Genomic DNA, 56,032 nt, shown 5'->3' on the forward strand with positions numbered 1-56,032 from the left:
GGGGAATTGAACCCCCGTCCGCAAGCCATCCTCAGGCAGTTCTACATGCGTAGCTCTCTGATTTGAGTCTCACGGCTTCGACGGGCAGGAGCACCCTTCGATCGCCGCCAGTCACGTAGTCTCGTTCTGGGTCGTGTGACCCGGCTCAGAACCAGCCGATGTGCATGACCTTGCAGTTGTTGCCAACCCAGACCATCGGCGATCTGTTGCAAGGCTCACCGGTGTTAAGCGGCGAGGGCGTACGAAGAATCGTTCGCAGTTACTTTGTTTCCAGTGGATTTACGAGCGAACTGGTGCTCGGCATGCCCTGCTCCGATTCCGCACCCACGTCGAAACCAGGTCGGCCCCAGAACAGGGGAGTTTAGGGCATCGAGAGGAAGTTCAAGAGTTCGTGCGGGTGATCGATCACCGCATCGGCGCCCCAGGCCGTGATCGACTCGCCGAGGCCCAGGTAGCCCCAGGCTGCGGCGACCGTGGCCATGCCGGCGGCGCGGCCGGCGATGACGTCGCGGTGATCGTCGCCGACGTAGACGCAGTCGACCGGCGCGACGCCGATCCGTCGCGCGGCCTCGAACAGCGGCTCGGGATGCGGCTTGGCGTGCGCGGTCGTGTCGCCGCAGACCAGCGTGCGGCTGCGTGTGGCGATGCCGCTGGCGCGCACGACCGGTTCGGCGTAGCGGGTGTGCTTGTTGGTCACGATGCCCCACGGCAGGCCGGCCGCGTCGAGCGCGTCGAGCACCGGCGCCATCGCGTCGAAGACCCGCGTCAGGCGGGTCATGCGGGCCTCGTAGAGCGACAGGTACTCGTCGCGCAGGGCCGGGAAGCACGGGTCGTCCAGGCCGACCCCCAGGGCGACGCCGACCATGCCGCGTGCGCCGGTGCCGGTCATCGGGCGGAAGTCGGTCAAGGGCAACGGGGCCAGGCCGTGGCGCAGGCGCAGCTCGTTGGCGGCCTCGCCGAGGTCGGGTGCGCTGTCGACCAGCGTGCCGTCGAGGTCGAACAGCACCGCCGCGCAGGTGCGCCGCGCGGTCATGAGGCGTCCGGATCCTTGCGGCAGGCGACCAGGTAGTTGACGCTGGTGTCGTCGTTCAGCCAGTAGCGCTGCGTCAGCGGGTTGTACTGCATGCCGCGCGTCTGCTGCGGCGTCAGGCCGGCCTCGCGGCAGGCCCGCATCAGCTCGCTCGGGCGGATGAACTTCGCGTATTCGTGGGTGCCGGCCGGCAGCAGCTTGAGCACGTACTCGGCGCCGACGATCGCGAACAGGAAGGACTTGAGGTTGCGGTTGAGCGTCGACAGGAAGACCCAGCCGCCCGGCTTCACCAGCTGCGCGCAGGCGTTGACGATCGCGGCGGGATCCGGCACATGCTCGACCATCTCCATGCAGGTGACGATGTCGAACTGGCCGGGCTGTTCGGCCGCCAGGGCCTCGGCCGCGACCAGCCGGTAGGCGACGTTGGCCTGGCCCGATTCCATCGCGTGCAGCTGCGCGACCTTCAGCGAACGCTCGGCCAGGTCGACGCCCAGCACCTGCGCACCGCGCTGCGCCATGGCCTCGCTGAGGATGCCGCCGCCGCAGCCGACGTCGACGATGCGACGTCCGTCCAGCGGCCCGGCGCACTGCTCGATCCAGCCCAGGCGCAGCGGGTTGATGCGGTGCAGCGGGCGGAACTCGCTGTCCGGGTCCCACCACTTGTGGGCGAGTTCGCTGAACTTGGCGAGTTCCTTCGGGTCGGCGTTGGCTTGCATGGCGTCGTCATGGTGCAGGGTGGGCGCAACTGTAGAGGCCCGGGGCAGGGCCTTGCAGCGGACCGGTCAAGTCGACGCCACCAGAAAAGAAAAACCCCGCCGTGGCGGGGTTGGTGCAGCGTCCGGGACAGCGGGCCCGAAGGCCCGATGCACACGCGGATGGCTTACTTCGCGAGGGTGCGGGTGCCGACCACTTCGATCTCGACGCGGCGGTTCTTCTGCTTGCCCTCGGGCGTGCCGTTGTCGGCGACGGGCTGCTTCTCGCCCTTGCCTTCGGTGTACACGCGGTTCTGCTCGATGCCCTTGCTCACGAGGTACTTCTTGACGGCTTCGGCGCGGTTGACCGAGAGCTTGTCGTTGTACGCGTCGGAGCCATCGGAGTCGGTGTGACCGACGGCGATGATGACTTCGAGGTTGATGCCCTTGACCTTGCTGACCAGGTCATCGAGCTTGCCGGCCGCTTCGGGCTTCAGCACGAACTTGGCGGTGTCGAAGAACGCGTCGGCGGCGAAGGTCACCTTCTCGCTGACCGGGGCTGCCGGAGCGGGTGCGGGAGCCGGGGCCGGGGCGGGCGCGGGGGCCGGCACGACGGCCGGAGCCGGGGCGGGTGCCGGAGCGGGTTCGGGAGCAGGAGCCGGAGCAGGTGCCGGCGCGGGGGCCGGAGCAGGCGCGGGAGCCGGGGCCGGAGCGGGCGGGGGAGGCACGCCGTCGCAGCCCTGGATGCCGGTGGCCGGCGTGAAGAAGCCGTTGCGCCAGCAGTATTCGTTGGTGCCGTTCTTCCACGCGGGGGCGCCAGCGGCGTTCTGCGTGTTGCCGTTTTCCGGCTTGCCGCCAACGGTGCCGCAAGCGGCGAGCGCGACGGTTGCGAACAGCAGGGACACCTTGCTCAGGTTGTTCATGGTTTTCCTCTCGATGGACCGCAGAGAGCGGCGATGGGCGTGCGCTCGGTCGACTTGTCTGACGCAAGTCGTGGGGATCCGAAGCGACCTGAAAAATTATTCTGCCATAGGGCCCCCCAGCGTCAGGAGTTGGCAACACGCCGTTGCGGCGCGGCCCGAGGCTGTCGCCGGCCGGCAACAGGTCGGGCGCGCCTAAAATCCGCCGATTCGCCTGGTCGCGCCTGCCTGCGCCGCGTGCCGGACCTTCCGTCCGGCGCCGGCCCTCCCGAGATCTCATGACCTCCTTCGCCAAAGAAACCCTGCCCATCAGCCTCGAAGAGGAGATGCGGCGCTCGTACCTGGACTACGCGATGAGCGTGATCGTCGGGCGCGCCCTGCCCGACGCCCGCGACGGTCTCAAGCCGGTGCACCGGCGCGTGCTGTTCGCGATGCACGAGCTGAACAACGACTGGAACCGGCCGTACAAGAAGTCCGCCCGCATCGTCGGCGACGTCATCGGCAAATATCACCCGCACGGCGACACGGCGGTCTACGACACGATCGTCCGCATGGCCCAGGACTTCAGCCTGCGCCACATGCTGGTCGACGGCCAGGGCAACTTCGGCTCGGTCGACGGCGACAACGCGGCGGCCATGCGGTACACGGAAATCCGTCTGGCCAAGATCGCCCACGAGATGCTGGCCGACATCGACAAGGAGACGGTCGACTTCGGCCCGAACTACGACGGCTCCGAGAAGGAACCGCTGGTCCTGCCGACGCGGCTGCCGAACCTGCTGGTCAACGGCTCGGCCGGCATCGCGGTGGGCATGGCCACCAACATCCCGCCGCATAACCTCAACGAGGTCGTCGACGCCTGCCTGCACCTGTTGAAGAACAGCGAGGCGACGCTCGAGGAGCTGATGGAGATCATCCCGGCGCCCGACTTCCCGACCGCCGGGATCATCTACGGCGTCAACGGCGTGCGCGAGGGTTACCGCACCGGTCGCGGCAAGGTGGTGATGCGCGCGAAGGTGCACTTCGAGGACATCGACCGCGGCTCGCGTCAGGCCATCATCGTCGACGAGATCCCGTACCAGGTGAACAAGAAGAGCCTGCTCGAACGCATCGCCGAGCTGGTCCACGAGAAGAAGATCGACGGCATCAGCCACATCCAGGACGAGTCCGACAAGTCCGGCATGCGCGTGGTGATCGAGCTCAAGCGCGGCGAGGTGCCCGAGGTCGTCCTCAACAACCTCTACAAGCAGACCCAGCTGCAGGACACCTTCGGCATCAACATGGTGGCGCTGATCGACGGTCAGCCCAAGCTGTGCAACCTCAAGCAGCTGCTCGACATCTTCCTGGAGCACCGCCGCGAGGTCGTCACCCGCCGCACCGTGTTCGAGCTGCGCAAGGCGCGCGAGCGTGGCCACGTGCTCGAAGGCCTGGCGGTGGCGCTGGCCAACATCGACGAGTTCATCCGCATCATCAAGGAATCGCCGACGCCGCCGATGGCCAAGGCCGGCCTGATGGCGCAGGGCTGGGACTCGTCGCTGGTGCGCGAGATGCTGTCGCGCGCCGAGGCCGACACGCCCGGCGGCCGCGCCGCGTACCGCCCGGACGGCCTTGCGCCGCAGTTCGGCATGCAGGCCGACGGCCTGTACCGCCTGTCGGACGACCAGGCCGGCGAGATCCTGCAGATGCGCCTGCAGCGCCTGACCGGGCTGGAGCAGGACAAGATCGTCGGCGAGTACAAGGAGGTCATGGCCCAGATCGCCGACCTGCTGGACATCCTCGCCAAGCCCGAGCGCGTGACCTTCATCATCAGCGAGGAGCTGACCGCGCTGCGCCAGGAGTTCGGCCAGACCAAGGTCGGCGCGCGCCGCTCGGTGGTCGAGCACAACGTGCAGGAACTCGGCACCGAGGACCTGATCACGCCGACCGACATGGTCGTCACGCTCAGCCACACCGGCTACATCAAGAGCCAGCCGCTGGCCGAGTACCGCGCGCAGAAGCGCGGCGGGCGCGGCAAGCAGGCCACGGCGACGAAGGAAGACGACTGGGTCGACCAGCTGTTCATCGCCAACACGCACGACTGGATCCTGTGCTTCAGCAACCGGGGCCGCGTCTACTGGCTGAAGGTCTGGGAAGTGCCGCAGGGCGGACGCGCGTCGCGTGGCAAGCCGATCGTCAACATGTTCCCGCTGCAGCCCGACGAGAAGATCAACGTCGTGCTGCCGCTGACCGGCGAGTTCCGCAGCTTCCCGGCCGATCACTACGTCTTCATGGCGACCGCCCTGGGCACCGTCAAGAAGACCGCGCTGGACGAGTTCAGCAACCCGCGCAAGGCCGGCATCATCGCCGTCGACCTGGACCCGGGCGACTACCTGATCGGTGCGGCGCTGACCGATGGCCAGCATGACGTGATGCTGTTCAGCGACGGCGGCAAGGCCGTGCGCTTCGACGAGGACGACGTCCGCGCGATGGGCCGCCAGGCCCGCGGCGTGCGCGGCATGGCGCTGGACGACGGCCAGAGCGTCATCGCGATGCTGGTGGCCGAGGACGAGAGCCAGTCGGTGCTGACCGCGACCGAGAACGGCTACGGCAAGCGCACCTCGATCGGCGAATACACCCGCCACGGCCGTGGCACCAAGGGAATGATCGCGATCCAGCAGAGCGAACGGAACGGCAAGGTCGTCGCCGCGACGCTGGTGCGCGCGAACGACGAGATCATGCTGATCACCGATCGCGGCGTGCTGGTTCGCACGCGGGTCTCGGAAATCCGCGAGATGGGCCGCGCGACGCAGGGCGTGACGCTGATCGCGCTGGATGAAGGTGCGAAGCTGTCGGGGCTGCAGCGCATCGTCGAGAACGATGCGAACGAATCGAGCAACGAATCGAGCAACGAGTCGGCCACGGAGACGGGGGTCGACGCCCCCAACCCCGATGGTGATGCCGCGCCGAGCGGCGACGAGAACGCCTGATGTCCACACGACGCCCGCACGACCTGCAACCTTCCCGCCTGCGCCTGGCGCTGGCCGCCGTGGCCCTGGCCGGGGCCGTCCCGGCGACCTTCGCCGCCGATGTCCCGGCCGCCCAGGTGGCCGCCGCCGCAGCCGCCTCCACGCCGGCCAAGAAGGCCCTGGTGCAGAAACTGCTGACGCTGCAGCAGCCGGGCATCGAGGCGCTGGCGCGTTCGCTGGTCGAGCAGCCGGTCGGGCAGATGGTCCAGCAGGTGTCGATGCTCATCCAGACCCGCGTGCCGCCCGACAAGCGCGAGGCGCTGCAGAAGGACCTGCAGGGCGACCTGAAGAAGTACATGGACGCGGCGCTGCCGCTGGTGCGCGACAAGGCCGTGGCGGCGGCGCCGTCCACGATCGGCACGCAGCTGGAGCAGAAGTTCAGCGAGGACGAACTGCGCCAGCTGGCCGCGTGGCTCGAATCGCCGGTCGCCCGCAAGTACCAGCTCGTGCTGCCCGACTTCCAGAAGGCGCTGACCGACAAGCTCGTGGCCGACACCCGGCCGCTGATCGAGCCGAAGCTGCATGAGCTCGACACCGTCGTCGGCAAGCGTCTGGCCGCTGTGATTCCCCCGTCCCCGGCGGCCTCGGCCGCTCCGCCCAAGCCCTGAAACCGCGCGCCGGACCTGCCGGCGCGCCACCCGCTCCTGGTCCTGACATGTCCGACAACCAGCCCCTCGTCCCGTCGATCCCCGCCCCGGCGGCACCGGTCGACCCCGCGCTGCTGGCGCTGCGCACCCAGATCGACGCGCTGGACCGCGAGCTGCTGGCGCTGCTGAACCGGCGTGCCGGGCTGGCGCTGGCGGTCGGCGAGATCAAGAAGAAGGAAGGCTCGGTGGTGTTCCGCCCCGAGCGCGAGGCGCAGGTCATCGACGGCCTGAAGTCGGTCAACCCGGGGCCGCTGAAGAGCGACAGCGTCGCGCCGATCTGGCGCGAGATCATGAGCGCCTGCCGCTCGCTGGAGACGCCGACTCGCGTGGCCTACCTCGGCCCGGCCGGCACCTTCAGCGAACAGGCCGCGCTGGGCTACTTCGGCAGCTCGCTGGTGCGGGTGCCGTGCGCCAGCATCGACGAGGTCTTCCGGGCGACCACCGCCGGCGCGGCCGACTTCGGCGTCGTGCCGGTCGAGAACTCGACCGAGGGCGTGGTGGCCCGCTCGCTCGACCTGTTCCTGACCACGCCGCTGTTCATCATCGGCGAGACCAGCCTGTTCGTGCGCCACAACCTGCTGCGCCGCGAGGACACGCTGGCCGGCATCCAGGCCGTCTGCGCCCACCCGCAGGCACTGGCGCAATGCCACGGCTGGCTCAGCTATCACCTGCCCGACATCGAGCGCCGGCCCGTGTCCAGCAACGCCGAAGGCGCGCGGCTGGCGGCTCAGGATCCGACGCTCGCGGCCATCGCCAGCGAACGCGCGGCCAGCGAGTGGGGCCTGCACGTGGTGTCGCCGGCGATCCAGGACGACGCCAACAACCGCACCCGCTTCGCGATCGTGACCCACCCCGAGCGCCACCCGGCGCCGGCCGCGTCGGGCCACGACTGCACCAGCCTGGTCGTCTCGGTCATCAACCGCCCGGGCGCGGTCCACGACATGCTGGTGCCGCTCAAGCAGTACGGCGTCTCGATGACCCGCTTCGAGTCGCGCCCGGCCCGGTCCGACCAGTGGGAGTACTACTTCTACATCGACGTCCAGGGCCATCCGGACACGCCGGAGGTGGCGACCGCGCTGAAGGAACTGCGCAGCGTGTGCGCCTACTTCAAGGTCCTGGGCACCTACCCGATCGACGTCCACTGAGCCGGCGACGGCACAGGCGACGGCAACGTACACGGTCCATCTCGGATCTCTCTCTCGCACACAAGAACAGCACGACGGGCGGCACGGCATGGCGATGTTCCGGCAACTGGGGGTGATCGGCTGCGGCCTGATGGGCGGCAGCTTCGCGCTCGCGCTCAAGCGCGGCGGGCTGGTCAAGCGCGTGGTCGGCTACAGCAAGTCGCCGTCGACGGTCGACCGGGCGCGGCGCCTGGGCGTCATCGACGAATCGGCCGACTCGGCGCTGCTGGCGGTGTCGGGCTCGGACATCGTGCTGATCTCGGTGCCGGTGGCGGCCACCGAGGGCACGCTCAAGACCATCCGCCACGGCATCGAGCCGGGCGCGCTGGTGATGGACGTGGGCAGCACCAAGCGCGACGTGGTCGACGCGGCCCGGCGGGTCCTGAAGGAGCGGCTGGTGTCGTTCGTGCCGGCCCACCCGATCGCCGGCAAGGAAGTGGCCGGCGTCGAACATGCCGACGCGCTGCTCTACCAGAACCGCCAGGTCATCCTGACGCCGCTGCCGCAGACCGATCCGGCGCTGGTCCAGAAGGCGACCGACGTCTGGGCGGCGGTCGGCTCGCAGGTGCTGCGCATGACGCCGGAGAACCACGACACCGCGTTTGCCGCCGTCAGCCACCTGCCGCACCTGCTGGCCTTCGCCTACTTCAACGCCGTGATGGCCCAGCCGGCCGGGCGCGAGTTCCTGTCGCTGGCCGGACCGGGCTTCCGTGACTTCACCCGCATCGCGGCGGGCGAGCCGGCGGTCTGGCGCGACATCCTCGCCAGCAACCGCGAGGAGGTCATCAAGCAGCTGGCCCGTCTGCGCCACGCGCTCGACGCCTTCGAGCACGTCATGCGTTCGGGCAACCAGGAGGCGCTGGAGGACCTGATCCGCAACGCCTCCGAAGGCCGCGCCAACTGGCAGATGAACGCCCGACCGGGCTCGGCACGCTGACCCGCCGACGCCGCGCCTGACCCGATCCCCGACGGGCCGCACCGGATGCGGCCCTCGTCCTTTCTTCACCGCTCTCACTGCCCGACTGTTCCGCGCGCCATGTACGACATCCCTCACCTCGACCTGCCGCCCCTGGGCGCCGCCGCCGGCACCGTGCGCCTGCCGGGCTCCAAGAGCATCTCCAACCGCCTGCTGCTGCTGGCCGGCCTGAGCCAGGGCCGCACCACGCTGGTCGACCTGCTCGATTCGGACGACACCCGGGTGATGCTGGCCGCCCTGCGCACGTTGGGCTGCACGATCGAGCAGGCCGGCCGCCTGACCCACATCGACGGCTTCGCCGGCCAGCCGGCCGTCGCCGAGGCCGAGCTGTTCCTGGGCAACGCCGGCACCGCGATGCGCCCGCTGACCGCCGCGCTGGCGGTGCTGTCGACCCAGGGCGCCGAACGGCGCTACACGCTCAAGGGCGTGCCGCGCATGCACGAGCGCCCGATCGGCGACCTGGTCGACGCGCTGCGCGGCCTGGGCGTGCAGGTCGAATGCCTGGGCAACGAGGGCTACCCGCCGCTGCGCCTGTCCGGCGGCGCGCTGGACCTGGCCGCGCCGGTCAAGGTCCGCGGCGACGTCTCCAGCCAGTTCCTGACCGCGCTGCTGCTGGCCCTGCCGCTGGCGGCCGCGCGCGCCGATGTCGTCATCGAGGTGGTCGGCGAGCTGATCTCCAAGCCCTACATCGAGATCACGCTGAACCTGCTCGAACGTTTCGGCATCGCGGTGCGCCGCGAAGGCTGGCAGCGCTTCACGATTCCCGCCGGCAGCCGCTACGTCACGCCGGGCGAGGTCCACGTCGAGGGCGACGCCTCGTCGGCGTCCTACTTCATCGCGCTGGGCACGCTGGCCGGCATCGACGCGCCGGTGCGCATCGAGGGCGTGGGCAGCGCGTCGATCCAGGGCGACATCCGTTTCGTCGAGGCGGCCGAGGCGATGGGCGCGCAGGTGCGGGCCGAAGCCAACGCGCTGGAGGTCCGCCGCGGCGCCTGGCCGCTGCGCGCGATCGACCTGGACTGCAACGCGATTCCCGATGCCGCCATGACGCTGGCGGTGATGGCGCTCTACGCCGACGGCCCCTGCACGCTGCGCAACATCGCCAGCTGGCGCGTCAAGGAGACCGACCGCATCGCCGCGATGGCCGCCGAGCTGCGCAAGGTCGGCGCGCAGGTGGAGGAGGGCGCGGACTACATCCGCGTCTGGCCGCTGGAGGTGTTCCGGCCGGCCGCCATCCACACCTACGACGACCACCGCATGGCGATGTGCCTGTCGCTGGCGGCGTTCCACCCGCTGAAGGGCGCGGCGCCGGTGCCCACGCGCATCCTTGATCCGAAGTGCGTCGCCAAGACCTTCCCGGACTACTTCGAGACGCTGTTCTCGGTCGTCGCGGCTGAACCGGCGCAGATCCCCGTCATCACCATCGACGGCCCGACCGCCTCCGGCAAGGGCACGCTGGCGGCCGGCGTGGCCGAGCGGCTGGGCTATCACACGCTGGATTCGGGCTCGCTCTACCGCGTCACCGCGCTGGCCGCACGTTCGGCCGGTGTCGCCCCGGAGGACGAGGCTGGCGTGGTCGCCGTCGCCCGGGCGATGAAGCTGCAGTTCTCGGGCGTGCAGGTGCTGCTCGACGGCGTCGACGTCAGCGAACGGCTGCGCGAGGAACAGATCGGCGCGATGGCCTCGCAGGTTGCCGCCCATCCGGCCGTGCGCGCCGCGCTGTTCGACCTGCAATGCGCCTTCCGCCAGCTGCCCGGCCTGGTGGCCGACGGCCGCGACATGGGCACCGTGATCTTCCCGGCCGCGCCGCTCAAGGTCTTCCTCACCGCAACCCCTGCCGCGCGGGCCGAGCGACGTCATAAGCAGTTGATTTCCAAAGGAATTCCTGCTAGCCTCGCCGACCTTCGCGCGGACCTGGAGGCCCGCGATGCGCGCGACCGAGGTCGCAGCACCGCCCCTCTGAAACCCGCCGAAGACGCGCTCCTTCTGGACAACAGCCTGGTCGGCATCGACGCATCGGTGCAGCAGGTGGTGGACTGGTGGGAAGCGCGGCTGCCCTTCGGCGCGCACGCCGGCTGACCTTCACGGTCGCCGGGCGGAATCGCCAGGGCAGCGAAGCGGTTCCGGGGCCTTCCCGCCGTGCGTCAGCACACCGAGGCTCCGGTTCGACAACCTAACCCGCCACGGAAGTGGTCCGAGTCGCCGGTGTGATCCGCCGGTGCAGAAAGTCCCAAATGTCCCAAGCTGCTGCCTTCGAAGGCATGGAATCCTTTGCCGCGCTGTTCGAGGAATCGCTGCAACGCGCCGACATGCGCGCTGGCGAGGTCATCTCCGCCGAAGTCGTCCGCGTCGAGCACAACTTCGTCGTCGTCAACGCCGGCCTGAAGTCCGAAGCGTACGTTCCCATCGAAGAATTCAAGAACGACCAGGGCGAGATCGAAGTCCAGGTCGGCGACTTCGTCTCCGTCGCGATCGACGCGATCGAGAACGGCTACGGCGACACCATCCTGTCGCGCGACAAGGCCAAGCGTCTGGCCTCGTGGCTGTCGCTGGAAACCGCGCTGGAGTCGGGCGACTTCGTCACCGGCACGGTCAGCGGCAAGGTCAAGGGCGGCCTGACGGTGCTGGTCAACGGCATCCGCGCCTTCCTGCCGGGTTCGCTGCTGGACACCCGTCCGGTCAAGGACATGAGCCCGTTCGAGGGCAAGACCATGGAGTTCAAGGTCATCAAGCTCGACCGCAAGCGCAACAACGTTGTGCTGTCGCGTCGCGCGGTGGTCGAGGCCTCGATGGGCGAAGAGCGCGCCAAGCTGCTCGAGACGCTGCGTGAAGGCGCGATCGTCAACGGCGTGGTCAAGAACATCACCGAATACGGTGCGTTCGTCGACCTCGGCGGCATCGACGGCCTGCTGCACATCACCGACATGGCCTGGCGCCGTGTCCGTCACCCGAGCGAAGTGGTGACGGTCGGCCAGGAGCTGACGGCCAAGGTCCTGAAGTTCGACGCCGAGAAGAACCGCGTCTCGCTGGGCCTGAAGCAGATGGGCGACGACCCGTGGATCGGCGTCTCGCGCCGCTACCCGTCGAGCACCCGCCTGTTCGGCAAGGTCACCAACATCGCCGACTACGGCGCGTTCGTCGAGATCGAACCGGGCATCGAAGGCCTGGTGCACGTCTCCGAAATGGACTGGACCAACAAGAACGTCGCCCCGTCCAAGATCGTGGCCCTGGGCGACGAGGTCGAGGTCATGGTGCTGGAGATCGACGAGGACAAGCGTCGCATCTCGCTGGGCATGAAGCAGTGCAAGCAGAACCCGTGGGACGAGTTCGCGCAGAACTTCAAGCGCGGCGACCGCGTCAAGGGCCCCGTCAAGTCGATCACCGACTTCGGCGTGTTCGTCGGCCTGGCCGCTGGCATCGACGGCCTGGTGCACCTGTCCGACCTGTCGTGGAACGAGCCGGGCGAAGCCGCGGTCCGCAACTACAAGAAGGGCCAGGAAGTCGAGGCGATCGTCCTGGGCATCGACGTCGAGCGCGAGCGCATCTCGCTGGGCATCAAGCAGCTCGATACCGATCCGTTCACCAGCTACACCACGCTCAATGACCGTGGCGCCCTGGTGGCCGGCAAGGTCAAGACCGTCGACCCGCGCGGCGCCGAGATCCAGCTGAACGACGACGTCACCGGCTACCTGCGTGCCTCCGAGATCGCCCGCGAGCGTGTCGAGGATGCCCGCAACGTGCTGAAGGAAGGCGACGAGGTCACCGCCCTGATCATCAACATCGACCGCAAGCTGCGTTCGATCCAGCTGTCGATCAAGGCCAAGGACAACGCCGAGCAGCAGGAAGCCCTGCAGCGCCTGTCGGCCGACAACCGCGAGACCGTTGGCAACGCCGGCACCACCAGCCTGGGCGCGCTGCTCAAGGCCAAGCTGGACCAGGGCAACTGATCGTCCCCGGGCGCGTCCCACCTAGCCATGACCCGTTCCGATCTGGTGGCGCTGCTGGCCGAGAAGTTCACCCAGCTGACGCATCGTGATGCCGAGTTCGCCGTCAAGACGATGCTCGACGCCATGAGCGACGCGCTGGCGCGTGGCCATCGGATCGAGATCCGCGGCTTCGGCAGCTTCGCGATCAACCGCCGACCGCCGCGCGTGGGCCGCAATCCGCGCTCCGGCGAGCAGGTGACGATCCCGGAGAAGCTGGTGCCCCACTTCAAGCCGGGCAAGGCCCTGCGTGAAGCGGTCGACGAGAACGCCGGCAGCGATGCCGACCTGCTCGACGGCGCCGACGAGGTGATGGTGGTGCGTCCGGCACGGTTGGCCGACAAGCCGGTCGTGCCGACCACGCCGGTGACCCCGGTGAACGACTAGCCCGCGACGGTCCGCCCGCCCGGACCCGGAACCCGCCCGCAGCCCCGCTGCCGGCGGGTTTTTTCATGGCCGCGCGACACCGCCGCGTGGCGCCCGCCAGGGCCGGTCCGCAGAGGGGGGCGCACTAGAATCGCGGCCCTATGCGCATCGTCATCTGGGTCATCCGAGCGGCACTTTTCTTCGTGCTGTTCGCCTTCGCGCTGAACAACCAGCACACCGTCTCGCTGCATTGGTTCTTCGGCGTCGCGACGCAGGCACCGATGGTGCTGGTCGTGCTGGTCACCTTCGCGGCCGGCTGCGCGGCCGGTGTCTTCGCGATGCTGCCGGGCTGGTGGCGCCAGCACCGTCGCACCCGCGCGCTGGAGGCCGCCGTGCCCCGCACCAGTCCTCCGCAGACCGCGTCGGCCGCCGCCGCCGCGACCCGCCCGGCGCCGCTGACGCCTGAACCCGAACTGCCCCACCCGCCCCGTGATGGACTTTGACCTGCAGTGGCTGCTGCTGGCCCTGCCGGCCGCCTTCGCGTTCGGCTGGCTGGCCTCGCGCATCGACCTTCGCAACTGGAAGCGCGAGGTCGAGGCCTCGCCCCGGGCCTACTTCAAGGGCCTGAACCTGCTGCTCAACGAACAGCAGGACAAGGCCATCGACGCCTTCATCGAGGCTGTCCAGCAGGACCCGGGCAGCTCCGACCTGCATTTCGCGCTCGGCAACCTGTTTCGCCGCCGGGGTGAATACGAACGCGCCGTGCGGGTCCACCAGCACCTGCTCGGCCGGGCCGACCTGCCGGCGTCCGAGCGTGACCGGGCCCAGCACGCGCTGGCGCAGGACTACCTCAAGGCCGGCCTGTTCGACCGCGCCGAGGCGGCCTACAAGGCGCTTGAAGGCACCGCCTTCGCGACCGAAGCCCGCCTGGCGCTGCTGAACCTGCACGAGCGGGCGCGGGACTGGCGGGCGGCGATCGACGTCGCCAAGGGGCTGGAATCCGCCGCCGTCGGCAGCTTCTCGCAACGCATCGCGCACTACGGCTGCGAACTGGTGCTGGAAGCCGATGCCCAGGGCGACGCCGCCGCCGCCCAGGCCGCCCTGCAGCGCGCCCGCGAAGCCGCGCCGCAGTCGGCCCGTCCGCTGATCCTGGCCGGACAGCGGCTGGCGCGCGCCGGACAGCATGCCGAGGCGCTGGCGCTGTGGACGCCGCTGGCGACCATCCACCCCGAGGCCTTCGGCATCGTCGCCCAGGACTACGCCCGCAGCGCCCAGGCCTGCGGCCAGCAGGCCGAGGCGCTGGTGCAGCTCAAGGCGCTGCACGCCAAGGCGCCGACCTCCGACCTGCTGGGCGCCGTGCTGGCGCTCGAACCCGATGCGCACGAACGCCGCCAGCTGTTGCTGCAGCAGGTGCAGGGCCACCAGAGCCTGAGCGCCGCACTCAGCCTGGTCCAGGAGCCGGCACCCGCCGCGCTGCTGACCGAAGCCGAGCGCACCGCCCTGCAGCAGACCCTGGCGGCCGCCGCCAAGCCGCTGCGGCGCTACCGCTGCGCGGCCTGCGGCTTCGAGGCCCAGCAGTACTTCTGGCAATGCCCCGGCTGCCACGGCTGGGACACCTTCCCGCCGCGCCGGCTCGAAGACAGCTGACGCCGCGCGCGCCCGTCCCGGCCGCTCAGCCGGCGTGGGTCAGCGCCTCGTCGAACGCCGCCTCGACCTCGGCCAGCGTCGGCACCTGGCCCTTGCCGCCGAAGCTGCGCACGTAGCCCGAGCCGGTCACGCCGGCCAGTCCGGGTTCGTGGTCGCAGTAGATGCCCACCGTCGGCCGCGCGTAGGCGGCGGCGAAGTGGGTGAAGCCGGTGTCCAGCCCGACCACCACCTTCGCGCCGGCCAGCACCGCGCCGGCATCGGCCACGCTCAGGAACGGCGGCACGACTGCCTCGGCGCCACTGCCGTCGGCCAGGCGTTGCGCCAGCGCCTGTTCGGCCGGGCTGCCCCACAGGATGACCGGCGTCCAGCCCTGACCGCAGATGCGCCGCGCCAGGTGCTGCCAGCGGTCCTCCGGCCAGAGCTTCTCCGGCCGGCTCGCGCAGGGGATCAGCACGGCGTACGGCGCGGGCGCCTGCCAGCTGCTGACGGGCGGCTTCAGGCCGAAGTCCGGCGCGTCGACCGGGCGCGGATAGCCCAGGTGATCGGCCGCCAGCGACCGGTTGCGCACGACCGCATGGGCCTCGCGCGAGACCGAGGCCTTGCGGGCATAGAACAGCGACGCCAGCGGCTCGCGGATGCTGTGCCAGTCGTAGCCGACCCGCGGCCCGTGCGCCTGCACGGCCCATAGCACGCTCTTGAGCAGGCCCTGGAAGTCGATCACCAGGTCGTAGCGCTCGGCCTGCAGCTCGGCGCGCAGCGCACGAATGGCCGCACGTGTCTCGGGCTTGCCGAGCGACTTGCGCCACTTGCGCCACGCCAGCGGCATCACCTTGCGGACGGCGGGATGGGCCTTCGGGATGGCCGCGAACGGCGCCTCGACCAGCCAGTCGATCACCGCACCGGGAAACGCGCGGGCGATGTCGCTGATGGCCGGCAACGCGTGCACCACGTCGCCCATCGAGGTCGTCTTGACGACGAGGATGCGCGGCGGCCGCCCGTTGGGCAGCAGGGCTCGATCAAGCACCCGCAGCCTTCTGTGCTGCGGCCTGCGCCTTCTGCTCGGCCACCAGGGCCGGGTTGAAGCGCGCGTCGTTGTACATCTTGAACTGGCGGTAGACCTTGAAGTAGGCCCGCCCGGCCGCGCTGTCGGCCAGCAGGCCGTCCAGGCAGTCGCCCAGGTCCTGACGCTGCTGCAGCAGGCGTTCGAGCTTGACCTGCGAGCTGGCGCGGTGCGCGTCGTCGACATCGGCGCGCTGCGTCTGCTTGCGCATCGCGTCGATCTTCAGCGCCATGATCGACATGCGGTCGATCATGCTGCCGGCGGTCTCGCTGTTGAGCCGCGCCCCGGCCGGCACCGTGCTGCGCGGCGCGTCGCTGCGGGCCGATTCCGCATCGACCAGCCCCAGCCCGATCAGCAGCAGCTCGTCGACCCGCTCGGTCGCATCGTTGCGGGCCTGGTTGTAGCCGTCGATGGCGCGCTTGTTCTTCGCGATCTCCGCATCGCTCACCGTGGTCCGCCGCGCCAGGTCTTCCTCGGCCCACAGCAGGCAGTTGTTGCGGTGGTTCGTGGCCACCCAGTGCCACAGCGGCTCGGCCGGCAGCAGCGCGGCATCGGCGGGCCAGGCGGGGTTGGCGAGGAGGGTGTCGTGGAGTTCGGCGACGGACTGGGCGCGGAGCGTTTGGGACATGTCGGGCTCGGGAACGATCAAGGGGGCGGATGTTAAGTCGCCGCCATCGCATCCCCGAGCCGGACCGCCGGCTGCCGGAACAGGTTCAGCCCCCACTGCTGCTGGCAGGTCTCGATGAAATGGCGCACCGTTCCGTTGCTGGCTTCTTCCAGCTGCTGGAGCCTGGGCAGCAGCAGCGGGCGGGTGCGGCGCGACCATTCGAGCTGCTCCCAGCCGTAGGCCATGCCGTAGCGCTCCTCTTCCGTGGGATACCAGGTCGCCAGGTCGATGGCCGGATCGGGCACGACGATCGAGTCGCAGCCGCACATCGCCGCGTACATCGAGTACATCGTGTAGAGGTCGTAGGAGATGCAGGTCTCGCAGCGACGGAACACCTCGGCGGCAGCGGCGTGGCTCAGGCCGTCGATCAGCACCGAGCCGTTCGCGTCATGCACCAGCGCGCGGCGCTTGCCCTTGCGCAGGATGTAGCACGTGCCCTGGCGCTGGCGCTCGCCTTCCGGCGTCGGCGGGTGATACAGGTCGTTGCGGACGAACAGCGTCTGCAGCATCCGGTCGGTGTGCGGATTCAGCACCGGGTCGTTGAAGGCCTGCTGGTAGAAGAAGAACAGGTCGTCCGGCCCGAACTCGTAGCTGCCGGTGTGGAAGCCCGGCTTGTGCAGCAGCCAGCGCACCACCCGCTTCGCCTGGAGCGGATTGCCCGCGACGACCTCCGGGTACACGACGATGGCGTCCTCCAGGTCATCGGCCGTCGCCAGGGGCGTGTCCAGACGGCCCAGCAGCTTGAAACGTCCTGGCTCCCAAGACCTGGACTTGCGTCGCACCCAGGGCATGCGTTCGCGCCACGTCGGCGGCGCCTCCTGGATCGGCCGGTGCCAGGGCCAGATGCGGGCCCGGCAGCCGAGCTGGTTGAGCACGTCGCACAGCCGGTGCAGGGCGATGGATCCGCCGCTGTTCTCGTCGAAGGCGCTGGCGTAGATGATGAAGGTGGGGGACATCGGGTACGAAGGGTCGGCATGGAACGTCCCACAGGCGCATTCCTGCCGTCAGGCAGTGAGCCAAGGGTGACGCGTCGGATCGCGTGTGTCGGTTGCTTCGGGGGTGACCCGGCGACCGGCGTCTCGTGCGGGCAGCCGTCAGCGGCACTCAACCGAAGCGCGATGCGAGGTTAGCGTTCGAGGTGGGTCCGACAACATCGGACCGAACCCGTATCAGCTTGTAAATGGCTGCAGTCTGAATCGCAGCGACCCGCTGCGTGCGGGCTCTTCAGGCGTGTCCCTGGGAGGCCGACTTGCGCGCATGGCGCACCTTGCGGCGTTCCCGGTTCCATTTGCTGACGGCACCTCGCATCCGTCGATAGTGGAGAAACGCCGACTCCAGCACCTCGGCCATCGGGATCGACCTGCGGCTGGTGTTGCCCTGCTCGATCAGACGGGTCAGGAGCGATTCCCAGACGGCCTGCGTGCGGGCGAGCGTGTAGTGGGTCTCGACCTTGGCACGCGCGGCGCCGGCCAGACGCTGGCGTTCGTGACCGGACTGCGCCAGCCGGCGGATCGCATCGGCCCAGTCCTGCGGGTTGTCGGCGCACAGCACACCGTCCTGGCCGCTCTGGATCACGTCGGCATAGGGCGGGTAGGCCGAGCAGATGCTCGGCACGCCCAGGCAGGCGTAGTCGAAATACTTCACGGCGCTCTTGCAGGCACTGAACGGGGAGTTGTCGAGCGGGATCAGGCCGATCGGGTTGGTCAGCGACGACACCGTCCGGAAGAACTCGTCACGGGGCATCTGCGGCAGCCGGCGGCAGCTCACGCCGGCTTCCTCCAGGCTGTCGGCGATCGCCGAGATGGCCACCGTGTCGACCCGCAGCGACGGGTCGGACTGGATCAGCCGGACGCCGGCCGCCATCGGCCCGACCGCCTGCCGGTCCGACGCCGCGATCAGCAGCGTGACCGGCAGGGCGTCGTCCTGGCGGGCCTGCTCGGGGTGTTCGACCGGGCCGTAGTTGGGCACCAGCTGGATCGACTTCGCGATCGGCGCCAGATGGGCGACGAGCCGCGGCGTGGAGGCGCTGACCACGTCGGCCATGCTCAGCATCAGGTTGACCAGATGCGCATGGGCGCGCAGGTCAGGCCCGGAGATCACGTGGTCGGCCGGTTCCGTGATCAGGTCGTCGATCTCGTAGATGACCGGGATGCCCTGATCCGTCAGCCACTCCATCAGCTGGACCTCGCGCAGCCTGGTTGCGCGCTGGATCACGACCACGTCCGCCCACCTCAGGTCGAGCCGGTTGACCTCGTGGAACGCGAGCATGCGCAACGACCAGCCGTGACCGCGAGCCAGGCCCCTCAAGGGCTGGCCGAGGCGGATCTCCGCCAGGTTGTCTTCCGGGTTGGTGACCAGCACCAGGACTTTCCGGTTCGTGTTCATGTTGACGTCCTCTCCCTCACCATCCGTGTTGCGTGTCGACCTGAAATGAATTATCGCCAGCCGGAATTACGAAACAGCGCTGAACCCGCCCGCCGTTGCGCTTGGTTTCCGTGAGCAGCCCCGAACAGGCCGTGCCAGATAATTTCCACATGCCGCCAACCCCCGCCCACCTCCCCCTGATCGTCCGCCTGCGCAACTGGGTCGGCGACGTCACGCTCAGCGTCGCGGCCTTGCGGCGGCTGGAGGCGGCGGGGTATGCGTTGCAACTCGTCGGCAAGGGCTGGGCGGCCCGGCTGCTGGCCGGTGAGGGCTGGACGGTGCATGCCTTGCCGCGCGGCCTGAAGGCGCGTGTCGCGCTGTACCGGCGCTTGCGGGCCGAGGCCTTGCAGCGGGACCCGGGCTTTGACCGGCGTGTCAACACCGTCGTGTTGCCGACCTCGTTCTCGAGCGCGCTGGAGATCCGGCTGGCGGGGCTGCGTGGCCTGGGGTATGCGCGGGAAGGGCGTTCGCTGCTGCTGTCGAAGGCCCCGCGCAAGCCGTCCGGCCAGCACGAGATGCAGCACGACTGGCATCTGGCCCAGACGCTGCTGGGCCTTGCGGAGCCCTTGCCGCCCTACGCGGTGCTGTCGCCCAGCGAGGACGCGCGCCAGCGGGTGCAGGCCTTGCTGGTGGCGCAGGGGCTGGCGCGGCCGTTCGTGGTGCTGTGCCCGTTCGCGGGTGGCACGTTCGAGAAGGTCGACAAGCGCTGGCCGCATTTCGCCGAGTTCACGCGGGTCGCGGCGGCCGAGTGGGGGTTGCCGCTGGTGCTCTGCCCGGGGCCGGGCGAGGGCGATGTCGCGCGGCGTGATTTCCCGCAGGCCGTCGTGCTCGACGGGGTCGGACTCGACGACTACGCCGCGCTGCTCGAACGCTGCGCGCTGATGGTGTCCAACGACACCGGCCCCGGCCATGTCGCCGCCGCTGTCGGCGCGCCGCTGCTCAGCGTGCTGGGGCCCACCGATCCGGCGCAGTGGGGCGCGCGCGGGCCGGGCGTGAAGGTATTGCGCGGGGCGCCGGGCGCGGTCGTGGCCGACCCGCCGGTCGTCTGGCCCGACGTGGCCCAGGCGATCGAGGCCGGCCGCGCCATGCTGGCCTCGATCAGCCGGTCGACTTCCGCCGCGCCAGGCGTTCGCGGTTCCAGCGCCTGACGGACAGCCCGAGGTCCTGCAGCGACTGGCGCATGGACGTCAGCGCCGTCTGCCGGCTCGTTCCACGGCGCGCGGCGGCCCGGGCGAGCGCGAGCCTCACGGCCTGGTCCCAGGCCTGCCGGGTGATGCCGACGTGGTGGTGCGTCAGCACCTGCTGCCGCGCCGCTGCCGCCACGCGGTCACGCTCGTCGGCGTCGGCCAGGACGCGGGCCAGGGCCTGCTGCCAGTCGGCCTGGGTCGGGCCGACCAGCCAGCCGGTGTGGCCGTTTTCCATGACATCGCGGTAAGGCGGCACGTCCGAGGCCATCGTCGGCACGCCCGCGACGGCGTAGTCGAACCACTTGATGGCGCTCTTGCCGGCGCTGAACCGGCTGTCGTCGAGCGGGATGACCGCGACCGGATTCGGCTGGCTCGCGGCCCATTGCACGAAGGCTGCGCGAGTCATGTTGGGCAACCGGCGGCAGACCACCCCGGCCTGTTCCAGGTCGTCGCCCACCGGGCCGACCGCCAGCACCGACACGGCATCGCCCCGATCACGCTGCAGCGCGCGCAAGGCCTGCCATGCCGTGTCACCGGCGACGCGGTCGGAGGCCGCCACCAGCAGGCTGACGGGGCCCGTCTGACGACCCGGCAGCGGTGCGTTGATCGGTCCGTCGTAGGCCGCGTTGGGCACCACGACGCGGCGGTCGGGGGCCAGGCCGAGCAGGTCGCCCAGGCGTTCGGTGCTGACCGTCACGACATCGGCGGCGTCGAGCGAGGCGCGCACCCAGCATGCCGCGCGCCGCAGCGCGTCGGCATGCTGCAGGTGGCGGGCGGGTTCGACGAGCAGGTCGTCGATCTCGTAGATCACGGCGCAACCGCTGGCCGCCGCTGCGGTCATCAGGTCCAGGTGGCGGCGCGACATGCCACGTTCCACGATGACCACGTCGGCCTGCCGCAGCGCGGCGAACGGCGTGTCGTGCAAGGGGCTCAGCCGCAGTTCGACACCCGGCGCCTGGCGCCCGCCGGCGAGTGGTCCGCTGACCCGGACCTGGGTCAGTGTCGAGCCCGGATCGGCCGCCAATGCCAGCAAGCGCATCACGCGGCGGTCCGCCCGCAAACGGCCTTGTCGATGAGCTTTTCGGCCTGATTCGTCATGGTTTTCATTTTGCCAGCCAACCCAAGGGAGTCCGATGGCCTGCCAGTAAGATGATTTGCACGTCCGATGCGGGCGCGTCCAACGAGCCGAGCTGATGTCAGCACCAGAAGATTCCGCCGGGCATTCGAACCCGGTTTCCCGACCTGTCCGCGCCATCCGTCCTGCCGTCGCGATCCCGATCTACAAGACCGATCTGACCCCCGCCGAGGTGCTGTCGATCGAACGCTGCGTCGCGGTGCTGGGCCGCTGGTCGATCCACTTCGTCGGACCGGTCCGGCTGGCCTCGCATCTGGAGGCGCTGTGCCGCCGATTCGGCGCCGGTGCCGGCGTCGCGCTCCAGCACAAGACCTTCGCGGACGACTACTTCTCGGGCATCACCGGCTACAACCGGCTGATGCGGTCGATCGATTTCTACCGGGCGTTTGCCGGACACAGCCATCTGCTGATCGCGCAGACCGACACGCTGGTGATCTCCGACGAGCTGGCCGCGTGGTGCGAGCGCGATGTCTCCTACGTCGGCGCGCCGTGGTTCGTCGGCGGCTCGGAACCGCAGACGCCGCTGCAGTTTTCCGGCGTCGGCAACGGCGGTTTCTCGCTGCGCCGGCTGGCCGATGTGGAGCGGGTGCTGGCGTCCTTTCGGCGCATCCCGAACTTCGTCAAGTCGCGCGCCGAAGGCCAGGGCGGGCCGGTGTCGTGGTTCCGGCGCTTCAAGCACGGGTACTGGCGCGCCTACACCGTCGAACCGTTTTTCCCGAGTGCCAACGAGGACCTGTTCTGGGGCGTGCTGGTGCCGGCCGCCTGCGAGTTCTTCAAGGTGCCGTCGCCGGAAGAGGCGATCGGCTTCGCGTTCGAGGTCGCCCCGCGTCATCTGCATGCGCTGAACGGCCATCGCCTGCCGTTCGGTTGTCACGCCTGGGAGCGCTACGACCGCCGCTTCTGGGAAGAGCAGCTGCCGTGGGTGCGTCCACTCGGCTGACGGGTCAGCCGGCACGGGGGCGCGGCGGCGCCACGGCCTCGCGCAGGCCGAACCAGGAGCGCCAGAGGCCGCGTTGCAGCTGGGTCGACCACTGCCGGCGCGTGCGCACGCGGCGGGCCTGCCCGAGCTGACGCGCCAGCCCTGCTGCACGGGCACTGGCCAGCAGCGCGGTGTCGTCGGGGTGACGGGCCAGCAAGGCCTGCAGCGCACGCCCGAGGTCGTCCGGGCAGGTCGACGCGAACGGCGCGAGGTTGTCGGGCCACGGATAGAAGGCGTGGACCAGCGTCCAGGCCTCGGCCGTGTCGAGCGCCGGGAAACGCTGCGCGACCAGGCGGGTGCACTCCTCGACATGGCGGCGCGAATCGCTCGACAGCCCGCCCGACATGTAGTGGACCGTCGGTGCCGCGCTGGCCACGAAGCGCACGCCGGCGTCGAACGCGGCGCACAGCCAGGCGGTGTCGCCGATGATCCTGTAGCGGGTGTCGTAGGGCCCCGCCAGCGTCAGGGCGGCGCGGGTGGCGTAGACACCGTTGTGGCAGATCTTCGGGCAGCGCAGCCACGCGCCGGCATCCATCGCCGCCGGTGGCCACAGCTTGCGGCGCTGGCCGTCGTGCAGCCAGGCCGAGCTGAGCACCATCAGCGCCGGCCAGGCGTCACCCATCTGGCCTTGGCGGACGAGTTCGCGCGCGGCCACGGCGGCGGCGTCGGGTGTCAGCCAGTCGTCGGCATTGAGCACGCAGACCAGGTCGCCGGTGGCCAGCGTCAGCGCCTTGTTCAGCGCGTCGTACAGGCCGGCGTCGGGCTCGGAGACGTAGTAGTCGATCTGGCCCGCATGGGCCTCGATGACGTCGAGCGTGCCGTCATCGGAACAGCCGTCGACGACGATGTGCTCGACGCGGTCCCACTGCTGCGCGCGCACGCTCTCGAAGGTCCGCGCCAGCGTCTGGCGGGCATTGCGGACCACCGTCACGTAGCTGACCAGCGGACGCCCGGGAGCGGCCTGGCGGCAGCGTTCCGGCGCCGTCAGCCGCAGGCCGCCCTCGACCCGCCGGCGCGGTGTCTGCAGTTCGCGGGAAGGCGCGTGGCCGGGGGAGTTCGCCGTGGTCTCGTGCATCCGGAAAATGATAGTCGGGCCCCTGCGCAGGCCCGGGGGCGCTCCGGACCGGCATGGATAATCTTCGCGATGAACTCCCCCAGCCGACCCGTCGCATCGAACGTGGCCCACGCCTCCTGACCATGACCCTGCTTCCGCCCGCGCGGCATGAGGTGCTGATCAGCCTGGGGCGCTCGTCGCCCGGTGACGGCGGCATCTTCGAGTTCTCGTCCCAGCTGGCGCAGCGCATCGCGCAGGTGGCGCCGCTCTGGCGCGAGTCCCTGGGGGTCGGCTTCACCTTCCATCTGCGGCCGGAACTCGAAGGGCGCTTCGGCGACACGGTCGGCTACCTGCCGCTGCGTCGGTTGGACCGCTACTGGCTGCGCACCGGGCGGCCGATCAGCCTGTGGCATGCCGTCCACCAGATGAACAAGTCGCAGCCGCCGGCGGGTTGCAAGGCGCGGCTGCTGACGATCCACGACCTGAACTACCTCTACGGCCGCCCGCCGTTCTCGGTCTGGCGCCACAACCGGCAGCTGCGCGGGCTGCTCGGGCGCACCGACCACGTCACCGCCGTCAGCCACCACACCGCCGCAGACGTGCAACGCACGCTGGCCTGGCGCGGTCCGCTGGAGGTGATCCACAACGGCGCGCGCAACCTGTCGCACGACGCGCAGCAGCCGCTGTTCGAGCCGACCCGGCCGTTCCTGTTCCACCTGAGCCGGATGTCGCCTTCGAAGAACCCGCAGTCGCTGCTGGCGATGGCGGCGATCTGGCCCGAGATGGACTTCGTGTTCTGCGGCCCGCCGTCGGCCGACGCCCAGGCGCTGGCCGCCGCGTCGATGCTGCCCAACGTGCGCTTCTTCCTGGGCATCACCGACGCCCAGAAGACCTGGGCCTATGCCCATTGCGCCGGTTTCCTGTTCCCTAGCCTGGCCGAAGGTTTCGGCCTGCCGCCGATCGAGGCGATGCACTTCGGCAAGCCGGTGTTCCTGGCCCGCCGCACCTGTCTGCCGGAGATCGGCGGCGACGCGGCCAGCTACTTCGACGACTTCGATCCCGCGACCATGCGCCGGATCGTCGAACAGGGCCTGGCCACCGGCACCGACCCGGCTCAGGCGGAGGCCGTGCGCGCCCACGCGGCCCATTTCGACTGGGACCGCGCGGCCGCGCAGTACCTGGACCTCTACCGCAAGTTGCTGGGGTTGCCGACGACCTGAGGGGCTGCCTGACGAGCGGCAGCGCTCGCCATGCCGCGTTCGCGCCAGACGCTCAGCAGCCCGTGCGTCACCCGCCGCAGCTCGTTGACGACACGCCAGCCATAGGTCGGCAGGCGGCGATGCCACGGGAACACGCGGCTCGCGGGTTTCGCGGCCACCGCGCCGCCCGTCGACGGCGCAGCACCGGCCTCGCCGCTGTCCTGGGCGACGGCCGAGATGCTCGACTCGATCTCGCTGTCGTGCAGCGCCACCAGCGGGTCGACCCGGCGGACCTTGATGCCGAGCGTCCAGCTGCGGTCGTAGGCGTGGTCAAAGGGCAGGCGGATCGGCAGCAGGCGGTCCAGGTAGACCTGCGCGGCATGTCGGTTCATCACGTAGGCGCTGGAGCCGGTGCACTGGCTCAGCATCACCGTCAGGTGATGCCGTTCGCCGAGCCGCACGACCGGCTGGGGCGTGCCGCGGTGGACGGCCGAGAGCTTGACCATGTCCCAGCGCTCCGGCACGGCGGCCAGCGCGTCAAGCATCGCCGGCAGGTCGGGCAGCAGGCCGACGTCGTCCTCGAGCACCAGGGCCTGCGTGGCGTCGCTCGCCAGCAGCGCGCGGGCGGCGTCCAGGTGCGACAGGTAGCAGCCGATCTCGCCGGCGTTGGGCGTCATGCCGTGACGCCGGCCGTAACCCTTCACGTCGACCAGCCGGGCGCGTTCCTCGGCTGTCAGGCGGGCGCCGTAGACGGCCGGGATGCGGGTCCAGGGGAGACCCAGCGCGTCGAGCTGCGTGGCGATCCTGGCCAGCCGCCGGGTGTCCCGGTCCAGGTTGATGACGAGCGTGAGGGTGGAAGTCATGGCGTTCACCTGCACCGTCCGGGCATCGGACGGCGGCGCATTATCGAGACTCGACCCGGCGACGGGCCAGCCGCATCAACCCGCCATGCAGGACCCTCTCACCCCGATGGGGGCACCTGCGCGCCCACCGCATCCCTCCTCGGTGGGGGGCGGCGAGGGAGTGCCTCGATCGACTCCCTTGCCTAAGGTGCAGCCGTGGCGGGTCGACCGCCACAGGCGCCGCAGCCGTCTGCGGAGGCCGCCGCACCGACCCACCGGGACCGGGCGCGGCGGCGACTCGAAGGGGTTTCCATGTCCACCAGCTCCACCTCCACCTTGCTCACCACGCCCACCTTGACCACGATCTTCAAGTTCCTGTCCGCCTGCCTGCTGGCGCTGTCGGCCGGCCTCTGCATGGCCGCCGTCGACCTCAACAAGGGCACCCAGTCCGAACTCGAATCCGTCAAGGGCATCGGCCCGGCGATGTCCGGGCGCATCCTCGACGAGCGCAAGAAGGGCGCGTTCAAGGACTGGGACGACTTCATGGGGCGCGTGAAGGGTGTCAAGACGGCCAGCGCGACTCGCTTCTCGTCGGCCGGGCTGACGGTCAACGGCTCGGCCTATGCAGCGGGGAAGGCCGAGAAAGCCGACAAGGCCGACAAGGCAGAAAAGCCGGCGAAGAAGTGACCGGTGACCCGGCGGGCGGTGCCCGCCTCAGGCCTGCGGGCGGGTCCAGCCGAAGAACTCGATGACCTCTTGCCGGCGCGCCTCGGTGTCGGCCTGCCCCAGCGCCATCAGCGCCCGGGTGTAGGCCGACTCGAACAGCAGGTAGCTCGACAGCGCGCCGCCGTGTGCCGGCACGCCGGCGGCCGGGTCCATCAGCCCGGCGCCCGGCACGTCGCCGACCTGCAGCGCGCGGCCCTTGCGCCGGCCGTTGACGCCGACGCCGCGCAGCAGCGTGCGCACCGCCATCGGCAGCGCGTCGACGTGCTGGGCGGCCAGGTCGTCCAGGCGCTGGCTCGGCGAGATCACCAGCGCCTCGATCGGCCGCAACGGCGTGCGCGCGCGGGCTTCCGGTGGCAGCAGGGCCAGCGTGCTGTTGATGCGCTGCAGCCGTTCGACGTCGACGGCCAGCGCGTCCAGGAAGATGTTCGACAGCGCATGGCCGGCGATCTGCGCGACGCTCGGGTAGTCGTCGCTGCCGCGGCGCTGGCCCGGGGGTTCCGTCATGCGGCCGGCACCGACGATCAGCACCCGCTCGGCGCCCAGGTGGACCGCCGGAGAGATCGGCGCGGCCTGCCGCATCGAGCCGTCGCCGAACCATTCGGCGTCCGGCCCGATCGGCAGCTGGATGGCCGGGAAGACGAAGGGAATGGCCGCCGAGGCCAGCAGGTGCTGGGTGTTCAGCGTCGTGCGCACGGCGATGCGCTGCGAGCGGGTCCAGGGCGCCAGGCCCTCGTCGGCATCGGCCTCGTAGAAGGTGACGTGCTGGCCGCTGCTGTAGCTCGATGCGGTGACCGCCAGCGCCTTCAGGTGGCCTTGTGCCATCAGCATCGGCAGGCGCTCGAAGGGCACCAGCCGGTGCAGCAGGGATTGCAGGGGGCTGTTGTCGAGCAGTGAACGCGGGCTCAGGCGGCGCCAGCGGGCGAGCGCCCAGCCGAAGGACATCATCGTCAGCCAGGGCGCGCCGGCCCGGATCATCGACAGCGAGTCGGCCCGGTAGACCTGTTCGGCGTGCACGTTGCGCCACAGGTCGGCGATCTCGGCGACGGCTTCCGGGAAGTCGTCGCTGCGGCAGGCCAGCGCGGCCGCGTTGATGGCGCCGGCCGATGTGCCGGTGATGACCTGGAAGGGGTTGCGGCGCGCCGCCCCGCAGTCCCGGGCGATCCGCATGACGGTCTCGAGCACGCCGACCTGGTAGGCCGCCCGGGCCCCGCCGCCGGTCAGCAGCAGGCCGGTCACCGGAGGCTGGGGGGCGGGCAGCTCGATGGCGGCATTCATGCCGCCAAGTCTAGTCAGTCCAGGGGTCTTTCGAGACCTCAGTCGTGGCCGCGACCGTGGCCGTTGCCGTGACCGTGGCCACGACCGCGGCGGTCGTCTTCCCAGCGGTCATCGCGGCGCATCTCGCGGCGGTCATCGCGCCATTCGTCGCGACGGTCTTCCCGGTAGCCGACGCGGTCGTCGACGTAGCGGCCCTGGCCGCGGTAGACGTTGCCCTGATACCAGTCGTCGCGCACGAAGTAGACCGGCACGCCGCAGGCGTTGTAGCGACCGCAGTGGTGACGCCAGTCGCGCCGATGGCCCGGCGGCACCCACAGGTAGACGGGGTCGGGCTCGGCCACGATGACCCGGGGTGGGGCGATGATGACCGGGCGCTGCACCACCACCTGCGGCGGCGGATAACGGCCGATGTCGACGCGACCGAACACGCCGGGCTGGCTGACCTCGATCGACACGCCGACATCGACGTTCGCCGCATGGCTGCCGGCGGCGCCGGCCAGGGTCAGGGCCGCCACCGCAGCGCGGGCCAGGTCCAGGGCATTCAGATTCCAACGCTTCATTTCCAGCTCTCCTGAGGCCTGTGAGCGGCCTCGACGACACAACGCGCCAGTTTCAAGGCGCGATGACGTCACGGCGTTTCAGCCTGTATCGAGCCGGGTGATGCGACCCCCTCGAACGGGGGGGGTGATCAGGCCGGCGTCTCGTCGCCGTAGACCAGCCGGGCCAGACCGTGGCTGGCGCTGGCGCAGGCCTTCAGGGCCTCGTCGCTGGGGTAGAAGCGGGCGTCCTCGCCGAGGTCGATCTCGGCGCAGGCACTCTCGCGCTCGATCACCAGCCGGATCGGCAGGCCCTGCACCAGCTCGCCGTGCTCGGTCTCGGTGCGGCGCGCCGGGTGGTCACGCAGCCATTGTTCGACCGGCGGCACGCTGCCATTGACCGGCACGCGCAGGTAGCGGCCGTGGCGGCAACGGGCGGTCGGCAGGTCCCAGATCTGCTGCGCGTTGAAGCGCACGCCGCCGGTGAAGCGGTCGTTCTGGACCCGGCCCTGGATCAGCAGCAGCTCGTCGTCCTTGACGCGGTCCAGGTTGGCGTTGAGCAGCTCCTCCGGCACGACGGCCTCGATCCGGCCGCTGCCGTCCTCGAACTGGAAGATCGCCGTCTTGCCGCGCTGGCCGTTGACCACGCGCAGCCCGCTGACGATGCCGGCCAGCATCTGCGGCTCGCGGCTTTCCGGCACGTCGGCGATCGGGCGGCGCACGAACTGGCGCACCTCGGCCTCGACCTGATCGAACAGGTGGCCCGACAGGAAATAGCCGATCGCGACCTTCTCGTGGCCCAGCCGGGTGCGCACGTCCCAGGTCTCGGCGGCGACGTAGTCGGGCTCCTGGGTGGAGCTGCCGTGGCTGTCGCCGTCGTCGCCGAACATGTCGAACAGGCCGCCCTGGTTGGCGTGCGCGACCTGGGTGTCGGCGTAGTCGAAGGCCAGGCCGATGCTGGCGAGCAGCTCGGCGCGGCCGTCCAGGCCCTTCGGGTGCAGCTTGTCGAAGGCGCCGGCCTTGACCAGCGCCTCGACCACGCGCTTGTTGATGCTCTTGCGGTCGACGCGGGCGGCGAAGTCGAAGATCGAGCGGAACGGGCCGCCTTCCTCGCGCGCCCGGATGATGGCCTCGATGGCGCCCTGGCCGGTACCCTTGACGGCGCCCAGGCCGTAGCGGATGCGCTTGTTGCCCTCGGCGCCCGGGGCCGGCTCGAAGCGGTAGACGCCCAGGTTGACGTCGGGCGCGTCGAAGGTGATGCCGAACTTCAGCGCGTCCTCGCGCAACACCCGCAGCTTGTCGGTGTCGTCGAGTTCGATGGTCATGTTGGCCGCGAAGAACTCGGCGCCGTGGTGCACCTTGATCCAGGCCGTGTGATACGCCAGCAGCGAGTAGGCGGCGGCGTGCGACTTGTTGAAGCCGTAGCCCGCGAACTTCTCCATCAGGTCGAAGACCTCGTCGGCCTTGGCCTCGCTGATGTCGTTCTTCGCGGCGCCCTCGCGGAAGATCTTGCGGTGGGCGGCCATCTCCTCGGCCTTCTTCTTGCCCATCGCCCGGCGCAGCATGTCGGCGCCGCCGAGGCTGTAGCCGCCCAGCACCTGGGCGGTCTGCATCACCTGCTCCTGGTAGACCATGATTCCGTAGGTCTCGGCCAGCACCCACTCGACCAGCGGGTGCGGATACTCGACCGGCTCGCGGCCGTGCTTGCGCGCCACGAAGCTGGGGATCAGGTCCATCGGACCGGGCCGGTAGAGCGCGTTCAGCGCGATCAGGTCCTCCAGCCGGCTGGGCTTGGCGTCGCGCAGCATGCGCTGCATGCCGCCGGATTCGAACTGGAACACCGCCTCGGTCAGGCCGTCGGAGAACAGCTTGTAGACCCGCGCGTCATCGAGCGGGATGGTCTCGAAGGCGAAGTCCTTGCGGTTCGGGTGCCGCGCGACGATGAACTCCTTGGCGAGCTCCAGGATCGTCAGCGTGGCCAGGCCCAGGAAGTCGAACTTGACCAGGCCGATCGCCTCGACGTCGTCCTTGTCGTACTGGCTGACCGCCGAGTCGCTGCCCGGCTGCTGGTAGAGCGGGCAGAAGTCGGTGATCTTGCCCGGCGCGATCAGCACGCCGCCGGCGTGCATGCCGATGTTGCGCACCATGCCCTCGACCCGCGTGGCCAGCGACAGCAGCTCGGCGACCTCTTCCTCGGCCTCCTCGCGCTGGTTCAGCTCGGGCGCCTCCAGGCGCGCGTAGATCAGCTTCTCGTCGGGCTTCTCGGGCACCTTGGCCAGCGTGACCGTCTTGCCGGGCGGGGCCGGGATCAGCTTGGCGATCGAGTCGACCTGGCCATAGCCCATGCCCAGCACGCGGCCGATGTCGCGCAGCGCGGCCTTGGCGGCCATCGTGCCGAAGGTGGCGATCTGGCTGACCGCCGGACGGCCGTAGCGTTCCTTGACGTAGTCGATGACGCGGTCGCGGTTGCCCTGGCAGAAGTCGATGTCGAAGTCGGGCATCGAGACCCGCTCGGGGTTCAGGAAACGCTCGAACAGCAGGTTGTAGTGCAGGGGATCCAGGTCGGTGATCGACAGCGCGTAGGCGACCAGCGAACCGGCGCCCGAACCCCGGCCCGGGCCGACCGGGCAGCCGTTGGCCTTGGCCCAGCGGATGAAGTCCGAGACGATCAGGAAGTAGCCCGGGAAGCCCATCTTCAGGATCGTCGTCAGCTCGAATTCGAGCCGCTCGACGTAGCGAGGCCGTTCGGCGTCGCGCTGGGCGACGTCCGGGAACAGCAGCTTCAGGCGGTCTTCCAGGCCCTCGAACGACAGCTGGCGGAAGTAGTCGGCCATCGGCATCGACGAGCCGTCGGGCAGCGTCGGCGTCGGGAAGTTCGGCAGCTGCGGCTTGCCCAGCACCAGCGTCAGGTTGCAGCGCCGGGCGATCTCCAGCGTGTTGGCAATGGCCGTGGGGATGTCGGCGAACAGCGCGCCCATGTCGGCCGCCGGCTTGAACCACTGCTCGCGGCCGAAGCGCTTGATGCGCCGGGCGTTGCCCAGTGTCTCGCCCTCGGCGACGCAGACCCGCGCCTCATGGGCGTCGAAGTCGTCGGGCTCCAGGTACTGGATCGGGTGGGTGGCGACCACCGGCAGCTGCAGCTTCGCCGCCAGCGGCACGGTCGCGCGCACGACGGCCTCGTGGCCGGGCAGGCCGGCGCGCTGCAGCTCCAGGTAGAAGCGGTCCGGGAACAGGCCGGCGAGGCGCTGCGCCAGTTCGGTCGCACGTTCGCGGTCGCCCTGCAGCAGGGCGGTGCCGATGGCGCCCAGCGGGCCGCCCGACAGCGCGATCAGCCCGCCGCCCAGTTCGGCCAGCCATTCCCACTTGACCCAGGCCTGGGTGCGCTGGACGTTGGTGACCCAAGCGCGCGACAGGATCTCGCACAGGTTCAGATAGCCCTGGCGGTCCTGCACCAGCAGCAGCAGCCGGCTGGCCGGACGCTGTTCGCCGGCGGCGGCGGGGCCGTCCGGTTCGAGCCAGATGTCCGCGCCGATGATCGGCTTGACGCCCTTCTTGCGGGCCGCGTTGTAGAACTTGATCGCGCCGAACAGGTTGGCCAGGTCGGTGATCGCGAGCGCCGGCTGGCCGTCCTTGGCCGCCGCCGCGACCCCGTCATCGACCCGCAAGGTGCCGTCGACGACGGAGTATTCGGTGTGGGTGCGCAGGTGGACGAAGCTCATCGGCGGGATTGTAGGGAGGGCACTTTCTGGCCATTCCCGCCGATTTCTACAATCCCGGGCGTGAACTCGCCGATCCTGAACCTCTCCGCCTACAAGTTCGTCACCCTCGCCGATTGCGCCGACTGGCGCGGCGCGCTGCAGGGCCAGGCGGTCGCCTGCCGCCTTAAGGGCACGGTGCTGCTGGCCGAGGAGGGCATCAACCTGTTTGTCGCCGGACCGGAAGCCGGCGCGCGTGCCTTCATCGACTACCTGCGCGCCGATCCGCGTCTGGCCGACCTCGTGCCCAAGGAAAGCTGGAGCGACGCGACGCCGTTCCGTCACATGAAGGTCAAGGTCAAGCGCGAGATCATCCGCATGAACCAGCCGGCGATCCGCCCGGCGGCCGGCCGCGCGCCGAGCGTGTCGCCGCAGGATCTGGCGCGCTGGCTGACCCAGGGCCACGACGACACCGGCCGGCCGGTCGTGACGCTCGACACCCGCAACGCCTTCGAGGTCGACGCTGGTGCCTTCCAGGGCGCGATCGACTGGCGCCTGACGAAGTTCAGCGAGTTCCCGGCCGCCGTGGCCGAACACCGCGACGAACTGGTCGGCAAGACGGTGGTGAGCTACTGCACCGGCGGCATCCGCTGCGAGAAGGCGGCGATCGTGCTGCAGCAGGCCGGGCTGGAGTCGGTCTACCAGCTCGAAGGCGGCATCCTGAAGTACTTCGAGCAGACCGACGGCGCGCCCGGCTGGCAGGGCCACTGTTTTGTCTTCGACGAGCGCGAGACGCTCGGCGCGCGGCTGGAGCCGCACCCGGTCACGCCGGGCTGATCAACCCGCCAGGCCGCGCCCGGCACCTTGCCAGGCCATGTGCGCCAGCCCGGCCGCCAGCGACAGCAGCATCAGCGCGATGCCGGCGTCCAGCGCCCGCCAGGCCTGCGGCCGCTGGAACCACGGCGCCAGCTTGCCGGCCGCCCAGGCCAGGCCCGAGAACCACAGCGCGCTGGCGCCCATCGCGCCGGCACCGAAGACCCAGTTCGCGCCCGGTCCCTGGGTCTGCAGCTGGGCATGGGCCAGCGAGCCGATCAGCACGGTGGTGTCCAGCCAGGCGTGCGGGTTGAGCCAGCTGAAGGCGGCGGCCTGCAGCACGATGCGGCGCCGGCTGGCAGGCGCCGCCGAGGTGTCGATCGTGCCCGCCGCGACCGGCCGCCAGGCCCGTTGCGCCGCCTGCCAGCCGTGCACCGCCAGGAACACCGCGCCGACCGCCGTCAGCGCCGGGATCAGCCACGGCAGCCCGTGCGAGACCTGCTGCATCCCGGCAATGCCCAGCGCGATCAGCGCGACATCGGTCAGCGCGCACACCAGCACGACCGAGCCGACCCATTCGCGCCGCAGGCCCTGCCGCAGCACGAAGGCGTTCTGCGCGCCAATCGCGACGATCAGGCCCCAGCTGGTCGCCATGCCGAGCAGGAAGGTGGAGAGATTCGACTTGTCCATGACGTCAGCCTAGGGTTTCCGTTCAGTGAAGGCCAGCTAAACTTTCTAACGATCCATTAGCTGGACTAAGCCCATGCTCGACCTTCAAGCCTTGCGCGCCCTGGCCACCGTCCTTCGCGAGGGCAGCTTCGAACGTGCCGCCCGGCAGATGCACGTGACGCCTTCCGCGGTCTCGCAACGCATCCGGGCGCTGGAGGAGAAGCTCGGCTGCGTGCTGCTGGTGCGCACCTCGCCGGTGACGGCGACCGAGGAAGGCGCGCGGCTCTATCTCCATTTCCTGCAGATCGAGGTGCTCGAGTCCGACCTGGCGCGCGACCTGCAGCCGCTCGGCGACGTGGCCTCCAAGCGCGGCCGCAGCATCCGCGTCGCGGTCAACGCCGACAGCCTCGCGACCTGGGTGATCCCGGCGCTGGCCGACTTCCACGCCCGCAGCGGCGACACCGTCGCGATCCACGTCGACGACCAGGACCACACGCGCGAATGGCTGCGCTCGGGCACGGTGTTCGCGGCCGTGACGGCCTCGTCCGAGCCGGTGGCCGGTTGCCGCGTCGACCCGCTGGGCAGCATGCGTTACCACGCACTGGCCAGCCCGGCCTTCCAGGCCCGCCACTTCGAGGGCCGTGACCTTCAGGCCGCCTTCGCCGAGGCGCCGATGCTGGTCTACAACCAGAAGGACCAGCTGCAGCACCGCTTCCTGGGCGAACTGCTGGGCGATGTCGACCCGCACCCGCCGGTCTGGTGGCTGCCCTCGACCCACGCCTTCATGGACGCCGCCCGCGCCGGCCTGGGCTGGGGCCTGCACCCGCTGCCGCTGGTCGCCGAGGACATGGCCGCCGGCCGACTGGTCGACCTGAGCCCCGGCCACTGGGTCGACGTGCCGCTGTACTGGCAGAGCTGGCGTCTCGACTCCGAGACCGTCCACACGCTGCGCGCCTGCATGCTGCGAGCGGCCGAGGGCGTGCTGCAGCAGTGAGGCGGGGCGGGCGTGGGTGTGTTCGTCTTGCGAGAGACCCCTCACCCTCGGTCCCTCTCCCGCAAGGGGCGAGGGAGGACGCGGTTGGGAGGGTGTCGCGTTGATGGGGTCTGGTGACTGGCTCATCGACTGAGCTACCGCCAACAACACCGATCAACACGAGGCAAGGAGCCCTCTCCCCTTGCGGGAGAGGGTAGGGTGAGGGGTCCATTCCCCGTCGCCCTCCGGCGACGCATCTCCTCACCAGCGCTTCTGCGCCAGCTCCGCGCTGAGTTCCAGGTAGATGCGGTAGCGGCTGGCGGCGATCTGGCCGCGGTCGACGGCGGCCAGGACGGCGCAGCCTGGTTCGTGGTCGTGGCTGCAGTTGGTGAAGCGGCAGTCGGCCTGGAAGGGCAGCAGGTCGGGCATCCAGCGCGCCAGTTCGGCTCGTTCGATGTGGCGGATGCCGAACTCCTGGAAGCCGGGCGAGTCGATCAGCGCTGCCTGGCGGGCCTCGTCGAGCCAGTACCAGCGCGTGTGCGTGGTCGTGTGGCGGCCCGAGTTCAGCGCGCTGGAGATCTCGCCCGTGGCCGCCGATGCGCCCGGCACCAGCAGGTTCACCAGCGTGCTCTTGCCGGTGCCCGACGGGCCCAGCACCAGTGTCGCGCCGCTGGCCAGGCGCGGGCCAAGCAGCGCGCGGGAGGCGTCCGGCCGGGTCTTCAGCGCGACTTCCAGCACCTCGTAGCCCATCGCCTGATACGGCGCCAGGCGCTCGCGGGCGAAGGCCGCGGGCGCTTCCAGGTCGATCTTGTTGAGCAGGATGACGACCTCGATGCGGGCTTCCTCGGCCGCGATCAGCGCCCGGCTCAGCTGGCTCTCGCTGAACACCGGTTCGGCGGCGACCAGCACCAGCAGGCGGTCCAGGTTGGCGGCGAAGGACTTGGTCTTCCACTCGTCCTGCCGGTAGAGCAGGTTGCGGCGCGGCTCGATGGCCTCGATCACGCCCTCGTCGCCGCGCGCATCGGTGACCTGCCAGCGCACCCGGTCGCCGACGACCAGCTGACTCTTCTTGCCGCGCGGGTGGCCCTTGATCTCGCGGCCTTCGGGGGTCTCCAGCAGGTAGTGGCGACCGTGGCCGGCGACGACCAGCGCGACGTCGAGTTCCTGGTGGCGGCTCACGCCGGTTGCACCGATGCGCGGGCCATCGCCGCCAGACGTTCGCTGGCCGGCGGGTGCGAGTAGTGGACCTTCACGTAGACCGGATCGGGCGTGAGCGTTGCCGCGTTGTCCTCGTAGAGCTTCAGCAGCGCGCCCGACAGGTGCTGCGACGGGGCCTGCGAACAGGCGTAGGCATCGGCCTCGAACTCCTGCCGGCGCGACACGGTGGCGGTCAGCGGGCTGACGAAGAAGCCGAACACCGGCCCGACCATCATCAGCAGCACCAGCGCCAGGCCGTGGTTGGGCACGACCAGGTCGGGCATCGCGCCCAGGCCGGCGTAGAAGGCCTGCTGCTTCATCAGCCAGCCCAGAAGCGCCAGGCTCAGCAGCCAGACGCCCATCACCGTCACCAGCCTCTTGGGCACGTGGCGATGGTGGAAGTGGCCGAGCTCATGGGCCAGCACGGCCTCGATCTCGTCGGGCGACAGGCGTTCGAGCAGGGTGTCGAAGAACACCACCCGCTTGCTCGCGCCGAAGCCGGTGAAGTAGGCGTTGGCATGGGCCGAGCGCTTGCTGCCGTCCATCACGTAGAAGCCCTGGGCCTGGAAGCCGCAGCGCTGCATCAGCGCCTGCACGCGCTCGGCCAGCGCGGTGTCGGTCAGCGGCTGGAACTTGTTGAACAGCGGCGCGATGACGGTCGGGTAGAGCACCTGCATCGCCAGCGTGAAGACCGCCAGCACCACGAAGGCCCACAGCCACCAGAACTCGCCGGCGCGGCCCATCAGCGTCAGCAGCAGCGCCAGCAGCGGCACGGCGATGGCCAGGCCGACGAGTCCGCCGATCAGCTGGTCGCGCAGCCACAGGCCGAGCGTCATGCGGTTGAAGCCGAAACGCTGTTCGATGCGGAAGGTGCGCCACAGGTCGAAGGGCAGGTCCAGCAGCGAGCCGATCAGCGTCACCGCGACGATCAGGCCGACCTGGTAGCCGAGGTCGCCGACGCGCGGATGCAGGTGTTCGAGCAGCGCGACATTGAGCGCGTCAAGCCCGCCCAGCAAGGTCCAGCCCAGCAGCAGCGCGGCGCTCCAGGCGGCGCCGAGCAGCTCGAAGCGCTGGCGCGCGATGGTGTAGTCGGCGGCCTTCTGGTGGGCCGCCAGCGTGACGACGCCGGCAAAGGCGGCGGGCACGGTGCCGCGGTGGCGGGCGACGTGGCGGATCTGGCGGCTGATCAGCCAGAACCGGGCGGCCAGCATCAGCAGCAGGGCACAGACGAAGACGGTGGTGACGAGGGGTGCGGACATGCGGCGATTCTCGTTGATCGTTTTCGCCCTCGACGGGCACGGGGCGCCGGCCGGGTCAGGCGGGTTCGTGTCCGGGCAGCGTGTGAAAATTCCCGCCTGAACACACGGAGTCCTCGATGACCGACGCGATCACCAGCCCGCCCAGCCTGCCCCGCCATGACCAGAACCTGATCTGGATCGACATGGAGATGACCGGCCTCGACCCGATGACCGACCGCGTGATCGAGATCGCCGTGGTCGTCACCGACGCCCAGCTGCAGGTGCGGGTCGAAGGCCCGGTCATCGCCGTGCACCAGAGCGATGCCGTGCTCGACGGCATGGACGCCTGGAACCGCGGCACGCACGGCAAGAGCGGCCTGACCGAGCGGGTCAAGGCCTCGACGATCGACGAGGCGGCCGCCGAGGCCCAGGTGATCGAGTTCCTGAAGGGCTACGTCGGCGCGCGCATCTCGCCGATGTGCGGCAACAGCATCTGCCAGGACCGCCGCTTCCTCGCGAACTACATGCCCAAGCTCGAAGCCTTCTTCCACTACCGCAACCTCGACGTCTCGACGCTGAAGGAACTTGGCAAGCGCTGGAAGCCCGAGATCATGGACGGCTTCAAGAAGCACCAGAAGCACACCGCGCTGGCCGACATCCACGAGTCGATCGACGAGTTGCTCTACTACCGCGAGCACCTCCTCAAGATTTGATGTTGGCCCCTCGACCGGCGGGTACGCCGGTCGATCCCCCGGGGGGATCGGGCCGGCTTGGGGCGGCCCGGCGCTCGGCCCGCCGCCTCTGTCCACAGCGCTCGGTTCAGTGGCCGCCGCCGAGGTAGGCGGCGCGCACGGCGGGGTCGTCGCGCAGCTGGGCGGCGGGGCCGTGCACCGAGATGCGGCCGTTCTCCAGCACGTAGCCGTAGTCGGCCACCGCCAGCGCGGCGGCGGCGAACTGTTCGACCAGCAGCATCGTCACGCCCTGTTCCTTCAGGCGGCCGATGATCTTGAAGACCTCCTCGACCAGGATGGGCGCCAGGCCCATCGACGGCTCGTCGAGCAGCACCACCTCCGGGTTCAGCATCACCGCGCGGGCCATCGCGAGCATCTGCTGCTCGCCGCCCGACAGCGTGCCGGCCAGCTGGGTGCGGCGTTCCTTCAGGCGCGGGAACAGCTCCATCGCCCGTTCCAGGTCGCCCTGCACGTCGCCCTTCGGGCGGCTGCCGGTCAGGCGCGGGAAGGCGCCCAGCAGCAGGTTGTCGGCCACGCTCATCGTGGCGAACACGCGGCGGCCTTCGGGCGAATGGGCCAGGCCGCGCTTGGCGATGTGGAAGGGTTCGAGCCCGGCGATGCGCTCGCCGTTCAGGCGGATGTCGCCGGCGCTCGGCGAGATCATCCCGGAGATCGCGCGCATCGTCGTGGTCTTGCCCGCGCCGTTCGAGCCGATCAGCGTGATGACCTGGCCCTTGGGCACCTCGATCGAGATGCCGTGCAGCACCTCGACCTTGCCGTAGCCGGCATGCAGGTTTTCGATCGTGAGCATGTGGGTCTTTCTGGTCTTCTGGTTCAGGCCGCTTCGCCGCCGAGGTAGGCCTCGATGACCTTGGGATCCGCCTGCACGGCAGCCGGCTTGCCTTCGGCGATCTTCTGGCCGAAGTCCAGCACGGTGACGGTGTCGCAGATCGACATGACCACGTCCATGTGGTGCTCGATCAGGATCACGGTGATGCCGTGTTCGCGGATCTTGCCGATGATGGCCACCAGCTCCTTGATGTCCGGTGCGGTCAGGCCGGCGGCCGGCTCGTCGAGCAGCAGCAGCTGCGGATCGAGCGCCAGCGCGCGGGCGATCTCCAGCAGGCGCTGCTGGCCGTAGGGCAGGTTGCGGGCTTCCTCGTGCGCCAGGTCGGCCAGGCCGACGAAGCGCAGCAGCGCCATCGCCCGCGCGGTCGCCGCGTCGTGTTCGCGGTTGTAGCGCGGCGTGTGCAGCGCGACGTCGACGAAGTGGCTCGTGAAGCTGTGGTGCAGGCCGACCATCACGTTGTGCAGCGCCGTCATCTCGCCGAACAGCTGCACGTTCTGGAAGGTCCGCGCGATGCCCGACAGCGCGATGTCCGACGGCGTGCGGCCGTTGACCGTGCGGCCGGCAAAGGCGATCGAGCCGGCGGTCGGCACGTAGATGCCGGTCAGCACGTTCATCATCGTGCTCTTGCCCGAGCCGTTCGGGCCGATCAGGCCGTGCACGGTGCCGCGTCGCACCTTCAGGTCGACCTGGTTGAGCGCCTTCAGGCCGCCGAACTGCATCAGCACCTGGTCGGCCACCAGCAGGTCGGCACCCTCGGCGACGCTGCCATCGTTGGCTGCGCGCGAGACCGCGTCGGAGCCGCCCTTCTTCGCGGCGGCACGTTCGTCGCTGTCGTCGTCGACCGCACGGGTGGGCTTGCCCAGCGCGCCGCGCACGAAGCCGACGATGCCGTCCTGCAGGTAGTACACGACGAACAGCGTGATGACGCCGAACACCGACAGGCGCCAGTCGGTCATCGACTGCAGCACGAAGGAGACGGCGGCCAGCGCGATCGAGCCGATCACCGGAATCGCCACGCGCTGCGGCGTGCTGCGCTTGCGGGCCAGCAGCACGGCCGCGCCGATCGTCATGCCGACGGCCAGCAGCACCGCGCCGATGCGGAACAGCGCCAGGTCGTCGAGCAGCTTGGGCAGCAGCACGATGATGGTCGCGCCCAGCAGCGAGCCGATGCGGCTCTTGCGGCCACCCATGATCACGGCCAGCAGGAACAGCACGGTCAGCTCGAAGTTGTAGGTGTTCGGGCTGATGTACTGCTCGGAGTAGCTGTAGAGCGCACCGGCCAGGCCGGCCAGCGCGGCGCTGACGACGAAGGCGTAGACCTTGTAGCGGTAGACCGAGACGCCCATGCAGTCGGACGCGACGGGACTGCCGCGCAGCGCCTCGAAGGCGCGGCCGAGGTGCGAGCGCAGGACCCGGTGGACGACCACCAGCGAGGCCACCAGCATCACCGCGACGACCCAGAAGTACTCGTGTTCATCGAGCTTGTGGCCCAGCAGCAGCGGCTTGCCGACCTTGATGCCCATCGGGCCGGCGGTCAGGAAATCCATCTCGTTGATCAGGATCTGCAGGATGGTGCCGAAGGCCAGCGTGACCATCGCCAGGTACGGACCGGTGACGCGCAGCGCCGGCAGGGCCAGCATCGCGCCGAAGACGGCCGTCACGGCGATGGCCGCCGGCAGCGTCAGCCAGATCGGCGCGCCGAAATGCATCACCAGCACCCCGGCGGTGTAGGCGCCGACGCCGAACAGGCCGGCATGGCCGAGCGACACCTGACCGGTGTAGCCGACCACGATGTCCAGGCCGAACAGCACGATGGCGTAGATCAGGATGGTCTCGACCAGGTGCAGGTAATAGGGGTTGCCCAGCGCGGCGGGCAAGGCCGCCAGCAGCAGCGCGCCGGCGGCGCCGAGCACCAGCGGATGGCGCCAGACCGGGGTCGCGGGCACGCTGCCCGAGGCGATCGTGTTCGTCTTGGTGTTCATGGCGTCAGACCTTCTTGATCGCGGCCTTGCCGAACAGGCCGGCCGGCTTCCAGGCCAGCACGATCAGCAGCAGGACCAGGCCGGGCACATCCTTGTAGCCGGTCGAGATGTAGTAGCCGGTCGACGTCTCGGCGATGCCGAGGATCAGGCCGCCGACGACGATGCCCATGCCGCTGGTCAGGCCGCCGATGATGGCCACCGCGAAGGCCTTCAGGCCCAGCACCGCGCCCATCGTCGCGCCGGTCAGCGTCAGCGGCGCGATCAGCACGCCGGCGAAGGCGGCGGTCAGCGAGGACAGCGCATACGAGAAGGTGATGACCAGGCCGGTGTTGATGCCCATCAGCTTGGCGGCCTCGCGGTCGTTGAAGGTCGCGACCACCGCACGGCCGTAGATCGAGCGGCGGTTGAACAGCTCGACGGCCAGCATCAGCGCCAGCGCGCCGCCGACCACCAGGACTTCCATCGGCAGCACGTTGGCGCCCAGGAAGTGCATCGGTGCCTCGGGCAGCGGCGAGGGGAACTTGATGTCGTCGCGGCCCCAGACGTTCTCGGCCACGTTCTTGAAGATGATGCCCAGCGCGATGGTGGACATGATCCAGCCGAACTCGCTCTTGATCTTGATGGCCGGTCGCACGCCGATGCGTTCGACCACCGCGCCCTGGACCGCGCCGAACAGGCACACCAGCGGCAGCATCAGCCAGTAGTTCACGCCCAGCGTGACGAGGGTCAGGCCGACCAGCGCGCCGAGCATCAGCGCGTCGCCCTGGCCGAAGTTGAGGGTGTCGGACGTCGCGAAGGTCAGCTGGTAGCCGAAGGCGATGACCGCGTAGATCATGCCCAGCGCGATGCCGCTGAACACGAGTTGGGTGAGGATCTGCATGGAAGCCCCTGCGAGGGTCGGGTGCGACGCAGCCGCGGGCTGTCAGGCCCGCGGCTGTGCGGTGTTCCGTGGGGAGGCCGGGGCATGCGGAGGCATGCGCGCCGGCCGGTCGATCACTTCTTCTTTTCGACCTTCAGGGCGCCCTTGGCGTTGGCGTCCTTGACGCGCACCTCGGAGGCCTTCTTGGCGTCCTCGGCGTAGGCGTAGACCACGCGCGAGCCCTTGACCTCGCCGAACACCGGGATGTTGGCGGTGATGGCCTCGTGGTCGGTGGCGCTGAACGGCTTGTTGTAGGTCGTCACGACGCCGTCGACCGGCGCCTTCAGGTCTTCCAGCGCGGCCTTGATCTTCGGGCCGTCGGTGGAGGCGGCCTGCTTGATCGCGGCGGCCAGCAGGTAGACCGAGTCATAGCCCTGGGCGGCCGACACCGGCGAGTCGATGCGGGCGTTCTTCGGGTTGAAGGTCTTCAGGTAGCTGATGATGAAGCTCTGGCGCTTGGGCGTCGTCGGCTCCTGGATGAAGGTCTGCGGCATGCGCGCGCCTTCGCCGCCAGGGCCGGCGTTGTCGATGAAGTTGGCCATCGACAGGGTCCAGCTGCCGACCATCGGCACCTTCCAGCCCAGCTTGGTCATGCCGTTGGCGATCTGCGCCAGCTCGGGGCCGATCGCGTAGGTCAGGATCGCCTCGGCGCCGGCTTCCTTGGCCTTCAGCAGCTGCGGGGTCATGTCCACGTCCTTGACGTTGAACTTCTCGACCGCGACCGCCTTGATGCCCTTCAGCTCCAGCGCCTTCTCCAGGTCGGTGCGGCCGAGCTGGCCGTAGTTGGTGCTGTCGGCCAGGATGGCAACCTTCTTGAAGCCGCGGCGGACGATGGCCTCCTCCACGATCATCGGCGCCTGGATGCTGTCGTGCGCGGCGTTGCGGAAGACGTAGTTCTCGGGCTGGTCGTCGAACTGGTGCGTGACGATCGAGCCGGTGGCCACGTTGTTCATCACCGGGATCTTGGCTTCCTGGAAGAAGCGCTGCGAGGCCAGGGCCACGCCGGTGTTGATGTAGCCGACAACGGCGGTGACCTTCTCCTTGTTGATCAGCTCCTGGGCGATCTGCACGCCGCGCTCGTTCTTGGCCTCGTCGTCGCGCTCGATCAGCTGCAGCTGGCGGCCCAGCACGCCGCCGGCCTTGTTGATCTCCTCGGTGGCCAGGCGCACGCCGTCGCGCATGCTCACGCCCATCGAGGACGAGCCGCCGGTGAACGGGCCGGCCACGCCGATCTTGATCGGGTCGGCGGCCTGGGCCGACAGGGCAGCGAGACCGAGCGTCAGGGCAGCGGCCAGGGTCTTCAGGGTCGTCTTCATCGGGTGTCTCCTCGGGTGGGTCGGGCGGATCCGACGCGGGCCCTGCGCCAGGCGGGCAGCATCGAACCGGGAAACCCGATCGTGCCGGGTTGGCGCCGCGCGGACTTCCGTCCGACTACGCAGTGCCGCTCCGCGCGTTCACGTACGCGACCACCCGAAGATCGGAAACCCGCAGACGGCCTGTCGCCTGCGTGACGTGCGGTGTTCCGGGGGCGTCAGCCCGACCGCGAGCCGGTGTGCTCGATCGCGTAGCGGATCAGCTCGGCCTGGCCGGCGAGGTCCAGCTTGCGGCGGATGTTCTGGCGGTGCGTCTCGACCGTGCGCACGCCGATGTCCAGCGTCCGGGCGATCTGCTTGCTCGACTGGCCCTGGCCGAGCAGCGTCAGGATCTGCTGCTCGCGCTCGGACAGCGCCACGCGCGCGGCCGGCATCCGGAACAGGCGTTGCGCCAGCACCGGGCTCAGGTAGGTGCCGCCGGCGTGGACCGTGCGGATGGCCGCGACGATCTCGCTCGACGGCGCGTCCTTCAGCACGTAGCCGCGCGCACCGGCGGCCATCGCGCGCTGCACGTACTCGGTGCCGTCGTGCATGGTCAGCATCAGCACGATCAGCGCCGGATCGCGTTCGAGCAGCATGCCGGTCAGCTCGATGCCGCTGACCTCGCGCATGCCGATGTCCATCAGCACGACCTGCGGGCGGCAGGCCTCGACCTGCAGCAGCGCCTCGCTGGCGTGGCCGGCCTCGCCGACCACGGCGATGTCGGGCACGCTGTCGAGCCGGGCGACCAGGCCATCGCGCACCAGCGGGTGGTCGTCGACCAGCATCACGCGGATCGCGCCGGGCTTGGCATCGGCGCGGGCGGGATCGGATGCGGAGGGGACGGGCGCGGCGGACATGGCGCGCATCCTAAGCGTCAGGGCGCGTCAGGCCAGTCTCTTCAGCGACTCGGCCGGCACGTCGACACGCACGCGTGTGCCTTCCAGCGGCTGCGAGACCAGCGTGAAGGTGCCGCCGATCGCGGCGGCCCGCTCGCGCATGTTGCGCAGGCCGATGCCACGACGCGGGTGCAGCGCGACGGCGGCCAGGTCGAAGCCGCGGCCGTCGTCCTCGATCTCCAGCACCAGCCCGTCCGGTCCGTCCGACCCGTGCTGGAGACGGATCACCACCTGGCTGGCGCCGGCATGGCGCACGACGTTGATCAGCGCCTCCTGGGCGATGCGGAACAGCGTGGTCTTGACCAGCTCGGGCAGGGCCGGCATCTCGCCCGGCGACTCGATCTCGAAGGTCAGGCCGGCGGCCTCGCACATCTCGGTGCCCAGGTCGCGCAGGGCGGTCGACAGGCCGAGCGTGTCGAGCGCGACCGGGCGCAGCCGGTGCGAGATCTGGCGCATGTCGGTCAGCGCCTCGTTGACGCGGGCCAGCGCGCGCTGCAGCAGCGGCTGGCTGCCGTCGTTCGGCGCCAGCCGTTCCAGCGCCGTCTCGGCCAGCAGCTTGGCCGAGACCAGCTTCTGGCTGGTGCCGTCGTGCAGCTCGCGCGACAGCCAGGCGCGTTCCTCTTCCTGCGTGTCGACCACCTGCCGGGTCAGCAGGGTCAGCTTGGCATCGGCCGCGCGCAGCTCGTTCAGGCTGATCAGCAGCACGCCCAGCAGGATGATGACGATCGAGCCGATGGCGGCCGCCGCGATCCAGCGCACCGAGGTGTCGACGTTGGCGTTGAGCTGGCGTTCGAGCTGGCGCGTCACGCGGTCCAGGTCGTCGACGTAGATGCCGGTGCCGAACATCCAGTGCCAGCGCTCGAACGAGGTCACGTAGGCCAGCTTGGGCGCCAGCACGCGGGTCGACGGCTTGTTCCACGAGTACGACACGAAGCCGCCGCCCTGGCGGGCCTTGGCGATCATGTCGCTGATGACGCGCACGCCCTGCGGGTCGCGCATGTCGATCAGGTTGCGCCCCACCAGGTCCGGCTGGCGCGGGTGCATCAGGTTGACGCCGTCGTAGTCGTAGAGGAAGAAGTAGCCGTCCGGCCCGTAGTCCAGCTGAGACAGCCGGCGCATCGCCTCGCGCTTGACCTCCGGGTCGTTGCTGCCGGTGTTGTAGAGCGGGCTGATGGTGCTCAGCGCCAGCGCGGTGTAGTGGCGCAGCTCGTTCTCGGCGGCCAGCGTGTAGGAGGCCCGCACCAGCGCTTCCTGGCGCTCGGCCAGATCCTGCTGCTGCTGGCGCAGCACGTGCGCGATCAGGGCCAGCGACAGCAGCAGCGGCGTCAGCGAGACCGCCAGCAGCTTGCTGCGCAGCTTCATCGCCATGGTCAGCCCCGACGTGCGTCGGCCACCTTCTGCAGCAGTTCCATCAGGATGGCGCGTTCGCCCGGGCTCAGCACGTCCTGCAGGCTCATCTCCAGCAGCAACGCCTGGTCGCTGCCACGCCGCGCCAGCTCGCGGCCGGCGTCGGTCAGCAGCACGTGCTGCGAGCGGCCGTCGGTGTCGTTGCGCACGCGGGTGATCAGGTCACGCTTCTGCAGGCCGTCGAGCAGGATGGTCAGCTTCGGTGCCGTCAGCACCAGGCTCTGCGCCAGCTGCTTGGGCGTGACCTGGCTGTTGGCCTGCAGCATCAGCAGCAGCGAGTACTCGACCGGCCGCAGGTCCATCGGCTCGCCGATGTGCTGCATGTACAGCGCGTGCGTGGTGATCTGGGCCTGCACCACGCGGTAGCCGAGGATGTCGGCCAGCGCGCCTTCGGCAAGGCCGCGTCGGTGGGGGCTGGACTTCTTCATGCTCGGCAGGTCGTGGACTTCGGCAAGGGCGGAGGCCGCCGGCTCGATCAGCATCGCAGCCAGGGCAGCGGGCGTTGCCAATTCTGCAGCCGGCGCCAGCGCGCGTCCTGGGCGTCCATCAGCCAGGTGCAGCCGAACCGGGCGAGTTCACGCTTGCGCTCGGCGGCGGCCGGGTCCGGATGGCGATCGGCGCGGGCCGCGCTGCGCAGCCAGGCCCAGCACAGCAGCGTCCAGCCGACGGCGGCGAGCGCGTCGTCGGCGACCGCCAGCACCGCGTCGGCGGCGCGGGCCTTGGCGGCGGCGAGATGGCCGCCGGCCTCGGCCAGCGCGTCGATCTGGCGCTGCAGCGCGGTGGCTTCCACCGCCAGCTCGGGCCGATCGGCGGCGGCGTCGACCTCGGCGCGCAGCAGCTCGACCAGCGTGTCCATCCGGCGCGGCGTGTCCAGCCACTTGCGCATCACCAGGTCGATCGCCTGGATCTCGTTGGTGCCCTCGTAGATCATCGCGATGCGGCTGTCGCGCACGATCTGCTCGATGCCGTATTCGTGCACGTAGCCGTAGCCGCCCAGCACGCCCAGCGCCTCGTCCGCGCCGCGATGGCCCAGGTCGGTCAGGAAGGCCTTGGCGACCGGCGTCAGCAGGGCGACCAGGTCACCGGCGCGGGCCCGTTGTGCGGCATCGGGATGCTGCTCGGACTCGTCCAGCAGCACGCCGATCCAGCCGGCCAGCACGCGCGCGCCCTCGGTCTGCGCCTGCAGGCCCAGCAAGATGCGGCGCATCGCCGGGTGCCAGGCGATCGGGTCGGCGCCGCTCGACGGCGCGGCATCGGCCGGACGGGCCGGCGCGCGCAGCTGGACCCGCTCGCGGGCATAGGCCAGCGCTTTCTGCGTGGCCGCCTCCAGGTGCGCCAGGCCCTGCATCGCGACGTGCAGCCGGGCCGAATTCATCATCAGGAACATGGCGCCCAGACCGGCGCCGGGCTGGCCCAGCAGCCAGCCTTCGGCCTGCTCGAAGCGCATCTGGCTGGTGGCACTGCCGTGCACGCCCATCTTGTGCTCGATGCCGTCGCAATGGGCCGCGTTGCGGCGGGTGTGGCCGCCGTTCGCGTCCGGCAGCCACTTGGGCACCAGGAACAGGCTCAGCCCGCGTGTGCCGGCCGGGGCGCCGCTCAGGCGCGCCAGCACCAGGTGGACGATGTTGGCGCTCATGTCCTGATCGCCACCGGAGATGAAGATCTTGTTGCCGGTGATGCGCACCGCCGCGCCGTTGGCCAGCGGCTGGCCCTCGGGCGGCGGCTCGACCGGCTCGGCGCGGGTGCGGATCAGGCCCAGGTCCGAGCCGGCCTGCGGCTCGGTCAGGTTCATCGTCGCCAGCCACTCGCCGCTGACGACCTTGGGCAGGTAGGTCGCCCGCAACCCGGGCGTCGCGGTCGCCTTGATCGCCTCGTAGGCACCGTGCAGCAGGCCCGGGTACATGGTCCAGGCGTGGTTGGCGCCGATCAGCATCTCGAACATCGCCGCGTTCAGCAGCTGCGGCAGGCCCTGGCCGCCGACCTCCGGATCGCAGGCCAGCGCCGGCCAGCCGCCGTCGACGAAGGCCTGCCAGGCGGCCGGGTAGCCGTCGGGCGTGACCACCGTGCCGCCGCCGTCGGGGCTCCAGCGGCAGCCTTGCCGGTCGCCCGGGCCGTTGAGCGGCGCCAGCACGTCGGCGGCGAAGCGGCCGGCCTGGGCCAGCACTTCGGCGGCGGTCTCGGCGTCCAGATCGGCAAAGGCGGGCAGCGCGGCCCACGAGGCCGGCGCGTCGACGACGTGCTCGATGACGAAGCGCCAGTCGTCCAGCGGCGCGGTGTAGCTGCTCATCAGGCGGCCTCGATGTCGTGGTCAGCCTTCTTCTTCTGCGCGCCCAGGTAGGTCTCGATCACGCGCGGGTCACCGGCCAGCTCGGCGGCCGGGCCTTCCAGCGCGATCGCGCCGGTCTCCAGCACGTAGGCGTGATCGGCCACCTCCAGCGCGGCGCGGGCGTTCTGCTCGATCAGCAGGATCGACACGCCGGTCGACTTCAGCGTCGAGATGATGCGGAAGATCTCCCGCACGATCAGTGGCGCGAGGCCCAGGCTGGGCTCGTCGAGCATCAGCAGCTTCGGGCCGCTCATCAGCGCGCGGCCGACCGCCAGCATCTGGCGCTCGCCGCCCGACAGCGTGCCGGCGAGCTGCACGCGGCGTTCCTTCAGGCGCGGGAACAGCGTGTAGACCTCGTCGAGCTTGTCGCGCCAGCGGGCGTTGCCCTGGCGCATCTGGCGGAAGCCCCCGAGCACCAGGTTGTCCTCGACCGCCATGGTCGAGAACAGCTCGCGTTTCTCGGGCACCAGCGCCAGGCCCATCATCACGCGCTCTTCGAGCGTCACGTGGGCCAGGTCCTGGCCGTCGAACACGACCTGACCGCGCGAGGGCAGCACGCCCATCAGCGCGTTCAGCGTGGTCGACTTGCCCGCGCCGTTGGGGCCGATGACGGTGACGACCTGACCCGGCGCGATGCGCAGGTCCAGGCCCGACAGCACCTCGGCGCGGCCATAGCCGGCATGGAGGTCCGAGACGGACAGCAGCAGTTCGCTCATCGCGGGACTCCCGGGATCTTCAGTGTTCGGTGCCGAGGTACGCGGCCCGCACGGCAGGGCTTTCCTGCACGTCCTTGGGGGTGCCCTCGATCAGCTTGGTGCCGAACTCCATCACGACGATGCGGTCGGTCAGGTTCATGACGAAGTCCATGTCGTGTTCGACCAGCAGGATGCTCATGCCCTCGGCCTTGAGCTGGCGCAGCACCTCGGCCAGCGCCTGCTTCTCCTTGTGGCGCAGGCCGGCGGCGGGCTCGTCGAGTAGCAGCAGCGCCGGGTCGGTGCACAGCGCGCGGGCGATCTCCATCAGCCGGGCCGGACCGAGCGCGAGGTTGCCGGCCAGCTCGTGCATCTGGCCGGCCATGCCGATGCGGGTCAGCTGGCGTTCGGCCTCGGCGAACAGGCGCTTCTCCTCGTCGCGGTCGAGCCGCAGCATCGCCGCGAAGACGCCGTGGCGGCTGCGCAGGTAGCCGCCCAGCGCGACGTTCTCCAGCACCGTCATGTCCGGCAGCATCTTCACGTGCTGGAAGGTGCGCGACATGCCGCGCTCGGCGATCTCGCGCGAGCTCAGGCCGCCGACCGGCTGGCCGCGGAACATCACGTGGCCGCGGGTCAGGCCCAGCACGCCGGTGATCAGGTTGAAGGTGGTGGACTTGCCCGCGCCGTTCGGCCCGATCAGGCCGATGATCTCGCCGGCCCGGATCGTGAAGCTCACGTCGTTGACCGCCACCAGGCCGCCGAACTGCTTGCGCACCGCCTGCACGTCCAGCAGCAGCTCGCCGGCGACCGGCTTGTCGCGCTCGGGCAGGGGGGCGGCGCCTTCCCAGTCGCGCACCCGCTGGGCCGGCGGCAGCCAGCGGCCGGCGACGGCCGCGAAGGCCCGCTGCAGGCCCGGGAACAGGCCTTGCGGCGCGATCTTCAGCACCACGACCAGGACGATGCCGAAGACGATGATCTCGTAGTTGCCATTGCCGCCGAACAGCTTGGGCAGGATCACCTGCAGCTGGTCCTCGACGATCTTGACGACCGCCGCGCCGGTGAAGGCGCCCCAGACCTGGCCGACGCCGCCCAGCACGGCCATGAAGAGGTAGTCGATGCCCTTGTTCAGCCCGAACGGCGACGGGTTCACGGTGCGCTGGAAGTGCGCGAACAGCCAGCCGGAAATGGCCGCCAGCACCGCCGCGATCACGAACACCAGGACCTTGTAGCGGTAGGTCGAGATGCCCATGGCCTCGGCCATCGTCGTGGCGCCCTTGAGCGCGCGAATGGCCCGGCCGGTGCGCGAGTCCAGCAGGTGGATCACGGCCACCGCAGCCAGCAGCGCGACGATCCAGATCAGGTAGAAGTAGCTGCGCCCCGAGGCCAGGCTGAGGCCGAACAGGTTCATCGCCGGCACGCCCAGGATGCCGTCGTACTTGCCCAGGAACTCCATGTTGGACATGGCGTAGAACAGCGACAGGCCCCAGGCGATGGTGGCCAGCGGCAGGTAGTGGCCCGACATCCGCAGCGTGATCGCCGCCAGCACCAGCGCGACCGCGACGGTGATGGCCAGGCCGACCCACAGCGTCAGCCAGGGCGACACGCCGAAGGCCGTGCTGAGGTAGGCGGAGGTGTAGGCGCCCAGGCCGACGAAGGCCGCCTGACCGAACGAGGTCAGGCCCGACACGCCGGTCAGCAGCACCAGGCCGAGCGAGACGATCGCGTACAGGCCGACGTAGTTGAGCTGGGTGATCCAGAACTCGGGCACCGGCAGCACCGGCAGCAGCGCCAGCAGCACGGCCAGCGTCAGGAACACACGGTTGCGCATGAGCACCTCATTCCTCCTCGGGGTGCGGATCGCGCAGGCTGCGCCACAGCAGCACGGGCAGGATCGCGGTGAAGACGATGACTTCCTTGAACGCGCTGGCCCAGAACGAGCCGAACGATTCGAGGATGCCGACCCCGAGCGCGCCGGCCATCGCCAGCGGGTAACTCGACAGGCCGGCGAACACGGCGGCGACGAAGCCCTTCAGGCCGATCAGGAAGCCGCTGTCGTAGAAGACCGTCGTGGTCGGGCCGATCAGCAGCCCGGACAGCGCGCCGATGAAGGCCGCCATCGTGAAGCTGAGCCGGCCCGCGCCGGTCGACGAGATGCCCATCAGCCGCGCGCCGAGCCGGTTGACGGCGGTGGCGCGCAGCGCCTTGCCGCGCAGCGTGCGCTCGAAGAACAGCCACAGCAGCACGATCAGCGCGATCGTGCTCATGAAGATGATCAGCGTCTGGCCGCTCAGCGTCAGCGCGCCGACGCTGAAGCGCTCGTCCCAGAAGCTCGGGTTGCGGAAGCCCTCGGCGCCGAAGAACAGCAGGCCCAGGCCGGTCATCGCGAAGTGGACGCCGACCGAGACGATCAGCAGCACCAGCACCGTCGCATCGGCCAGCGATTCATAGGCCAGCCGGTACAGCAGACCGCCCATCGGCGTGACGATGGCCAGCGCCAGCAGCGCCTGCACGACCAGCGGGAACTGCTGCGGCGCGGCCCAGCCGGCGACCAGCGCGATCGCCACCGGCCAGGCCAGCGTCTGCAGCGCCTGACGTGCCAGCCGGCCCGGGCTGGCGTGGTTGCGCAGGCCCTGGACCGTCTCGATCACCGCGACCGATGCGGCCATCAGCAGCAGCAGCCAGACCGTGCCGGGCACGCGACCGACCTGCAGCATGGCCAGCGTCAGCGCGCCATAGGCGACGAACTCGCCCTGCGGGATGAAGATCACCCGGGTGACGGCGAACAGCAGCACGGTGGCCATCGCCAGCAGCGCGTAGACCGCGCCGTTGGTGATGCCGTCCAGCGCCAGGATGCTGGCGATCGAGAAGTCCATGGAGGCTCCGGCGTTGAGACAGTCAGGCCCCCGGAAGGGCCTGGCGGGTTATTCGACCTTCCAGTCGCCGTTGACGACCTTGAGGATCACGCCGGTCTCGGTCGTGAAGCCCCAGTGGTTGTCCTTGGTGTAGTTCAGGACACCGTGCGCGACGACCGTGCGGCCCATCGTCTCGATGGCCTCGCGCAGCGCGGCGCGGAATTCCTTGCTGCCCGGCTTGCCCTTCTTCAGCGCGACCGGCACGACCTTCTGCAGCACCAGCGCGGCGTCGTAGGCATGGCCGGCGAACTGGTTGCGGCTGCCCGCGCCGTAGGCCTTCTCGTACTGGGCGATGAAGTCCAGCGCGATCTTCTTGGACGGGTGGCTGTCGTCGAACTGGTCGGCCACGACGGCCGGGCCGGAGACGACGTAGGCGCCTTCGACGTCCTTGCCGCCCACCCGCATCAGGTCACGGCTGGCAGCGGCGTGGGTCTGGTAGATCTTGCCCTTGTAGCCACGCTCGACCACCGCCTTGTGCGGCATCGCCGCGCCCGAGCCGGAGGCCACGATCAGGATCGCGTCCGGGTTGGCCGCGACCAGCTTCAGCGCCTGGCCGGTCACCGAGGTGTCGGCGCGGGCGAAACGCTCGACCGCGACGAACTTGATCGCCAGGCCCATCGCGGTGGCCTCGGCCTGGAAGTCCTTCAGCCAGCCTTCGCCGTAGGCGTCGGTGTAGCCCAGGAAGCCGACCGTCTTGATGCCCAGCTTGTTCATGTGGCGCAGCATCGCGTGGGCCATCACGGCGTTGGACTGCGGCAGGCGGAAGGCCCAGTTGTCCTTGCCGGCCTGCAGCACGGCAGGCGACATCATCATCTGCACCGTGCCGGACTCGGCCACCGTGTCGGCCATCGCGATGGCGGCGGGCGTCGCGACCGAGCCGACCACCAGGTCGACCTTGTCCTCGCTGACGAAGCGCTTGGCGTTCTGCACCGCCTTGGTCGGGTCACCGGCGTCGTCGAGCACGACGACGTTGAGCTTCTCGCCGCCGATGCTGGCGGGCCACAGCTTGATGCCGTTCTGCACCGGCAGGCCCAGTCCGCTGGCCGGACCCGTCAACGGCAGGCTCACGCCGATGTTGATGTCGGCCTGGGCGGCACCGGCCAGCACCAGCAGTGCGGCGGCGGCGATCTGTCTGATGACCTTTGTCATGTTGTCTCCTGCAGGGTGGCGGCAATGTGCCGTGGGCGATGGGGGGTGTCCATCAGTAGTTGTCCGACCGGTCGGTCAAAAATGTTGTCGGCCGGTCGGCGTCGGGAAACGGTGAGCGGCGGGCTCAGCGCGGCGCCATGCGCAGCGCGCCGTCGAGCCGGATCACCTCGCCGTTGAGGTGACCGTTCTCGACGATGTGGCAGGCCAGCGCGGCGAACTCGTCGGGCTGACCCAGGCGCTTCGGGAACGGGATCGACGCCGCCAGCGACTGCTGCACCGGCTCGGGCAGTTCCTGCATCAGCGGCGTGGCGAACAGCCCCGGCGCGATCGTGTTGACGCGGATGCCCCACTGCGCCAGATCCCGCGCCAGCGGCAGCGTCAGGCCGACCACGCCGCCCTTGGACGCCGCATAGGCCTCCTGCCCGACCTGGCCGTCGTAGGCCGCGACCGACGCGGTGTTGACGATCACGCCGCGTTCGCCATCGGCGGTGACGGGCGGCTGCGCGGCGATGCGGGCGGCGGCCAGCCGGGTGACGTTGTAGGTGCCGACCAGGTTGATGCGCACGACGCGCTCGAAGTCCTCCAGCGGCGCGGCCGAGCCGTCCTTCTGGATCACCCGCTTCGCGCTGCCGATGCCGGCGATGTTCATCAGCAGGCGCGGTGTGCCCAGTGTGGCCTGCACGGCATCGAGCGCCGCCGTCACGCTGGCGCTGTCGGTGATGTCGCAGCGGCAGGCCAGCGCGGTGCCGTCGCCGTGCGCCGCGTTGATCGCGGCGGCGCCGGCCTGTGCGCCGGCCTCGTTGACGTCCAGCAGGGCCACCCGCGCGCCGCGTGCGGCCAGTGCCTGCGCGACCGCTGCGCCGAGGCCGGAGCCGGCGCCGGTGACCAGCGCGACCTGTCCTTCGATCTTCATGGTGCTTCCTTCAGCCGCGCTGCGGCAGGATCACGAACGGGTCGGACTCGCGGCCCTCGTAGAGCGCCTCGACCAGCGCGGCGCGGTGCTGCAGCACGGCGCGCTGGTTGATCGAGCCCTTGTCGGTCACCTCGCCGACGTCGATCGACGGCGGCTCGGCCAGCACGTGCATCCGCGCGACCCGGTTGGCGCTGCCGGTGCCGCTGGCCCACAGGCCGTCGGCCAGTTGCTGGAAGAAGGCCCGCACCGTCGGGTGGTGCAGCACCTCGGGGGCCGGCACGGCGGCGTCCAGGCCGGCCAGGCGGCGGCAGGCGTCCAGCCTCGGGAAGACCAGCGCGCCGATCTCGTCGCGGTTCAGCCCGGTCACGACCACGTCCTGCACACACGGATCACCGGCGGCGATGACGCGGGCGCGCAGCGGGCCGACGCTGACGAAGGTGCCGGTCGAGAGCTTGAAGTCCTCGGCGATGCGGCCGTCGAAACGCAGGCCGCGCGCGGGGTGTTCCGGGTCGATGAAACGCACCGCGTCGCCGGTGCAATAGAAGCCCTCGGCGTCGAAGGCATCGGCGGTCTGCTCGGGCGCGCGCCAGTAGCCGGGCATGACGTTGGGGCCGCGGAAGCGCACCTCGGTCTTGTCCCACGGGCCGTCGCCCATGCGCACGAGCTTGACCTCCACGCCCGGCACCGGCAGGCCGATGCTGCCGGCGCCCTGGCCGGTGCCGACCGCGAACATCGCCGAGGGCGCCGTCTCGGTCATGCCCAGGCCGCTGATCATCGGCACGCGATGGCCCAGCGTGCGTTCGCCGAGCCGGTCGAGCCGGTCCCAGACCGCCTGCGACAGGCCGGCGCCAGCGAAGAAGAACGCGTTCAGGCGCGCGCACAGCGTCCGGCACAGGGCCTCGTCGTGTTCGGCGGCGCTGGCCAGTTCCTCCAGGCCCTTGGGCACGTTGAAGTAGACCGTCGGCGAGATCTCGCGCAGGTTGCGCAGCGTCTCGGCCATGCCGGCCGGCGTGGGCTTGCCTTCGTCGATGTAGAGCGTGCCGCCGTTGTAGAGCGCGATGCCGACGTTGTGGTTGCCGCCGAAGGTGTGGTTCCACGGCAGCCAGTCGACCAGCACCGGCGGTTCGTCGGCCAGGAAGGCCATGCACTGCCGGATCATCTGCTGGTTGGCGCACAGCATCCGGTTCGTGTTGATGACGCCCTTGGGCAGCTTGGTCGAGCCGGAGGTGAACAGGAACTTCGCGATCGTGTCCGGTCCGACAGCGGCATGCGCGGCGGCGCCGGACGCGCCCGGCACGGTCGCCAGCAGGGCCTCGAACGGCGTGACGCTGCGGCCTTCCAGCGTGCCTTCGGTCAGCACGACCTCGGTGTCGGTGCCGACACAGGCGGCCATCGCGCGGCCATAGGCCGGGCCGCTGGCAAAGACCAGCCCGGGCGTCAGCGTCGACAGGATGTGGCGCAGCTTGCCGTGGTCCTGCGAGACCAGCGAATAGGCGCTGGAGATCGGCGCATAGGCGATGCCGGCCCACATCGCGCCGAGCGCCAGGCTCAGGTGCTCGATGTCGTTGTCGCTCAGGATCACCACCGGCCGTTCGGCGCTCAGGCCGCGGTCGACCAGCGCCTGCCCGATCGCCTGGGCGCGCTGCAGCATCTGCGCGTAGCTGACGTGGCGCCAGTCGCCGCGACTGCCGTCGGGCAGCCGCACACGCTGGGCGACCAGGCTGCGCTCGGGCGCCTGGGCGGCCCACTGCTCCAGCGCATCGGTCAGGCGCTCGGGGTACCAGCGCAGCGCCTCGGTCGAGCGGATCAGCACGGTGCCGTCGGCGCGGGTCTCGGCGGTGGCGTCGATGGCGCCGCCGAAGCGGGTCTCGCGGTAGCGCGGGGCGTCGTTCCCGGCCGCGTCGTTCTGGGGGGCGTGGCTCATGACGGCTTGACCTTCGGGGCGCGCTTGTCGAGGAAGGCGCGCAGGCGTTCCTGCGCCTCGGGGGTGCTCTCGGCCACGGCGGCCATCAGCGACTCGGTCATCAGGCCCTGGTCCTGCGACTGGTCGGCGATGCGCGGCAGCGCGTGCATGACGGCGTAGTTCGACATCGGCGCGTTGGCGGCCACGCGGGTGGCCAGCGCCAGCGCCTTGTCCAGCGAGGTGCCCGTGGGCACCTGGTACTGCGCCAGGCCGGCGGCCACGCCCTCGGCGGCCGAGTAGACCCTGCCGGTCAGCATCAGGTCGGTCATGCGGGCGACGCCCATCAGGCGCGGGATGCGCACCGAGCCGCCACCGCCGACGAAGATGCCGCGCGTGCCTTCGGGCAGCGCGAAGTAGGTGCTGTCATCGGCGACCCGGACGTGGCAGGCCGACGCCAGTTCCAGCCCGCCACCGACCACCGCGCCGTGCAGCGCGGCGATCACCGGCACGCGGCCGAACTGGATCGCGTCGAACGCGGCATGCCACATGCGCGAATGCAGCACGCCCGAGCCGATGTCGCGCTCGACCAGCTCCGACAGGTCCAGCCCGGCGCAGAAGTGCTCGCCGGCCCCGCTGATGACCACCGCGCGGATGTCCTCGGGCAGGTTCACGAAGGCGGTGTGCATCTGCTGGATCAGCGGATCCGACAGCGCGTTGCGCTTGGCCGGCCGGTTCAGGCGCAGCTGCAGGACCACGCCGTGGCGCGTGATCTCGAGCAGGTCGAGGCCGGCCAGCAGGCCTTCGACGGGCTGGGCGGCGGGCAGGGTCTGGGTGGGCGCGTTCATGGTCCGGGTGTCCTCAATATGGTTGCGAAATATAAGTATTCGCCGGGCCGTTGATGCCCAGGAAAACCCGGATCAGGCGATCAATACGGGTCTTGATTGAGGGTAAACCCTTGGACGGAAGGTCGGAAATAATTTCAGAATGGAATGAAATCAAGGACGAACCATGAAGACCGACGAGCTCATCGCCATCGACATCCACACCCATGCCGAGGTGTCCTGCCGCAACCCCTTCGACAGCTACGGCGAGGAGTACGACCGCGCCGCCGACAAGTACTTCGGCTCGGACCGCCGGCCGACCATCGCCGAGACGGTCGCCTACTACCGCGAGCGCAAGATCGGGCTGGTGATGTTCACCGTCGACAGCGAGTCGCAGCTCGGCCGTCGGCGCATCCCGAACGAGGAGATCTGCGACGCCGCGCGCGAGAACGCCGACATGATGGTGGCCTTCGCCAGCATCGATCCGCACAAGGGGAAGATGGGCGCGCGCGAGGCCCGCCGGCTGATCGAGGAACACGGCGTCAAGGGCTTCAAGTTCCACCCGACGGTGCAGGGCTTCCTGCCCTACGACCGCATGGCCTGGCCGCTCTACGAGGTCATCGCCGAGCACAAGCTGCCGGCGATCTTCCACAGCGGCCACAGCGGCATCGGCTCGGGCATGCGCTGCGGCGGCGGCCTGCGGCTGCAGAACAGCAACCCGATGCTGCTGGAGGACGTCGCGATCGACTTCCCCGACATCCAGATCGTCATCGCCCACCCGAGCTGGCCGTGGCAGGACGAGGCGCTGAGCCTGGCGCTGCACAAGCCCAATGTCTGGATCGACCTGAGCGGCTGGAGCCCGAAGTACTTCCCGCCGCAACTCGTGCAGTACGCCAACACGCTGCTCAAGGACCGCATGCTGTTCGGCAGCGACTACCCGCTGATCACGCCCGAGCGCTGGATGAAGGACTTCGACGAGGCCGGCTTCAAGGACAAGGTCAAGCCGCTGATCCTGAAGGAAAACGCCAAGCGGCTGCTCGGCTTCGCCTGAACGTTGCGG

48 protein-coding genes and 1 other RNA gene are annotated in these 56,032 nt (G+C 70.0%); 17 read left to right on the forward strand and 32 right to left on the reverse strand.

The annotated features are described in order from the left end of the window. The 4 genes from ssrA to ompA all read right to left on the reverse strand — a co-directional run. Nucleotides 1–348: a transfer-messenger RNA gene (ssrA, locus tag ACWA7K_RS00005) on the reverse strand; the annotation flags it as partial. Nucleotides 349–361: 13 nt separating this feature from the next. Beyond that, entirely contained in the window at nt 362–1,033 is a 672-nt protein-coding gene (gph, locus tag ACWA7K_RS00010) for a phosphoglycolate phosphatase (RefSeq protein ID WP_456164416.1), read from the reverse strand. Continuing rightward, nucleotides 1,030–1,746, reverse strand: coding sequence for a bifunctional 2-polyprenyl-6-hydroxyphenol methylase/3-demethylubiquinol 3-O-methyltransferase UbiG (gene ubiG, locus ACWA7K_RS00015; RefSeq protein WP_456164418.1), 717 nt, complete (start codon nt 1,744–1,746; stop codon nt 1,030–1,032). The genes gph and ubiG overlap by 4 nt, the downstream gene beginning before the upstream one ends. 164 nt (nt 1,747–1,910) lie before the next feature. Further along, the gene (gene ompA, locus ACWA7K_RS00020) at nt 1,911–2,645 is read right to left on the reverse strand and encodes an outer membrane protein OmpA (protein ID WP_456164420.1); all 735 of its coding nucleotides are present in this window, start codon (nt 2,643–2,645) and stop codon (nt 1,911–1,913) included. 275 nt (nt 2,646–2,920) lie between these two features. Here ompA and gyrA point away from each other — a divergent pair, with 275 nt between their 5' ends. The 9 genes from gyrA (at nt 2,921) to lapB (ending at nt 14,447) form a co-directional block, all read left to right on the forward strand. Further along, nucleotides 2,921–5,605, forward strand: a complete 2,685-nt coding sequence (gyrA, locus tag ACWA7K_RS00025; RefSeq protein ID WP_456164422.1) for a DNA gyrase subunit A — start codon at nt 2,921–2,923, stop codon at nt 5,603–5,605. Further along, nucleotides 5,605–6,252, forward strand: coding sequence for a hypothetical protein (locus ACWA7K_RS00030; protein WP_456164424.1), 648 nt, complete (start codon nt 5,605–5,607; stop codon nt 6,250–6,252). The genes gyrA and ACWA7K_RS00030 overlap by 1 nt, the downstream gene beginning before the upstream one ends. A 47-nt stretch (nt 6,253–6,299) precedes the next feature. Further along, entirely contained in the window at nt 6,300–7,436 is a 1,137-nt protein-coding gene (gene pheA, locus ACWA7K_RS00035; RefSeq protein WP_456164426.1) for a prephenate dehydratase, read from the forward strand. Nucleotides 7,437–7,530: 94 nt separating this feature from the next. Continuing rightward, entirely contained in the window at nt 7,531–8,412 is an 882-nt protein-coding gene (locus tag ACWA7K_RS00040; protein WP_456164428.1) for a prephenate dehydrogenase, read from the forward strand. 99 nt (nt 8,413–8,511) lie between these two features. After that, the gene (locus ACWA7K_RS00045) at nt 8,512–10,530 is read left to right on the forward strand and encodes a bifunctional 3-phosphoshikimate 1-carboxyvinyltransferase/cytidylate kinase (RefSeq protein WP_456164430.1); all 2,019 of its coding nucleotides are present in this window, start codon (nt 8,512–8,514) and stop codon (nt 10,528–10,530) included. Nucleotides 10,531–10,685: 155 nt separating this feature from the next. Then, nucleotides 10,686–12,398, forward strand: coding sequence for a 30S ribosomal protein S1 (gene rpsA, locus ACWA7K_RS00050; protein ID WP_456164432.1), 1,713 nt, complete (start codon nt 10,686–10,688; stop codon nt 12,396–12,398). 27 nt (nt 12,399–12,425) lie between these two features. Then, entirely contained in the window at nt 12,426–12,821 is a 396-nt protein-coding gene (locus ACWA7K_RS00055) for an integration host factor subunit beta (protein WP_456164434.1), read from the forward strand. Nucleotides 12,822–12,961: 140 nt separating this feature from the next. Then, a complete protein-coding gene (locus tag ACWA7K_RS00060) occupies nt 12,962–13,303 on the forward strand; it encodes a LapA family protein (RefSeq protein ID WP_456164436.1) in 342 nt (113 codons plus the stop codon). Then, complete coding sequence (gene lapB, locus ACWA7K_RS00065) at nt 13,293–14,447, forward strand: lipopolysaccharide assembly protein LapB (RefSeq protein WP_456164438.1); 1,155 nt, start codon at nt 13,293–13,295, stop codon at nt 14,445–14,447. The genes ACWA7K_RS00060 and lapB overlap by 11 nt, the downstream gene beginning before the upstream one ends. 25 nt (nt 14,448–14,472) lie before the next feature. On the opposite strand, the gene waaC is transcribed toward lapB, so the two are convergent. The 4 genes from waaC to ACWA7K_RS00085 form a co-directional block, all read right to left on the reverse strand. Continuing rightward, nucleotides 14,473–15,471 (reverse strand): lipopolysaccharide heptosyltransferase I, encoded by a 999-nt coding sequence (gene waaC, locus ACWA7K_RS00070; RefSeq protein ID WP_456164440.1) that lies wholly within the window; start codon nt 15,469–15,471, stop codon nt 14,473–14,475. After that, nucleotides 15,464–16,135: a DUF4254 domain-containing protein gene (locus ACWA7K_RS00075; RefSeq protein ID WP_456164442.1), complete on the reverse strand. Its 672-nt coding sequence runs from the start codon at nt 16,133–16,135 to the stop codon at nt 15,464–15,466. The genes waaC and ACWA7K_RS00075 overlap by 8 nt, the downstream gene beginning before the upstream one ends. A gap of 32 nt (nt 16,136–16,167) precedes the next feature. Then, entirely contained in the window at nt 16,168–17,130 is a 963-nt protein-coding gene (locus ACWA7K_RS00080; RefSeq protein ID WP_456164444.1) for a hypothetical protein, read from the reverse strand. Nucleotides 17,131–17,398: 268 nt separating this feature from the next. Further along, nucleotides 17,399–18,559, reverse strand: coding sequence for a glycosyltransferase (locus ACWA7K_RS00085; RefSeq protein ID WP_456164446.1), 1,161 nt, complete (start codon nt 18,557–18,559; stop codon nt 17,399–17,401). A 149-nt stretch (nt 18,560–18,708) separates the two neighbouring features. Here ACWA7K_RS00085 and ACWA7K_RS00090 point away from each other — a divergent pair, with 149 nt between their 5' ends. Continuing rightward, nucleotides 18,709–19,746 carry a glycosyltransferase family 9 protein gene (locus ACWA7K_RS00090; RefSeq protein ID WP_456164448.1) on the forward strand — a complete coding sequence of 346 codons (1,038 nt, stop codon included), beginning with the start codon at nt 18,709–18,711 and terminating at the stop codon, nt 19,744–19,746. Here the strand turns inward: ACWA7K_RS00090 and ACWA7K_RS00095 are convergent. Beyond that, nucleotides 19,697–20,824, reverse strand: coding sequence for a glycosyltransferase family protein (locus ACWA7K_RS00095; protein WP_456168913.1), 1,128 nt, complete (start codon nt 20,822–20,824; stop codon nt 19,697–19,699). The genes ACWA7K_RS00090 and ACWA7K_RS00095 overlap by 50 nt on opposite strands. A 154-nt stretch (nt 20,825–20,978) precedes the next feature. Here ACWA7K_RS00095 and ACWA7K_RS00100 point away from each other — a divergent pair, with 154 nt between their 5' ends. Then, entirely contained in the window at nt 20,979–21,860 is an 882-nt protein-coding gene (locus tag ACWA7K_RS00100; RefSeq protein ID WP_456164450.1) for a DUF5672 family protein, read from the forward strand. Nucleotides 21,861–21,864: 4 nt separating this feature from the next. On the opposite strand, the gene ACWA7K_RS00105 is transcribed toward ACWA7K_RS00100, so the two are convergent. Beyond that, nucleotides 21,865–22,974, reverse strand: coding sequence for a glycosyltransferase family 2 protein (locus ACWA7K_RS00105; RefSeq protein ID WP_456164452.1), 1,110 nt, complete (start codon nt 22,972–22,974; stop codon nt 21,865–21,867). Between the two features lie 122 nt (nt 22,975–23,096). Here ACWA7K_RS00105 and ACWA7K_RS00110 point away from each other — a divergent pair, with 122 nt between their 5' ends. After that, nucleotides 23,097–24,173, forward strand: a complete 1,077-nt coding sequence (locus ACWA7K_RS00110) for a glycosyltransferase family 4 protein (RefSeq protein WP_456164454.1) — start codon at nt 23,097–23,099, stop codon at nt 24,171–24,173. Here ACWA7K_RS00110 and ACWA7K_RS00115 read toward each other — a convergent pair. After that, complete coding sequence (locus tag ACWA7K_RS00115; RefSeq protein ID WP_456164456.1) at nt 24,140–25,015, reverse strand: glycosyltransferase family 25 protein; 876 nt, start codon at nt 25,013–25,015, stop codon at nt 24,140–24,142. The two genes, ACWA7K_RS00110 and ACWA7K_RS00115, sit on opposite strands and share 34 nt — an antisense overlap. 291 nt (nt 25,016–25,306) lie before the next feature. Here ACWA7K_RS00115 and ACWA7K_RS00120 point away from each other — a divergent pair, with 291 nt between their 5' ends. Beyond that, the gene (locus ACWA7K_RS00120; protein ID WP_456164458.1) at nt 25,307–25,681 is read left to right on the forward strand and encodes a ComEA family DNA-binding protein; all 375 of its coding nucleotides are present in this window, start codon (nt 25,307–25,309) and stop codon (nt 25,679–25,681) included. Nucleotides 25,682–25,708: 27 nt separating this feature from the next. Here ACWA7K_RS00120 and ACWA7K_RS00125 read toward each other — a convergent pair whose 3' ends face one another. The 3 genes from ACWA7K_RS00125 to dnaE all read right to left on the reverse strand — a co-directional run bounded on the left by ACWA7K_RS00125 (nt 25,709) and on the right by dnaE (nt 31,250). Continuing rightward, on the reverse strand, nt 25,709–26,995 hold the full coding sequence (locus ACWA7K_RS00125; RefSeq protein WP_456210276.1) for a patatin-like phospholipase family protein: 1,287 nt from the start codon (nt 26,993–26,995) through the stop codon (nt 25,709–25,711). Between the two features lie 38 nt (nt 26,996–27,033). Further along, nucleotides 27,034–27,555: a hypothetical protein gene (locus tag ACWA7K_RS00130; RefSeq protein WP_456164462.1), complete on the reverse strand. Its 522-nt coding sequence runs from the start codon at nt 27,553–27,555 to the stop codon at nt 27,034–27,036. 128 nt (nt 27,556–27,683) lie between these two features. Then, a complete protein-coding gene (dnaE, locus tag ACWA7K_RS00135; protein WP_456164464.1) occupies nt 27,684–31,250 on the reverse strand; it encodes a DNA polymerase III subunit alpha in 3,567 nt (1,188 codons plus the stop codon). Nucleotides 31,251–31,301: 51 nt separating this feature from the next. On the opposite strand from dnaE, the gene ACWA7K_RS00140 reads away from it, so the two are divergent. Further along, a complete protein-coding gene (locus ACWA7K_RS00140) occupies nt 31,302–32,063 on the forward strand; it encodes a sulfurtransferase (protein WP_456168914.1) in 762 nt (253 codons plus the stop codon). Here ACWA7K_RS00140 and ACWA7K_RS00145 read toward each other — a convergent pair whose 3' ends face one another. Next, the gene (locus ACWA7K_RS00145; RefSeq protein WP_456164466.1) at nt 32,064–32,729 is read right to left on the reverse strand and encodes a LysE/ArgO family amino acid transporter; all 666 of its coding nucleotides are present in this window, start codon (nt 32,727–32,729) and stop codon (nt 32,064–32,066) included. It lies immediately after the preceding gene. A gap of 73 nt (nt 32,730–32,802) precedes the next feature. Here ACWA7K_RS00145 and ACWA7K_RS00150 point away from each other — a divergent pair, with 73 nt between their 5' ends. Continuing rightward, nucleotides 32,803–33,702 carry a LysR family transcriptional regulator ArgP gene (locus ACWA7K_RS00150; RefSeq protein WP_456164468.1) on the forward strand — a complete coding sequence of 300 codons (900 nt, stop codon included), beginning with the start codon at nt 32,803–32,805 and terminating at the stop codon, nt 33,700–33,702. 240 nt (nt 33,703–33,942) lie between these two features. Here the strand turns inward: ACWA7K_RS00150 and rsgA are convergent, their stop codons facing one another. Together rsgA and ACWA7K_RS00160 are read right to left on the reverse strand one after the other, a co-directional pair. Beyond that, nucleotides 33,943–34,860 carry a ribosome small subunit-dependent GTPase A gene (gene rsgA / locus ACWA7K_RS00155; protein ID WP_456164470.1) on the reverse strand — a complete coding sequence of 306 codons (918 nt, stop codon included), beginning with the start codon at nt 34,858–34,860 and terminating at the stop codon, nt 33,943–33,945. Further along, nucleotides 34,857–36,137, reverse strand: coding sequence for a M48 family metallopeptidase (locus tag ACWA7K_RS00160; protein ID WP_456164472.1), 1,281 nt, complete (start codon nt 36,135–36,137; stop codon nt 34,857–34,859). Before ACWA7K_RS00160 ends, rsgA begins: the two co-directional genes overlap by 4 nt. Nucleotides 36,138–36,253: 116 nt before the next feature. Between ACWA7K_RS00160 and orn the strand changes: the two genes are divergently transcribed. Next, nucleotides 36,254–36,829 carry an oligoribonuclease gene (gene orn / locus ACWA7K_RS00165; protein WP_456164474.1) on the forward strand — a complete coding sequence of 192 codons (576 nt, stop codon included), beginning with the start codon at nt 36,254–36,256 and terminating at the stop codon, nt 36,827–36,829. Nucleotides 36,830–36,935: 106 nt separating this feature from the next. Here the strand turns inward: orn and ACWA7K_RS00170 are convergent, their stop codons facing one another. The 15 genes from ACWA7K_RS00170 to ACWA7K_RS00240 all read right to left on the reverse strand — a co-directional run bounded on the left by ACWA7K_RS00170 (nt 36,936) and on the right by ACWA7K_RS00240 (nt 54,996). After that, on the reverse strand, nt 36,936–37,658 hold the full coding sequence (locus ACWA7K_RS00170; RefSeq protein ID WP_456164476.1) for an ABC transporter ATP-binding protein: 723 nt from the start codon (nt 37,656–37,658) through the stop codon (nt 36,936–36,938). A gap of 23 nt (nt 37,659–37,681) precedes the next feature. Beyond that, nucleotides 37,682–39,679 carry a branched-chain amino acid ABC transporter ATP-binding protein/permease gene (locus ACWA7K_RS00175; RefSeq protein ID WP_456164478.1) on the reverse strand — a complete coding sequence of 666 codons (1,998 nt, stop codon included), beginning with the start codon at nt 39,677–39,679 and terminating at the stop codon, nt 37,682–37,684. A gap of 4 nt (nt 39,680–39,683) precedes the next feature. Further along, a complete protein-coding gene (locus ACWA7K_RS00180; RefSeq protein ID WP_456164480.1) occupies nt 39,684–40,559 on the reverse strand; it encodes a branched-chain amino acid ABC transporter permease in 876 nt (291 codons plus the stop codon). Between the two features lie 113 nt (nt 40,560–40,672). Further along, a complete protein-coding gene (locus ACWA7K_RS00185; protein ID WP_456164482.1) occupies nt 40,673–41,914 on the reverse strand; it encodes an ABC transporter substrate-binding protein in 1,242 nt (413 codons plus the stop codon). A gap of 215 nt (nt 41,915–42,129) precedes the next feature. Then, complete coding sequence (locus tag ACWA7K_RS00190) at nt 42,130–42,810, reverse strand: response regulator (RefSeq protein WP_456164484.1); 681 nt, start codon at nt 42,808–42,810, stop codon at nt 42,130–42,132. Nucleotides 42,811–42,837: 27 nt separating this feature from the next. Next, nucleotides 42,838–44,217 carry a cache domain-containing protein gene (locus ACWA7K_RS00195; protein WP_456164486.1) on the reverse strand — a complete coding sequence of 460 codons (1,380 nt, stop codon included), beginning with the start codon at nt 44,215–44,217 and terminating at the stop codon, nt 42,838–42,840. A gap of 2 nt (nt 44,218–44,219) precedes the next feature. Next, nucleotides 44,220–44,765, reverse strand: a complete 546-nt coding sequence (locus tag ACWA7K_RS00200) for a MarR family winged helix-turn-helix transcriptional regulator (protein ID WP_456210279.1) — start codon at nt 44,763–44,765, stop codon at nt 44,220–44,222. Continuing rightward, on the reverse strand, nt 44,732–46,543 hold the full coding sequence (locus ACWA7K_RS00205; RefSeq protein WP_456164490.1) for an acyl-CoA dehydrogenase family protein: 1,812 nt from the start codon (nt 46,541–46,543) through the stop codon (nt 44,732–44,734). The genes ACWA7K_RS00200 and ACWA7K_RS00205 overlap by 34 nt, the downstream gene beginning before the upstream one ends. Then, entirely contained in the window at nt 46,543–47,298 is a 756-nt protein-coding gene (locus ACWA7K_RS00210; protein ID WP_456164492.1) for an ABC transporter ATP-binding protein, read from the reverse strand. Before ACWA7K_RS00210 ends, ACWA7K_RS00205 begins: the two co-directional genes overlap by 1 nt. 19 nt (nt 47,299–47,317) lie before the next feature. Beyond that, nucleotides 47,318–49,102, reverse strand: coding sequence for a branched-chain amino acid ABC transporter ATP-binding protein/permease (locus ACWA7K_RS00215; RefSeq protein WP_456168916.1), 1,785 nt, complete (start codon nt 49,100–49,102; stop codon nt 47,318–47,320). Between the two features lie 7 nt (nt 49,103–49,109). Further along, entirely contained in the window at nt 49,110–50,147 is a 1,038-nt protein-coding gene (locus ACWA7K_RS00220) for a branched-chain amino acid ABC transporter permease (protein ID WP_456164494.1), read from the reverse strand. Nucleotides 50,148–50,195: 48 nt separating this feature from the next. Beyond that, a complete protein-coding gene (locus ACWA7K_RS00225) occupies nt 50,196–51,335 on the reverse strand; it encodes an ABC transporter substrate-binding protein (protein ID WP_456210281.1) in 1,140 nt (379 codons plus the stop codon). Between the two features lie 124 nt (nt 51,336–51,459). After that, nucleotides 51,460–52,248: an SDR family NAD(P)-dependent oxidoreductase gene (locus ACWA7K_RS00230; protein WP_456164498.1), complete on the reverse strand. Its 789-nt coding sequence runs from the start codon at nt 52,246–52,248 to the stop codon at nt 51,460–51,462. Between the two features lie 10 nt (nt 52,249–52,258). Further along, complete coding sequence (locus tag ACWA7K_RS00235) at nt 52,259–54,172, reverse strand: feruloyl-CoA synthase (RefSeq protein ID WP_456164500.1); 1,914 nt, start codon at nt 54,170–54,172, stop codon at nt 52,259–52,261. After that, complete coding sequence (locus ACWA7K_RS00240; protein ID WP_456164502.1) at nt 54,169–54,996, reverse strand: crotonase/enoyl-CoA hydratase family protein; 828 nt, start codon at nt 54,994–54,996, stop codon at nt 54,169–54,171. Before ACWA7K_RS00240 ends, ACWA7K_RS00235 begins: the two co-directional genes overlap by 4 nt. A gap of 163 nt (nt 54,997–55,159) precedes the next feature. Between ACWA7K_RS00240 and ACWA7K_RS00245 the strand changes: the two genes are divergently transcribed. Next, nucleotides 55,160–56,023: an amidohydrolase family protein gene (locus ACWA7K_RS00245; protein WP_456164504.1), complete on the forward strand. Its 864-nt coding sequence runs from the start codon at nt 55,160–55,162 to the stop codon at nt 56,021–56,023. Nucleotides 56,024–56,032: the final 9 nt, after the last annotated feature.

This window comes from Leptothrix mechoopdaensis (SeqCode), from assembly GCF_053893855.1.

What these genes read in the sequence shown, in the direction of transcription:
- gph (WP_456164416.1), bottom strand. Translation starts at nt 1,033, where the DNA reads ATGACCGCGCGGCGCACCTGCGCGGCGGTGCTGTTCGACCTCGACGGC.
- ubiG (WP_456164418.1), bottom strand. Translation starts at nt 1,746, where the DNA reads ATGCAAGCCAACGCCGACCCGAAGGAACTCGCCAAGTTCAGCGAACTC.
- ompA (WP_456164420.1), bottom strand. Translation starts at nt 2,645, where the DNA reads ATGAACAACCTGAGCAAGGTGTCCCTGCTGTTCGCAACCGTCGCGCTC.
- gyrA (WP_456164422.1), top strand. Translation starts at nt 2,921, where the DNA reads ATGACCTCCTTCGCCAAAGAAACCCTGCCCATCAGCCTCGAAGAGGAG.
- ACWA7K_RS00030 (WP_456164424.1), top strand. Translation starts at nt 5,605, where the DNA reads ATGTCCACACGACGCCCGCACGACCTGCAACCTTCCCGCCTGCGCCTG.
- pheA (WP_456164426.1), top strand. Translation starts at nt 6,300, where the DNA reads ATGTCCGACAACCAGCCCCTCGTCCCGTCGATCCCCGCCCCGGCGGCA.
- ACWA7K_RS00040 (WP_456164428.1), top strand. Translation starts at nt 7,531, where the DNA reads ATGTTCCGGCAACTGGGGGTGATCGGCTGCGGCCTGATGGGCGGCAGC.
- ACWA7K_RS00045 (WP_456164430.1), top strand. Translation starts at nt 8,512, where the DNA reads ATGTACGACATCCCTCACCTCGACCTGCCGCCCCTGGGCGCCGCCGCC.
- rpsA (WP_456164432.1), top strand. Translation starts at nt 10,686, where the DNA reads ATGTCCCAAGCTGCTGCCTTCGAAGGCATGGAATCCTTTGCCGCGCTG.
- ACWA7K_RS00055 (WP_456164434.1), top strand. Translation starts at nt 12,426, where the DNA reads ATGACCCGTTCCGATCTGGTGGCGCTGCTGGCCGAGAAGTTCACCCAG.
- ACWA7K_RS00060 (WP_456164436.1), top strand. Translation starts at nt 12,962, where the DNA reads ATGCGCATCGTCATCTGGGTCATCCGAGCGGCACTTTTCTTCGTGCTG.
- lapB (WP_456164438.1), top strand. Translation starts at nt 13,293, where the DNA reads ATGGACTTTGACCTGCAGTGGCTGCTGCTGGCCCTGCCGGCCGCCTTC.
- ACWA7K_RS00075 (WP_456164442.1), bottom strand. Translation starts at nt 16,135, where the DNA reads ATGTCCCAAACGCTCCGCGCCCAGTCCGTCGCCGAACTCCACGACACC.
- ACWA7K_RS00080 (WP_456164444.1), bottom strand. Translation starts at nt 17,130, where the DNA reads ATGTCCCCCACCTTCATCATCTACGCCAGCGCCTTCGACGAGAACAGC.
- ACWA7K_RS00085 (WP_456164446.1), bottom strand. Translation starts at nt 18,559, where the DNA reads ATGAACACGAACCGGAAAGTCCTGGTGCTGGTCACCAACCCGGAAGAC.
- ACWA7K_RS00090 (WP_456164448.1), top strand. Translation starts at nt 18,709, where the DNA reads ATGCCGCCAACCCCCGCCCACCTCCCCCTGATCGTCCGCCTGCGCAAC.
- ACWA7K_RS00095 (WP_456168913.1), bottom strand. Translation starts at nt 20,824, where the DNA reads ATGCGCTTGCTGGCATTGGCGGCCGATCCGGGCTCGACACTGACCCAG.
- ACWA7K_RS00100 (WP_456164450.1), top strand. Translation starts at nt 20,979, where the DNA reads ATGTCAGCACCAGAAGATTCCGCCGGGCATTCGAACCCGGTTTCCCGA.
- ACWA7K_RS00105 (WP_456164452.1), bottom strand. Translation starts at nt 22,974, where the DNA reads ATGCACGAGACCACGGCGAACTCCCCCGGCCACGCGCCTTCCCGCGAA.
- ACWA7K_RS00110 (WP_456164454.1), top strand. Translation starts at nt 23,097, where the DNA reads ATGACCCTGCTTCCGCCCGCGCGGCATGAGGTGCTGATCAGCCTGGGG.
- ACWA7K_RS00115 (WP_456164456.1), bottom strand. Translation starts at nt 25,015, where the DNA reads ATGACTTCCACCCTCACGCTCGTCATCAACCTGGACCGGGACACCCGG.
- ACWA7K_RS00120 (WP_456164458.1), top strand. Translation starts at nt 25,307, where the DNA reads ATGTCCACCAGCTCCACCTCCACCTTGCTCACCACGCCCACCTTGACC.
- ACWA7K_RS00125 (WP_456210276.1), bottom strand. Translation starts at nt 26,995, where the DNA reads ATGAATGCCGCCATCGAGCTGCCCGCCCCCCAGCCTCCGGTGACCGGC.
- ACWA7K_RS00130 (WP_456164462.1), bottom strand. Translation starts at nt 27,555, where the DNA reads ATGAAGCGTTGGAATCTGAATGCCCTGGACCTGGCCCGCGCTGCGGTG.
- dnaE (WP_456164464.1), bottom strand. Translation starts at nt 31,250, where the DNA reads ATGAGCTTCGTCCACCTGCGCACCCACACCGAATACTCCGTCGTCGAC.
- ACWA7K_RS00145 (WP_456164466.1), bottom strand. Translation starts at nt 32,729, where the DNA reads ATGGACAAGTCGAATCTCTCCACCTTCCTGCTCGGCATGGCGACCAGC.
- ACWA7K_RS00150 (WP_456164468.1), top strand. Translation starts at nt 32,803, where the DNA reads ATGCTCGACCTTCAAGCCTTGCGCGCCCTGGCCACCGTCCTTCGCGAG.
- ACWA7K_RS00160 (WP_456164472.1), bottom strand. Translation starts at nt 36,137, where the DNA reads ATGTCCGCACCCCTCGTCACCACCGTCTTCGTCTGTGCCCTGCTGCTG.
- orn (WP_456164474.1), top strand. Translation starts at nt 36,254, where the DNA reads ATGACCGACGCGATCACCAGCCCGCCCAGCCTGCCCCGCCATGACCAG.
- ACWA7K_RS00170 (WP_456164476.1), bottom strand. Translation starts at nt 37,658, where the DNA reads ATGCTCACGATCGAAAACCTGCATGCCGGCTACGGCAAGGTCGAGGTG.
- ACWA7K_RS00175 (WP_456164478.1), bottom strand. Translation starts at nt 39,679, where the DNA reads ATGAACACCAAGACGAACACGATCGCCTCGGGCAGCGTGCCCGCGACC.
- ACWA7K_RS00180 (WP_456164480.1), bottom strand. Translation starts at nt 40,559, where the DNA reads ATGCAGATCCTCACCCAACTCGTGTTCAGCGGCATCGCGCTGGGCATG.
- ACWA7K_RS00185 (WP_456164482.1), bottom strand. Translation starts at nt 41,914, where the DNA reads ATGAAGACGACCCTGAAGACCCTGGCCGCTGCCCTGACGCTCGGTCTC.
- ACWA7K_RS00190 (WP_456164484.1), bottom strand. Translation starts at nt 42,810, where the DNA reads ATGTCCGCCGCGCCCGTCCCCTCCGCATCCGATCCCGCCCGCGCCGAT.
- ACWA7K_RS00195 (WP_456164486.1), bottom strand. Translation starts at nt 44,217, where the DNA reads ATGGCGATGAAGCTGCGCAGCAAGCTGCTGGCGGTCTCGCTGACGCCG.
- ACWA7K_RS00205 (WP_456164490.1), bottom strand. Translation starts at nt 46,543, where the DNA reads ATGAGCAGCTACACCGCGCCGCTGGACGACTGGCGCTTCGTCATCGAG.
- ACWA7K_RS00210 (WP_456164492.1), bottom strand. Translation starts at nt 47,298, where the DNA reads ATGAGCGAACTGCTGCTGTCCGTCTCGGACCTCCATGCCGGCTATGGC.
- ACWA7K_RS00215 (WP_456168916.1), bottom strand. Translation starts at nt 49,102, where the DNA reads ATGCGCAACCGTGTGTTCCTGACGCTGGCCGTGCTGCTGGCGCTGCTG.
- ACWA7K_RS00220 (WP_456164494.1), bottom strand. Translation starts at nt 50,147, where the DNA reads ATGGACTTCTCGATCGCCAGCATCCTGGCGCTGGACGGCATCACCAAC.
- ACWA7K_RS00225 (WP_456210281.1), bottom strand. Translation starts at nt 51,335, where the DNA reads ATGACAAAGGTCATCAGACAGATCGCCGCCGCCGCACTGCTGGTGCTG.
- ACWA7K_RS00230 (WP_456164498.1), bottom strand. Translation starts at nt 52,248, where the DNA reads ATGAAGATCGAAGGACAGGTCGCGCTGGTCACCGGCGCCGGCTCCGGC.
- ACWA7K_RS00235 (WP_456164500.1), bottom strand. Translation starts at nt 54,172, where the DNA reads ATGAGCCACGCCCCCCAGAACGACGCGGCCGGGAACGACGCCCCGCGC.
- ACWA7K_RS00240 (WP_456164502.1), bottom strand. Translation starts at nt 54,996, where the DNA reads ATGAACGCGCCCACCCAGACCCTGCCCGCCGCCCAGCCCGTCGAAGGC.
- ACWA7K_RS00245 (WP_456164504.1), top strand. Translation starts at nt 55,160, where the DNA reads ATGAAGACCGACGAGCTCATCGCCATCGACATCCACACCCATGCCGAG.